We start from the raw sequence: 55,742 nt of genomic DNA, 5'->3' as shown, positions 1-55,742 counted from the left end.
GATCACGTCCCTCGTGGAGATGTCCCGCTCCGCCGTCACCGTCATCCGTAGCCTCCCTGCCAGGCACAACGCTCCCACGTCCGCGGATCATCCGCACGTCCTCCGGTGGGCCTGCGCGGCGACGTCGGAGGGCGCAACTAAGATGACCGCCGTGGCGAACGACTACTCCGCTAGGCACCTGTCCGTCCTCGAGGGACTCGAGGCGGTGCGCAAGCGACCCGGCATGTACATCGGCACCACGGACTCGCGGGGCCTCATGCACTGCCTCTGGGAGATCATCGACAACTCTGTCGACGAGGCGCTGGGCGGGTTCGGCGACCGGATCGAGATCGTGCTGCACCCGGACGACTCCGTCGAGGTCCGCGACCAGGGTCGCGGCATCCCCGTCGACATCGAGCCCAAGACGGGCCTCACCGGCGTCGAGGTCGTCATGACCAAGCTGCATGCCGGCGGCAAGTTCGGCGGCGGCTCGTACGCCGCGTCCGGCGGCCTCCACGGCGTGGGCGCCTCCGTGGTGAACGCGCTGTCCGAGCGGCTCGACGTGTGGGTCGACCGCGGCGGCAAGACGCATCACATGGGCTTCCGCCGAGGCGAGCCGGGCTACTTCCAGGACCCCGCCTCGGGCGCGGTTCCGGACGCCGAGTTCAAGCCGTTCGTGACCGGCTCCGAGCTCGCGGTGGTCGGCAAGGTCGCGAAGGCGCGCACCGGCACCCGGATCCGCTACTGGGCGGACCGCCAGATCTTCAACAAGACCGCCTCGTTCAGCTATGACGACCTGCTGGTGCGCGCGCGCCAGACCGCCTTCCTGGTGCCCGGGCTCACGCTGGTGGTGCGCGACGAGCGCAACCCGGCGGAGCCGCACGAGGAGGAGTTCCGCTACGAGGGCGGGGCCAAGGACTTCGTCGACTTCATCGCGACGGACACCGCGGTCACCGACACCTGGGAGCTCACGGGCCAGGGCACCTACACGGAGACGGTGCCGGTGCTCAAGCCCAACGGCCACCTGGTGTCCGAGGAGGTGGAGCGCGAGTGCGTGGTCGACGTCGCGCTGCGCTGGGGCACCGGCTACGAGGCGGAGACGCGGTCGTTCGTCAACATCATCTCGACGCCGAAGGGCGGCACCCACCTCGCCGGCTTCGAGGCCGGGCTGGTGAAGGTGCTGCGCGCCCAGATCGCCACCAACGCGCGCCGGCTCAAGCTCACCGGCAAGGACGGCGCGGAGCGCATCGAGAAGGACGACATCATGGCGGGCCTCACCGCCGTGGTCACGGTGCGGATCCCCGAGCCGCAGTTCGAGGGCCAGACCAAGGAGGTGCTCGGCACGGGACCCGTGCGCGGCATCGTCGCGAAGGTGGTCGAGCAGCAGCTCGCCGCGATCCTCACGTCGACCAAGCGCGACACCAAGGCCCAGGCGAACACGGTGCTCGAGAAGGTGGTCGCGGAGATGAGGGCGCGCGTCGCCGCGCGCAAGCAGAAGGAGATCTCGCGTCGCAAGAACGCGCTCGAGACCTCGTCGCTGCCCGCCAAGCTGGCGGACTGCCGCTCCAACGACGTCGAGCAGTCCGAGCTGTTCATCGTCGAGGGCGACTCCGCGCTCGGCACCGCGAAGCTCGCACGCCGCTCCGACTTCCAGGCGCTCCTGCCCATCCGCGGCAAGATCCTCAACGTCCAGAAGGCGTCCGTCACGGACATGCTCCACAACGCCGAGTGCGCGTCCATCATCCAGGTGGTCGGCGCGGGCTCCGGCCGCACGTTCGACCTCGAGGCGGCCCGCTACGGCAAGATCATCCTGATGACGGACGCGGACGTCGACGGCGCGCACATCCGCACGCTGCTCCTCACGCTGTTCTTCCGCTACATGCGGCCCCTCGTGGACGCCGGGCGTGTGTTCGCCGCCGTGCCGCCTCTGCACCGCATCGAGGTGTCCGGCTCCGCCCGGCGCGAGAAGGAGTACATCTACACGTACTCCGAGAAGGAGCTGCAGGAGACCCTGCGCGACCTCAAGCGCGCCGGTCGCAAGTACAAGGACGACATCCAGCGCTACAAGGGCCTGGGCGAGATGGACGCGGACCAGCTCGCGGAGACCACCATGGACCCGGGCCGCCGCACGCTGCGCCGCGTCACCAGCGCGGACGCCGCCGCGGCCGAGCGCGTCTTCGAGCTGCTCATGGGCAACGACGTCGCGCCGCGACGCGACTTCATCATCGCCGGCGCCGCGTCGCTCGACCGGTCGAGGATCGACGCATGAGCGGCCTCCCCGTCCGTGCGTCCGAGGTGCACGAGGGCGCCCCGCCGTGTCCCGTCCACCCGTACGGCTTCCACCAGCGCGCGCAGGTGCGCGAGGAGGGTGCCCGGACCGTGTTCCGGCCCGCTCCCGTCCATGGGCTGCCCGCACGGTGCGCCCTGCTGGAGGAGGAGCTCATGGAGTCCGAGCGTGAGCTCGACCTCCTCGACGAGCTGTGGCGGCGCGAGCACGCCGCACCCGGGCACGGCCTCGCGATCCTGGGCGTCACGGTGACGGTCGCCGTCGTGGTCGCGCTGGTGCTCACCGGTGTCGCGACCGCCGGCGTGGTGCTCGCGACGCTCGCGGGCGGCCTCGCGGTGGTGGGGCTGGACCGCGCCGACCGGGCGCTTCACGACTCGCGCCTCGCCCGCGTGCGGGACTGGCACCGCCGCGTCGGCACGCCGCGCTGACCAGCGCGGCGCGCCGCGCCCAGGACCCGCCTTTGCCACAATGAAGTCCCCGGAGCACACCGCGGCTTGACCGCGACACCGACACGAGGGACACGATGGCAGACGAACGCGCGACACCCCGGGATCACGAGCATTCGCTGGAGCCGGTCGGGCTGATCCAGCAGTCGGGGGCGATCCTGCGCGTGGGCCGCATGATGCTCGCGGCGGGCACCGCGAGCTACCGCGTCAAGGAGGCGATGGAGGCCGTCGCGCGCGCCCTCGGGATCGACCGTCACACCGCCGCCGTCACGTTCACCGAGATCACCGCCACCACGCATCGTGGCGAGTTCTTCCGCACCGAGGTGACCGAGGTGCGCAAGTTCGGCGTCAACGCCGAGCGCATCCAGCTGCTCGACGACTTCCGCTCCACCATCCCGGCCAGCACCACGGTCGAGGAGGTCAACGCGGCGCTCGACGCGATCGAGGCCAAGCCTGCGCTGTACCACCCGGCCGTGAACGCGCTGTCCGCCGGGGCCGCCTGCGCCGCGTTCGCGGTGCTCAACAACGCCCGCCCGCTCGAGGTGCTCGCGGTGCTGATCGCCGCGACGCTGGGGCAGTTCGTGCGGCGCGCTTTCGCGCACCGCGGGTTCAACCCGTTCGGCACCACCATGGCGGCGGCCGCGCTCGCCTGCGGTGTCTACCTCGCCTCCGTCGCGGTGTTCTCGCTGTCCGGCACCACGGTGGACGTCCACGCGTCGGGCTACATCGCGTGCACCCTGTTCCTGCTGCCCGGGTTCCCCCTCATCACGGCGGCGCTCGACATGGCCAAGCTGGACTTCTCCGCGGGCATCTCCCGCCTGGTGTTCGCGACGATGATGATCGTGGGCGCCGCGCTGTCGGTGTGGGCGATGACGCTGGTCGACGCGCTCGACTCGAGCGTGCGTGCCCCCATCCCGCTCGACCCGGTGCCGCACTTCACGCTCGTGGCCGCCGCCAGCCTGGTGGGGGTGCTGGGCTTCGCGCTGATGTTCAACTCGCCGTGGCGCATGGCGCTCGCCGCCTCGGTGATCGGCATGGTGTCGAACACGTTCCGGCTCATCCTCGTGGACCGCGGTGTGATGATCCAGATGGCGACGGTGCTCGCATGCGTGCTCGTGGGCGTCCTGGTGGCGTTCGCCGCGCCGCGCACGCGGTCGCCCATCATCACGTTGCAGGTGCCGGCCGTGCTGGTCATGATCCCCGGCGTGCTCGCGTTCCAGTCGGTGGTCAGCCTCAACGAGGGCAGCTACACCGAGACCATCGGTGCGATCCTGCAGGTGGTGCTGGTGGTGCTGTCGATCATGGTCGGGCTGGTGATCGCCAAGCTCGTGACGGACCGCGACTGGGCGTTCGACCGGGGCTGACCGGGGACCGGGAGGAGGACCGCATGGGCCCGTCGAGGTATCGGGCGCTCGAGGCCGCTCTGCCGTGGATCGGCGAGGGCATGCTCCCGCGGCGCGTGACGGTGGACGATGCCCGTGCCGTGTCCCGCGCCGAGGATCCGGTGGCGCTCGGGTTGATGCTCGCGTACGCGCGTTCCTACGCGGGGGCGCTGGGCGGCGTCGTCATGGGGGTGGCCTCCGGGGGCGTGCTCGCCCTGGCGGGCAGGCGCCGCGCCGCGGCCTGGGCGCTCGGCGGGGCCGGGCTCGCCGCCCTGGCGGTGATCGAGGCGCGCCGCCGCGCGCGCCGTTGGGAGGCGCTGATCGAGGCACGCCTCGCGCTGCTCGCAGGGGAGGCGCGATGACGCCCGTGATCGAGCCCACGCGGCGCATCGCCGTGCTCGACGGACATCGCTTCAGCGACCGCGCCCTCGCGCGGATCGTCGACGCGGCCGCCTCCGTGGTGAACCTCAGCTCGGATGCGCTGTTCGACGACGCGGAGCCGCTGCACGCGCGCGCGCCCGGGCTGGAGATCGAGGACGGCGGTCTGGTGCGCGGCGACGTGCGCGAGGCGATCGTGCGCGCGGCGGACCTGGGGTGCCGCCTGCTCGTGGTGCCCGAGCCGCTGCGCAGGAGGCGGTTCCTGCACCTCGCGGTCAACGGCGCGATCGACGCCGCCGAGCGCGGCCATCCGACCGTCGCGGTCCTGGTGATGCGGGAGCGGGAGGCGCCCGGCGACGTCGCGGTGTTCTCCAACACCGGTGAGGCCTCGGGCTACGGTCTCGCCTTCGCGCTCGAGATCGCGATGCGACGCGGTGTGGCGGTGGCCCGGGTGCTGCCGAAGAAGGGGTTGTACGTGCGCCGCACCGCCGAGGTCGGTCACCGGGCGGACGTGGAGGCGGGGGAGCACGGGGTGAGGGTGCGCTATCGCAAGGTGTCGCGCCCGCTCGAGACGGTGCTGCGAGGCCAGTACACGCTCGCCGTCCACTCCGTGCTCGACGTGATCGGTACCCGCTCGGCTCGCGCCGGTGCCGGCGCGCCCGCGCGGATCAGGCACGACCCGAACGTCGACGCGGTGCTGTGGCTGCTGCGGTTCTTCCGCGGCGACGTGCTGCTCGTCGCCGACGGCGTGCGCCTGCGCGAGGGCCGTGCGAGGGCTGAGGCCCCGGCCGACGCCCCCGACCTCCCGGGCGGGCCCGCGGCCTGACCCGACCGGCGCATCGTCCCCTCGACGAACTCGGCCGCATGCCTTGACGCGCCACTTGTTTTTTGCAAGTGTGGGCGGTGGTGAGACACACGACCCTGGGGAGGGGATCACCATGACCGCGATGTTCGTCAATCTTCCGGTGACCGACCTGGAGCGCGCGAAGGCGTTCTACACGGCGGTCGGGTTCGCCATCAACCCGCAGTTCACCGACCACAACGCGGCGTGCGTGGTGGTCGAGGACGGCCACAGCTACTTCATGATCCTGGTGCGCGAGTTCTTCCAGACGTTCACCGACAAGCCGATCGGCGACCCCGCGGTCAACCCGTCGGTGTCGACGTCGATCTTCCTCGACAGCCGCGAGCAGGTCGACGCGACGGTCGCGGACGGGCTCGCGGCGGGCGGCACCGAAGGGCAGCCCGCCAGCGACTACGGCTTCATGTATCAGCGACAGCTCGCGGACCCCGACGGCAACATCCTCGAGTTCGGGTGGATGGATCCCGTCGCGGCGGAGCAGGGCCCCGAGGCCTACATGAGTCAGCAGGCCTGAGCTTGGCCGCACGGGAGTACGGCCAGTACTGCGGCGTCACGCGGGCGCTCGAGCTCGTGGGGGAGCGCTGGTCGCTGCTGATCGTGCGGGACCTGCTCGTGGGGCCGCGACGGTACGGCGAGCTCGCCGCGGGCCTGCCGCGGATCCCGAGCAACATCCTCGCGTCGCGTCTCAAGGAGCTGCAGGAGGCGGGCGTGATCCGCCGCATCCCACGCCTGCGCACCGTGGTGTACGAGCTCACGCCGTACGGGCGGGAGCTGGAGCCGGTGGTCCTCGCGCTCGGCGCATGGGGGTTCAAGGCGATGGGGGAGCCGCGCGAGACGCAGGTGATCACCCCCGACTCGATGACCATGGCGCTCCGCACGGCGTTCCGTCCCTCGGCCGCGCGCGCCCTTCCCCCCACCGCCTACGCGGCGACGTTCGGCCCCGCCGAGCTCCTGGTCCGCGTCGACGGCGCCGCGCTCGAGATCGCACGGGGTGCGGGGATCGCGGACCTCGCGTTCGCCTCGGGCCCCGAGATCCGCAGGGTGATCGCGGGCGAGCTGGCGCCGGCGCAGGCCATCGCCAGCGGCGTCGTCGAGGTTCTCGACGGGAGCCCCGAGCTGTTCGGGCGCTTCGCGGAGACCTTCAGCCTCGCCGCATGAGCACCCGTCAGCCGAGCCCGGCCACCGGGGTGGGCAGGCTCGTGCCGGAGCCGTCGCGCTTGCCCGGCTCCGCGGGGAGCTCGACCGGCTGACCGGCGGACGTCGCCGCACGCGGGGGAGTGGGACCGGCCCACGCGAGCAGCAGGACGTCCTCGCCCTTGAGGAAGCGGTGCGCGCGCACGCCTCCGGTGGCGCGGCCCTTGGCGGGGAACTCGTCCATGGGCGTCCACTTGGCGGAGCCGGCGGCCACGCCGGGGAGGCCGTCGGACGGTCCCGCGATGGTGGCGACCGCGCCGTCGGTGCCCGCGCGCAGCACGCCGAAGAAGATCACCTTCGCGCCCGCCCCCAGCTTGATGCCGGCCATGCCGCCGCCCGCGCGGCCCTGCGGGCGCACGTTGCTCGCGTCGAAGTGCAGCATCGAGGCGTCGTCGGCGACGAACACCAGGTCGTCGCCGTCGGCGGCCGCCCCGGCGCCCACCACGACGTCGCCGTCGGAGAGCGCGATCGCCTCCCACACGTCCTTGTTCGGGATGTCGTCGGCCTTGACGCGCTTGACCACACCCTGGCGGGTGCCCATCGCGACCGGCGTGGCGCCGTCGAGCGGGACGAGGCCCACGGCCTCCTCGCCGCGCTCGAGCACCACGAGCTCCGCGACGGGCGTGCCGCCGCCGAGCGACGGCGGCTCCTGGCTGGGCGGCAGCGCGGGAACGTCGAGCAGGGACAGCCGGACGATGCGGCCGGCGCTGGTCACGACGCCCACGTCCGCGCGGGCCGACGAGTGGACCACGCTGCGCAGAGCGTCGTGCGCCGAGCGTCGGCCTTCGCGGGCCGGCGCCTCGTCCTCCGCGGTGCGCGCCACCAGGCCGGTGGTCGACAGCATCGCGTAGCAGGGGGAGTCCTCGATCTCGAGCGACATCGCGGGCGCCTTCGCGCCCGCGCGGGCCGTGGCGCCCGCGACCGACGCCGCCGAGGACACGGCGCCGCCGTCGGCGAGCAGGATGGTGCGGCGCGGCGTGCCGTACTGGGCCGCAGCGGCGTCCATCTCGCGGCCGACCACGTCACGCAGCACGGCGTCGGAGCCCAGGATCTCCTGGAGCTCGGCGATCTCGGCGAGCAGCTGGGACTTCTCGTTCTCCAGCTCGAGGCGCGAGAACTTGGTGAGGCGGCGCAGGCGCAGCTCGAGGATGTACTCGGCCTGGATCTCCGACAGGTCGAACGCGGTGCGCAGGCGCTCGCGCGCCACGGAGGCGTCGTCCGCGGCGCGGATGATCTGGATGACCTCGTCGATGTCGAGGATCGCGATGAGGAGGCCGTCGACCAGGTGGAGGCGGTCCTGGCGCGCCTTGAGGCGGAACGCGCTGCGACGGCGGACCACGTCGAGGCGGTGGTCCACCCAGACGCGCAGCAGCTCCTTGAGCCCCAGCGTGCGGGGCTCGCCGCCCACGAGCGCGACGTTGTTGATGGAGAACGACTCCTCGAGCGGCGTGACCCGGTACAGCTTCTCCAGCACGGCCTCGGGGTTGAAGCCGTTCTTCACCTCGATGACGAGGCGCAGGCCGTGGTGGCGGTCCGTGAGGTCGGTGACCGCGGAGATGCCGTCGAGCTTCTTGGACGAGACGCCGTCCTTGATCTTCTCGATGACCTTCTCGGGCCCGACCATGTACGGAAGCTCGGTCACGACGATGCCCTGACGGCGGGCGGTGACCTTCTCGATGCGGGTGGTGGCGCGGGTGATGAACTTGCCGCGGCCGGACTCGTACGCCTCCTTGACGCCGTCGAGCCCCACGATCTTGCCGCCCGTGGGCAGGTCGGGGCCGGGGACGAACCGCATGAGCTCCTCGAGCGACGCGCCCGGGTGCCGCAGCAGGTGCTTCGCGGCGGACACGACCTCGATCAGGTTGTGCGGCGCCATGTTGGTCGCCATGCCGACGGCGATGCCCGCGGCGCCGTTGACCAGCAGGTTGGGGATCGCGGACGGCAGCACGGCGGGCTGCGTGAGCTTGTTGTCGTAGTTGGGGACGAAGTCCACGACGTCCTCGTCGAGGTTCTCGGTCATCACCATGGACGCGGGTGCGAGGCGGCATTCCGTGTAGCGCGAGGCCGCCGGGCCGTCGTCGAGGGAGCCGAAGTTGCCGTGGCCGTCGACCAGGGGCAGGCGCAGCGAGAACGACTGCGCCATGCGCACGAGCGCGTCGTAGATCGCGGAGTCGCCGTGCGGGTGCAGCTTTCCCATCACCTCGCCGACCACGCGGGCCGACTTCACGTAGGCGCGCTCGGGGCGCAGACCCATGTCCTGCATCATGTAGACGATGCGGCGCTGCACCGGCTTGAGGCCGTCGCGGGCGTCGGGGAGGGCGCGGGAGTAGATCACCGAGTACGCGTACTCGAGGAACGACGCCTCCATCTCGGCGCTGACGTCGATATCGACGATCTGCGCGTCGGGTGCGTCGGCCATCTGCCACCTCGTCTCTTCGGGGTCCGGATCCAGCCCGTATTGTCTCGCGTCCGTCCGACACGTGCGCACAGGCTCGCGGGCCGCCCGCCTGGCCCGCGCATCGTCCCTGGGGGATGCGCGGGTCGGGTGCCCACGAAGGTGAGAGAATATCGGCCATGGCTCAGACCCTCGACCAGGCGGTGCGGATCGCGGGGTATTACCCGGCGCTCGCCACCTCCGTCCTCCGCTCCGCGATCGGCGCCGAGACGGTGCGCGCGCACTTCGTCCACGCCGAGACCACCTTCGACGACCGCGAGGTGCGCCGGCACATGACCGTGCTGGTCATCACCGACACCCGCCTGCTGCGCGTCCATATGGACGACGGCGCCGGCCACACCGTCGAGGGACGGCACGAGGCCTCCGCGACCGTCGAGACCACGGCGCTGTCCGCGATCCGCAACACCGCGATGACCCACGTGGTGCACGAGCCCGAGCGCTTCACCGACGGCGACCTGCCGAGCGAGCTGGTGCTCGCCGTGGGCGGCTCGGTGCACTCTCGCGTGGACCTCGAGCCCGCGTCCTGCGGCGACGAGAGCTGCGATGCCGACCACGGCTACACGGGCACCCTCACCTCGGACGACATCCTGGTGCGCGTCAGCGTGATCGCGGACGGCGAGGACTCGATCCGCGCGCTGCAGGACTTCGCGGGCGTGCTCCAGGGCGCCATCGGGGCGCGGGGGTGAATCCCGCCGGGCGGCTCGCTGCCGCCGGGCTGTCCCTTCCCGACTACGGCGGGCTCGAGCTCGGCGCCGTGCTGCCGGGCGCGCTCGCAGCGGTGGGCGCCGCATCCGCGGTGACCGGCCGCGACGCCGAAGCGGACCGGATCCGCCTGGGCATCCCGACCGCCGACCACATCGTGGTGGTGCTGCTCGACGGGCTAGGCCACCACCAGCTCGACGCGCGCAAGGGGCACGCGCCGTTCCTGCGCTCCACCGAGTCGGGCATCATCACCGCCGGGTTCCCGACCACGACCGCGACGTCGCTGGCGCTGTTCGGCACGGGTCGGGCGTCCGGCGCGACCGGCATGACCGGCTACACGGCCCACAACCCCGCGACCGGCGCCGCCGCCAACCTCGTGTCATGGGAGGGTGCCGACGACCCCGACACGTGGCAGCGCGAGCCGTCCCTCATGCGTGTCGCCCACGAGGGCGGCCTGCCGGTCGCGTCGCTGGGCAAGCGGCGGTTCGAGGGGTCCGGCCTCACGCGAGCGGCGCTGTCGGGCGGCGAGTTCGTGGGCGCGGAGCGCCTGTCCGACCGTGTCGACGAGGCGATCCAGCGCGCCCGCACGCCCGGCCTCACGTACTGCTACTGGGGCGACATCGACGCCGCGGGACACAAGCACGGCTGGCAGTCGGACCAGTGGGTCGCCGCCCTCGAGGACGCCGACCAGGAGCTGCGGCGCCTGCGCGCCCGCCTGCCGCGGCACGCGGCGATGGTGGTGACCGCGGACCACGGCATGGTCGACGTCACGGGGGCGCCGCGCTGGGACCTGGGCGCCGAGCCCGCGCTCGCGCGCGACGTGCGCCTCGTCGCGGGGGAGCCGCGTGCGCTCCACCTCCACATGGACGATGCGGCGCTCGCGCCCGCGGTCGCGGACAGGTGGCGCGACGTGCTCGGGGATCACGCGGCGGTCCTGTTGCGCGACGAGGCCGTGGGCCTGGGCCTGTTCGGCCCCGTGTCCGGTCACGTCGAGGAGCGGATCGGCGACGTCGTGGTCGCGATGGCCGGCCGCGCGACCGTGGTGGACTCGCGCACGCAGACCGCCCAGGCCCTCGCACTGGTCGGCGTCCACGGCTCGCTCACGCAGGAGGAGCTGCAGGTGCCGCTCCTCGTGGCCAGCACGGACTAGGAGCCCGCTACCGCGTTCCACACGGATTCTGCAGCTGCCCCCTTCATGGTCGGCCGATGCGCCGTGACATGCATGGAGGTCCGGGCGGATCCGGAGTTCTGTGTGGGGATAGGCCAGGACGAAGCGCCAGGCTCAGCTCTGGTCGTTCTTCGCGCCGAAGACGATCTCGTCCCAGCTGGGCACCGACGCGCGGCCTCGCTTGGTCGAACGCCGCTCCGTAGGCTCCTCGGCCTTCGCCTGGGCCACCTCGGCGGTGCTCGCCGCGGCGTCCTCGCGCGCACGGCCGGCACCACCGAAGCCGGTCTCGGCCTCCCGGGCGCGGACCGCGGGGCCGAAGCCCTCGAACTCCTCGTCGTCCTCGTCCTCGTCGACCGTCTCGCGCGTGCCGCGACGCAGGTCGAGGTCGTCGAGCAGCAGCTCCGTGGGGCTGGCCTCCACACGCGGGGCGGTGCTCGGCGACCGCCGCATCCCTGGACCCCACGGCGCTGAGGTGGCGGCGGGGGATCGGGACGTCGAGGAGCTCGGTCTCGGAGAGCCAACGGGCCTCCTCGTCCTCGGCCGTGACGGTGCGGGCCGTGTGGTCGAACGTCCACAGCGCGCGCACGCCGCGCCCGGAGACGCGGTAGTCGGCGGCGACCCGCCACGGCTCGTCGGTCTCGCGCCACGCGTCCCACGTCACGGACTCGGGGTCGACGCCGCGGGCGGCGAGGCGGTCCGTGACGAGCTCTCCCAGCTGGGGAGCGCTCGGGTCGCGACCGATCCGGGTCTCGCGCGCGAGGTCGGCGATGTACTGGCGCTCGGCGGCCACCGGGCCCTCGTACTTCTCGATCGCGGCCAACGACATGCCGGTGAGCTCGGCGAGCTCCGCCGCCGTGAGACCGGACCGGATGCGCTGCTGGATCTCGCGCGGCGTCATGGTGGGCGCCTCGGCCTCCTCGACCGGTTCCGCGGCGCGTCGTGCACGTCTGGTGTAGCGCACCGCGTGGCGCAGCTCGTCGGTCAGGGGGAGCTCGAAGCGGTCACCCGACTCGGCCTCCACGACAAGGTGAAGGCCGTCCTCGGAGGGACCCACGAGGGTGAGGCGAGTCATGGCATCAGGGTGCCACGCGCGGGACGGACCGGGCGCACGACACCCCGGGCGGCGCGGATCGACCCGCCGCCTACGATGAGGGTCATGACCACGCCGACAGAGCTGCTCGACGTCGCATCCGCGCTGGCCGCCGAGGCCGGCCGGCTCATCACGGAGGGCAGGGGCGACGCACGCGTGGCCCTCACCAAGTCATCCTCCGCCGACATCGTCACCCAGATGGACATCGCCGCCGAGCGCCTCATCAGGGAGCGTCTCGCGGAGCTGCGACCCGAGGATGGCGTCCTGGGCGAGGAGGGCGACCACGTCCCGGGCACCTCGGGCATCACGTGGGTGGTGGACCCCATCGACGGCACGGTCAACTACCTGTACGGGATCCCGCACTACTCGGTGTGCGTCGCCGCGGTGAGCGGCCCACCCGAGCCGCGCCGCTGGACGGTCGAGGCGGGCGCGGTCATGGACGGGTCCGGCGTGCTGTGGACGGCCGCGCGCGGTGGCGGGGCGTGGCGCGACGGCGCGCCCCTGCGACGGGACGATGCGCCGCCCCTGGACCGCACGCTTGTCGCCACGGGCTTCCAGTACGTGGCGGAGAGGCGCGCGCTGCAGGGCCAGGTGGTCGCGCGGCTGCTGCCGCAGGTGCGGGACATCCGGCGCCTGGGATCCGCGTCGGTGGACCTGGTGCACGTCGCGGCCGGACTGGTCGACGCCTACTACGAGCAGGGCCTGCAGCCGTGGGACTTCGCCGCGGGCGCCCTCATCGCCGCCGAGGCGGGCGTGCGGGTGGCCGGCACCGACGGCGGGCCCGCGGACTCCGACATGCTCATCGCGGCCATGCCCGAGGCGTGGGACGCGCTGCGCGACGCGCTCGTCGAGGCGGGCGCGCGACCCTTCTGACCGGGCACCGCGCCGCGCCGGGCGGCCACGAGATGCATTCGTCGCCCGAATGGTGCACAATGCGTCAGCCGCGCGGGAACAAAACGCCCCTGTGAGGCATTGACAAGCCGCAACCATCGAGGAAGGGACGCAAGCCGCATGGCAACGGATTACGACGCGCCACGCAAGACCGACGACGAGATCTCGGCCGACTCGATCGAGGAGCTCAAGGCTCGTCGGGCGGACAAGACCTCCGGCGTGGTCGACGAGGACGAGACCGAGGCTGCGGAGGGCTTCGAGCTCCCGGGCGCGGACCTGTCCGGCGAGGAGCTCTCGGTCCGCGTGCTGCCGGCGCAGCAGGACGAGTTCACATGCATGTCCTGCTTCCTGGTGCACCACCGCAGCCAGCTCGCCACCTTCAAGAACGACCAGCCGATCTGCTCGGAGTGCGCGGCCTGAGACATGGCCGACCTCGAGATCCTCGTCAGCACGACGGAGCCGGACGTGCCGCTCCCGCGTTACTCCCACCCGGGTGACGCGGGGGCGGATGTCACCACCCGCATCGACGTGACGCTCCAGCCGGGGGAGAGGGCCACCGTGCCCACCGGCCTCAAGATCGCGCTGCCCGACGGGTACGCCGCGTTCGTCCACCCGCGCTCCGGCCTCGCCGCCAAGCATGGCGTGACCATCGTCAACGCGCCCGGCACCGTCGACGCGGGCTACCGCGGCGAGATCGCCGTGACGCTGCTCAACACCGACGCGACGCAGGCGGTGACCCTCGCGAAGGGCGACCGCATCGCGCAGCTGGTGATCCAGCGCATCGAGCGCGCCGCCTTCGTCCCCGTCGAGTCGCTTCCCGGCTCGCACCGCGGCGACGGCGGCTTCGGCTCGACGGGCGTCGCCACCGGGGCGGCGCTGTGACCGACGCCGCCACCGTCGCCATCGCGGAGGCACGGCCCCGCGGGATGGTCCGTGTCCAGGGACGCGTGGTCGCGGTCCAGGTCGAGCCCTCCGACGCCCCGCCGGCGTTCACCGTGAGGCTCGAGGACGCCACCGGCCGCATCGACGCCGTGTTCATGGGCCGCCGCGGGGTGCCTGGCATCACGCCCGGAACGCGCCTGTGCCTCGAGGGGCGCGTGTGCGAGTCCGACGCGCTGCCGCGGCTCTACAACCCCCGCTACGAGCTGCTCGCGAGCGCATGACGGAGGAGCAGCCCGCCGCGGAGAACCGCGCGGCACGCCTGCTGGGCGGCGAGTCCTTCGACCTGCACGAGGCGGTGGGCGGCTGGCGCGGGTTCGTCGAGTCGTCGCTGCCCGGCGTGGTGTTCGTCGCCGCCTACCTGCTGTGGGGCGGTTTCCGGGTGCCCGTCATCGCCGCCGGCGGCGTGATGGCGGTCCTCGTGATCGTGCGCCTTATCCAGCGCACGCCCGCCGTGCAGGCGGCGTCGGGTGCGATCGGGGTCGCGATCGGCGCGGTCTGGGCGTGGCGCTCGGGCGACGCGTCCGGCTACTTCGCGCCCGGGCTGTGGCTCAACGCCGCCTACCTCGCCGGCATCCTGCTGTCGATGGTGGTGCGGTGGCCCGTGGTGGGCGTCGTCATGGGCCTGATCCGCGGCGAGGGCACGCACTGGCGCGCCGACCGCGCGCAGATGCGCCGCTTCCAGCTCGCCTCCGCGGTGCTCGCGGCGATGTTCGCGCTGCGTCTCGCGGTGCAGGTGCCGCTGTACCTCGCAGGAGAGGTGGCGGTGCTGGGCACCGTCAAGCTCGCGATGGGTGTGCCGCTGTTCGCCCTCACGCTGTGGGGCGTATGGCTGCTGGCCCGCGACGCAGGAGCTGCTCGAGAGACTCAGGATCCGCCTCCGACGACACGATGAACAGCAGCTCGTCGTGAGCCTCGAGGGTGTCGTCCGGCGTCGGCGCGATGGTGCGGTCGCCGCGGATGATGGTCGCGAGGACGATGTCGACGGGCCACTGGATCTCGCGCAGCAGCACCCCGACCACGGGGGACGATGCCGGGAGGGTCACCTCGACGAGCGCGGCGCCCGACTGGCGGAACGTGAACACGCGCACGAGGTCGCCGATCGCGACGGCCTCCTCGACCATGGCGGTCATGATGCGCGGCGTCGACACGGCGACGTCGACGCCCCACTGCGCGTCGTACATCCACTCGTTGCGCGGGTTGTTGACGCGCGCCACGGTGCGCGGCACGCCGAACTCGGTCTTGGCGAGGAACGACACGACGAGGTTCGCCTTGTCGTCGCCGGTCGCGGCGACCACCACGTCCATCGTCTCGACCTGAGCATCGCGCAGGGCGGACATCTCGCACACGTCGGCGAGCATCCACTCGGCCTCCGCCACCTGGGCGACGCGCATCGCCGCCGGGTTGGAGTCGACGAGCAGCACCTCGTGGCCGTGCTCGAGCAGGTCGCGCGCGATCGATCGACCCACCGAGCCGGCGCCCGCGATCATCACCTTCACTTGGACACCTCCGGGGAGCGGCCCGTCACGCGGGCCGGGTCGGCGCCGGTCCCCGGCACCATGGTGAAGTAGGCCTCGTCGCCCTCCTGGACCAGCGTCTCGGGATCGGGCAGCAGCGCCTCCCCGAACCGCACCAGGTACGCGACGCGTGCGCGTGCGCGCCGCTCGAGCTCGGTGTAGCGGTGCCCCACCCAGCCGGAGTCGAGGGGGAGCCTGCTGAGGCTCACCCCGCCGCTCGGGTCGTGATAGAGCGCGTCGGAGCCGCCGGGCAGCAGCCGGGAGACGATCTGCGCCGCGGTCCACGGCACGGGCGCCACGGTCGGGATGCCGAGCCGGCGGTACACCTCGGCGCGGCCGAAGTCCGCGATGCGGGCCACCACGTTGTCGATGCCGTATGTCTCCCGCACCACGCGGGCGGCGAGGATGTTCGAGTTGTCGCCGTCCGAGACCGCGGCGAACGCGTAGGCGTCCTCGACCCCCGCCGAGACCAGCGTGTCGCGGTCGAAGCCGATGCCGGTGATGCGCTGTCCCTCGAAGGTGGGGGGCAGCCTGCGGAACGCGTCTCCCGACTGATCGATCACCGCGACGGTGTGGCCGCGCGCCTCGAACTCGGTCGCCAACGTCGCTCCCGTGCGGCCGCAGCCCATGATCACGATGTGCACGGCAACCCACGGTATACCCCTTGAGCCTAGGATGGTGCGACGTGCAGAGGTTTCTCGAGCGACTGAAACTGCTGGTGTTCGGGCGTCCCATCGCGACCGGCCGGTCCGAGCGGGTCGGCCTGAAGACGCGGCTGGCGCTGCCCGTGTTCGGCGCGAGCCTGCTGTCGACGGTCGCCTACGCCCCCGACGCCGTGGTCGACGCGCTACGCAAGGGAGGGGTCCAGTCGACCCTTCCCGTCATGGCGCTCGCCGTGGTCGCGATCATGGTGCTGCTGGGCTTCGCCTACCGCTCCAACGTGCGCAAGCGCCCCGACGAGCGCGGCGACTACGGGCTGGTCTCCGACAAGCTCGGCCCCACCGCGTCGCTCATCACGGGCGCGTCGCTGCTGGTCGACTACGTCTTCACCGTCGCGGTCTCGGTCGCGGCGATCGCCCAGTTCGTCGCGTTCGTGGTGCCCGGGCTGGGCGACCGCCACACGTCGATCGCGGTGGCCTCGATCCTCATCATGACGCTCGCGCACCTGCGCGGCATCCAGGAGCGGGCGCGCGTGCTCCTGGTGGTGTGGTTCGGTTTCCTGCTGGTGATCGGGCTGGTCGTCGCGTTCGGCGCGGCACGCCCCGACGTGGTCGCCCCGAGCGCGCCCACCGAGCCCACCTGGTCCTCCGCGATCGCCTTCGCCGGCGCGATCGCGTCGGGTGCGGTGATGCTCACCGGCATCGAGCACCTCGCGTCCTCCGCCCCTCAGCATGCGGAGCCGCGCGCCAAGCGTGCCGGCCGCACCCTGATCCTCGCGGTGCTCGCGGGAGCGGCGGGCTTCCTCGCGGTCACGCTCATGGTGTGGCGCTACCGCGTCTCGGGCTGGCAGTCCGGTCCGGTGCTCCTGCAGACCACGGACCGCATCTTCGAGTCGACGTGGCCCGTCTGGGTGGTGGCGCTGCCGGCCGTCGCGATCCTCTACTCCGCGGCCTCCGCCGTGTTCCGCCGCTTCTCGCGCCTCACGTCGCTCCTGGCGCGCGACTCGTACCTGCCGCGCCAGCTGGCGCAGCAGAGCGAGCGCCTGGTGTTCCGTGGCGGCGTGCTGTGGGTCGCCGTCGCGTCCGCGGTGATCGTGGTGGTGACGGGCGCACGCCTCGAGCAGCTGGTGCACATGTACCTCATCGGCGCGTTCGCGGCGATCGTGCTGAGCCAGTTCGCGATGGTCCGCTACCAGTCGCTGCGGATCGCGCTCGAGCCGTCCGGACGCTCGCGGATCCGCATGAAGGGCACCCGCGTGCTCCACGTCGCCGCGGCGATCGTGGCCGCGGCCGTGTGGATCATCATCGCGGTGTTCAACTTCGCCGCGGGCGCATGGTTCGCCCTCGCGCTCGTGGCCGGCCTGGTGCTGCTCATGCGGGGCATCCACTCCCACTACGGCGACGTGGCGCGCCAGCTTGCCATCCAGCCCAACGACCGCGCCTCCGCGCGGCCCAGCGCGACGCACGGCATCGTCCTCGTCGCACAGCTCCACCGCCCCGCGCTGCGCGCCATCGCGTACGCGAAGGCCGCGCGGCACTCGTCCCTCGAGGCCGTCGCCGTGCAGGTCGACCCGGCCGCGACGGCGCGCCTGCAACGCAGCTGGGGCGAGCTCAACCTCGGCGTGCCGCTGGTCATCCTCGACTCGCCGTACCGCGACCTGGTGGGCCCGGTGCTCGACCACGTCAAGTCCATCCACCGGCTGTCGCCGCGCGACATGGTGGTGATCTACGTGCCCGAGTACATCGTGGGCCGCTGGTGGGAAAGGTTCCTCCACAACCGCGCCTCGATGCGCCTCCGCGCCCGCCTGCTGTCCGTGCCGCGCGTCGTGGTCGCCGCGGTGCCGTGGCACCTGCAGTCGTCCCTCGACATGGGCGACGGCGCCGCATTCACCCAGGAGCTGCCGCGGGTGGAGCTCGGCTCCGAGGAGGCGTCGACCCGTGGCTGACATCGAGCTCGAGATCGGCGCCGTCGCGCACGGCGGCCACTGCGTCGCCCGCCACGAGGGCCGCGTGGTGTTCGTCCGGCACGCGCTGCCGGGGGAGCGGGTCCGCGCCCGCCTCACGGAGGCCGGCGACGCCGCCCGGCTGTGGCGTGCCGATGCCGTCGAGATCCTCAGCCCCTCGCCCGACCGCGTCGAGTCGCCGTGGCCGGAGGCCGGCCCCGGTGGCATCGGCGGGGGAGAGCTCGCGCACGTCGCGCTGCCCGCGCAGCGGCGCTGGAAGCACGACGTGCTCCGCGAGGCCTTCGTCCGGTTCGCCGACCGTGAGTTCCCCGGCGACGTCCACGCGGCCCCGGGGGACGATGCCCGGGCCGGGTTGGGCTACCGCACGCGGGTGACCGCGGTCGCGGGGCCCGACGGGCGGGCCTCGATGCACCTGCACCGCTCGCGCGAGCTGCGGCCCCTCGCGTCGCTGCCGATCGCCGCGCCGGCGCTCGAGGAGCTGCTGCTGTCGACGCGGTTCCCCGCCGGCAGCCATCTGCAGGGCGTCGCGCCCGGCGGCGACGCGCCTCGACTCGTGGTCGACGGGGTCCCGTGGAAGGGCGGCCGACCCGACCGTCGGGACAACGCCCCGCGCCGGGTCCGCGAGACGGTCGCGACCACGCACGGGGAGTGGACGTACCAGGTGGACGTCGAGGGCTTCTGGCAGGTGCACGTCGACGCGCCCGCGGTGCTGGTCGACGCGGTGCTGTCGCGGGTGGGCGACGGCGAGCGGGTGCTGGACCTGTACGCCGGCGCGGGGCTGTTCACGGTGCCGCTCGCCACGACCGGCCGGGACGTCACATCGGTCGAGGCCGACGCACGCGCCTCCCGCGACGCGCGCCGCAACGCCCACGGGCTCCCCGGCGCCCGCATCGTCCACGGGGACACCCGCGCGTTCCTGTCCGGCACCGGGGTGACCGCCGACGTGGTGGTGCTCGACCCGCCGCGCTCCGGCGCGGGCGCGAAGACGCTGGACGCGGTCGCGGGCGCCAACGCCGCGCGGGTGGTCTACGTGGCCTGCGACCCGGTCGCGCTGGCCCGCGACACCGCCCTGCTGGGTCACCACGGCTACGCGCTCGAGGAGGCCCAGGCGTTCGACCTGTTCCCCATGACGCACCACGTGGAGACGGTCGCGACGTTCGTGCGCGGATAGCGCCGCGGGTGGGGGAACGGCGGCCGTACCGGGGTGGATAGGATGGCCCCAGACCCATCGCCGGGAGACCCCACACGGAGGAGACGCATGAGCGCGAACACCCTTGGATCCAAGTCGACGCTGCAGGTGGGCCCGCAGCAGTACGAGATCTTCCGACTCGACGCGGTTCCGGGGCTGGACGCCCTCCCGTACTCGCTGAAGATCCTGGCAGAGGCGCTGCTGCGCACCGAGGACGGCGCCAACATCACCGCCGACCACGTGCGCGCCCTCGCCGCATGGGACCCGCAGGCCGAGCCCGACACGGAGATCCAGTTCACCCCCGCGCGCGTGGTGATGCAGGACTTCACCGGCGTCCCCTGCGTGGTGGACCTCGCGACCATGCGCGAGGCCGTCAGCGAGCTGGGCGGCGACCCGAACGTCATCAACCCGCTGGCTCCCGCCGAGCTGGTGATCGACCACTCCGTGGTCATCGACATCTTCGGCCGCGGCGACGCGCTCGAGCGCAACACCGACCTCGAGTACCAGCGCAACCGCGAGCGCTACCAGTTCCTCCGCTGGGGCCAGACCGCGTTCGACAACTTCAAGGTGGTGCCGCCGGGCACCGGGATCGTCCACCAGGTCAACCTCGAGTACCTGGCCCGCGGCGTGATGACCAAGGACGCGGACGGCGTCACCCAGGCGTACCCCGACTCGTGCGTGGGCACGGACTCGCACACCACGATGATCAACGGCCTGGGCGTGCTCGGCTGGGGCGTGGGCGGCATCGAGGCCGAGGCCGCGATGCTCGGCCAGCCCGTGTCGATGCTCATCCCCAAGGTGGTGGGCTTCAAGCTCACCGGCGCGATCCCGGCCGGCGCGACCGCGACCGACGTGGTGCTGACCATCACGCAGATGCTGCGCCGGCAGGGCGTCGTGGGCAAGTTCGTCGAGTTCTACGGCGAGGGCGTGGGCCAGGTGCCGCTCGCCAACCGCGCCACCATCGGCAACATGAGCCCCGAGTTCGGCTCGACCGCCGCGATCTTCCCCATCGACTCGGTCACCATCGACTACCTGCGCCTCACCGGCCGCAGCGCCGAGCAGGTCGCGCTCGTCGAGGCGTACTGCAAGGAGCAGGGCCTCTGGCACGACCCGTCGCGCGAGGCCGCGTACTCCGAGTACCTCGAGCTCGACCTGTCGACCGTGGTCCCGTCGATCGCCGGCCCCAAGCGGCCGCAGGACCGCATCGAGCTGACCGACGCGAAGGCATCGTTCAGCCGCTCGATCCTCGACTACGCGCAGCACGAGGACCTGCACGGCCTCGACGAGTCGGTGGAGGAGACCTTCCCGGCCTCCGACCCGATCGCGGCCGAGGCCCACGCGGGCGACGCGCCCGAGCCGGCCCACGCATCGTCCACCGCCACGAAGACCCGACCGCACAAGCACGTGCCCGTCACGCTCGCGGACGGCACCGAGACCGCGCTCGACCACGGCGCCGTCGTGATCGCGTCGATCACGTCGTGCACCAACACGTCGAACCCGTCGGTGATGCTCGCCGCGGCGCTCCTCGCGCGCAACGCCAACGAGAAGGGCCTCAGCTCCAAGCCGTGGGTCAAGACCTCGATGGCCCCCGGCTCGCAGGTGGTCACCGACTACTACGAGAAGGCCGGGCTGTGGCCCGACCTCGAGGCGCTCGGCTTCCACCTCGTGGGCTACGGCTGCACCACGTGCATCGGCAACTCGGGGCCGCTGCCGCAGGAGGTCTCGGACGTCGTCAACCAGAACGACCTCGCCGTCGTCTCGGTGCTCTCGGGCAACCGCAACTTCGAGGGTCGCATCAACCCCGACGTGAAGATGAACTACCTCGCGTCGCCGCCGCTGGTCATCGCGTACGCGCTCGCCGGCACCATGGACCACGACTTCGAGAACGAGCCGCTCGGCACGGGCTCGGACGGCCAGGACGTCTACCTGCGCGACATCTGGCCCGACCCGGCCGAGGTCGAGTCGATCGTGGGCTCCTCCATCACGCAGGAGATGTTCGAGAAGGACTACGCGGACGTGTTCGCGGGTGACTCGCGCTGGCAGAACCTGCCGACGCCCGCCGGCGCCACGTTCGAGTGGGCCGACGATTCGACCTACGTGCGCAAGCCCCCGTACTTCGAGGGCATGGGCATGGAGCCCGAGCCGGTCGAGGACATCACGGGCGCCCGCGTCCTCGCGCTGCTCGGCGACTCGGTCACCACCGACCACATCTCGCCGGCCGGCTCGATCAAGGCGGACAGCCCCGCGGGCGTCTACCTCGCGGAGCACGGCGTCGACCGCAAGGATTTCAACTCGTACGGGTCGCGTCGCGGCAACCACGAGGTGATGATCCGCGGCACGTTCGCGAACATCCGCCTGAAGAACCTGCTGCTCGACGGCGTGGAGGGCGGCTTCACGCTCGACCACCTCACCGGCGAGCAGACCACCATCTACGACGCCTCGGTCGCGTACCAGGCGGCCGGAGTGCCGCTCGTGGTGCTCGCGGGCAAGGAGTACGGCTCCGGCTCCTCGCGCGACTGGGCGGCCAAGGGCACCTCGCTGCTGGGTGTCCGCGCGGTCATCACCGAGAGCTTCGAGCGCATCCACCGCTCGAACCTCATCGGCATGGGCGTGCTGCCGCTGCAGTTCCCGGCGGGGGAGTCCGCGGCGTCGCTCGGCCTGGACGGCACCGAGACGTTCGACATCGTGGGCGTCGCCGCGTTCTCCGCGGGTGAGCACCCGAAGTCGCTGCCGGTGACCGCGACGAAGGCGGACGGCTCGACGGTCACGTTCGACGCGGTGGTCCGCATCGACACCCCCGGAGAGGCGGACTACTTCCGCAACGGCGGCATCCTGCAGTACGTGCTGCGCTCGCTCGTCTCGTAGCGGCACGCGGCCCCGACGGCCCCGCCCGGCATGAGCCGGGCGGGGCCGCGGTCGTCTTGTACGGAGGGCGACCCGCGCATCGTCCCCGGCACGGGCCCGGCGCGCCGGGCGGCGGGACCGGGAGGCCGTACAGTGGAACGTCAACAACGAGTGAGGAGCAACGGGTGCTGGAGCGCATCGGGTCGCCGCGTGATCTGCGCGGGCTGACCTACGAGGAGCTGGCGGAGCTCTCAGGCGAGATCCGCGACTTCCTGGTCGACAACGTGTCCCGCACCGGCGGGCATCTGGGCCCGAACCTGGGCGTGGTCGAGCTCACCATCGGCATCCACCGCGTGTTCCACTCGCCGCACGACTCGATCGTGTTCGACACGGGCCACCAGTCGTACGTGCACAAGCTGCTCACGGGACGCCACGACTTCTCCACGCTGCGCCGCCGCGGCGGCCTGTCCGGCTACCCGGACCGTCACGAGAGCGTGCACGACATCGTCGAGAACTCGCACGCGTCCACCGCGCTGTCCTGGGCGGCCGGCATCGCACGCGGCCACACGCTGCGTGGCGAGACGGAGCGGTCCACCGTGGCCGTGATCGGCGACGGTGCGCTCACGGGCGGCATGGCATGGGAGGCGCTCAACTCGCTGGGCGCGTCGCAGGACCGCGTCGTGGTGGTCATCAACGACAACGGGCGCTCGTACGCGCCCACCATCGGCGGGCTCGCGCGCAAGCTCGACACCATCCGCGTCGACCGCCGCTACGAGGAGTTCCTGGGCTGGGGCAAGCGCACGTTCCAGGGGCGCGGCCGGCTGCGCGGGTGGACCTACCAGACCGTCATGCACGGCAAGCGGGCGCTCAAGGGGCTGCTGACCGACGACGGCGTGTTCTCCGACCTGGGGCTCAAGTACATCGGCCCCATCGACGGGCACGACCTGCGCCACGTCGAGCGGGCGCTGCACCAGGCGCACGACTTCGCCGGGCCCGTGATCGTGCACGTGCTCACCGAGAAGGGGCGCGGCTACACGCCGGCCGAGCAGGACGTCGCCGACCGCTTCCACGCGGTGGGCAAGATCCACCCTGAGACGGGGCTGCCCATCGAGCCGTCGCGCTTCGGGTGGACGTCCGTGTTCGCCGACGAGATCTGCGCGGTCGCGGAGGACCGTCCCGACGTGGTCGCGATCACCGCGGCCATGCTGGCGCCCGTGGGGCTGCAGCCGTTCGCCGACGCCTACCCGTCGCGCGTGATCGACGTGGGCATCGCGGAGCAGCACGCGGTCACCAGCGCCGCAGGCCTCGCGTACGCGGGCCTGCACCCGGTGGTCGCCGTCTACGCGACGTTCCTCAACCGCGCGTTCGACCAGCTGCTCATGGACGTGGCGCTGCACCGTGCCGGCGTGACGTTCATGCTGGACAGGGCCGGGCTCACGGGCGACGACGGCCCCAGCCACAACGGCATGTGGGACATGGCGCTGCTGCGTCACGTCCCCGGGCTGCGGCTCGCCGCGCCGCGCGACGAGGCCACGCTGCGCCAGGCGTTCCGCGACGCGATCGACGTCGAGGACGCGCCCACGGTGGTGCGCTACCCCAAGGGCGCGGTCGCGGAGCCCCTGCCCGCGCTCCGGTCGGTCGGGGAGCTGGACGTGCTCGCCGAGCACGGCGACGCGCCCCGTGTGGTGGTGGTGGGCCTCGGATCGATGGCGCGCACGGCCGTCGAGGCGGCGGAGAAGATCGCCGCGGACGGCATCGACACGGTCGCCGCGACGGCGACCTGGGTGCATCCCGTGCCGTCCGGGCTGGCCGAGCTGGTCGCCGGTGCGGAGCTGGTGGTCACGGTCGAGGACGGGCTCACCGACGCGGGCATCGGCGAGGAGTGGGCGCAGTACGCGCGGCTCGCCGGGCTGGGTGCCGCGTGGGCTCACCACGGCATCCCGCGCGAGTTCCTGCAGCACGCGTCGCGTGCGCAGCTGGTGGACGAGCTGGGGCTGGACCCGAGCGCCATCGCGGCGGAGACCCTGGCGGCGCTGCAGCAGGACTGAGGGGCGGGGCTGGCGCGCTGCCCGGCTGCGCGCCCCGTCTGGGGAGACCAGCGACGGTTTCGCACCATCCGCGGTTCCCATGGGGAACTGAGCGACGCGGCCGCGCCAAGGCCGAGCTCACGTCGCTGATCTCCCCGCAGGAATCCTGGATCCGCGGAAACCGTCTCCGACTTCCCCGTGGCGCGCGGAGAAGCCGATGCGCGCGGGCGAGGGGACGATGCGCGGGCTCAGGCCTCCGTCGAGGTCGCCGCGGTCGAGGGCGCGGCAGGGGCGGCGAACGCCTCGGCGAGCTCCGGCGCGACCAGGTCGATCTGCCACGCGCGAGCCCCGCGGCCCGCGAGGAAGTCGCGGATCCACGGCTCGCCGCCGTCGGCGTACTCCCAGCACGTGCGGCGCAGCGCGTCCGGCTGGAGGAGGTTCTCGGCGGGGATCTCGAGCCGCTCGACCAGGGTCGTGATCCGTTCGCGAGCCGCGGTCAGGCGGGCGAACGCCTCCGGGCGCTTGTCCTTCCACATGCGCTGCTGCGGCGGGCCGTCGCCCTGGGGCGCGCGGCGCGACGGCAGGGCCTTGTCGGGCAGCGCCATGGCCGCCTCGATGGCCTGGTACCACTGGGGTGCGCGGCGCTTGGTGCCCTTGGACTGGAACTCGCGCACCCCGAGGAGCGCGTCGAGCGTGGCGGGCTTGGCCTGCGCGGCCGCGACGATCGCCTGGTCCCGCAGCACGCGTCCCGGCGAGACGTCGCGGCGGCGCGCCTCCTTGTCCCGCGCCTCCCAGAGGGAGCGCACGATCGCGAGGCCGCGCTGGTCGCGCACCAGGTGCGAGCCCGACGTGCGACGCCAGGGCTCTTCGCGCGGCTCAGGCGGGGGAGCGAGGCGGACGGCCTCGAACTCCTGCTCGGCCCAGTCGAGCTTGCCCGCGGACTCAAGGTGGCCCGCGAGGCGGTCGCGCAGGTCGAGCAGCACCTCGACGTCGAGCGCCGCGTAGACCAGCCAGTCGTGGGGGAGCGGTCGCGTGGACCAGTCCTGCGCCGAGTGCTCCTTGGCGAGCGCGAAGCCGAGCTCGCGCTCGACCACGGCGGCCAACCCCACGCGCGGCCACCCGAGCAGGCGCGCGCCCAGCTCGGTGTCGAAGACCTTGGCGGGGGTCATGCCGAGGTCGCGCATGCCGGGCAGGTCCTGGCTCGCGGCATGGAAGATCCACTCGGCGTCGCCGAGCGCCTCGCCGAAGCTCGACAGGTCGGGCAGCGCCGCCGTGTCGATCAGCGCGATGCCGGCGCCCTCGCGCTTGAACTGCGCGAGGTAGGTGCCCTGGCCGTACCGGAAGCCGGAGGCGCGCTCGGCGTCGGCCGCCACCGGGCCGGTGCCCGCGGCGAACGCGGCGCAGGCCTCGGCGAGCGCCTCGGGTGTGTCGATGATGGGGGGCACGCCGTCCGCGGGTGCGGTGAGCGGGATGGCGGCGGGCGCATCGTCCGTGATGGACGATGCGGCGGTCGGCTCGGTCACTGGGTCCTTCCCGGCAGGGTGCGGACGCCGTGCGGCGTCGGGGGGACGCCGGCGCACGCTGCCATGAGATCCGTCCACGCCGCGATGTGCGGGGCCAGATCGGTGGTGGTGGGCGTCCAGGACGCCCGTAGCTCGATGTTGACCTCGTCCGGTCGGTCGCCCATCTCACCGAAAGACTGCGAGGTCACCTTGGTCACGGTACCGCCGCGCGCGCGGTGGGGCGCGCCCGCGAGCGACTCCGACAGCCACGACCACGCGACGTCGCCCCACAGCTCGTCGCGGCCGATCTCGGGATCGGCCGACGCCTTCACGAGGGCGACGATGCGCATCGTCCCCTCCCACGCCGCCTGGCCGGCGGGGTCGTGAAGGATCACGAACCGACCCGACGCCTCGAGATCCTCGATCTCGCCGCTGATCGCGGCGGCGTACGGGGCGATGCGGTGCGGAGCCGGCACCTCGGTGAGGCGCACGGACGGGTGCGTGGGGGCGTCGCGCAACGACAGGAGCGCCTCGCGGAAGTCCGCAGGCGCCTCGCTGAGATCGCTGGCCATAAGCGGAGCCTATGCCCGGGGGCCCCTGCCGCCGGCGTACGCCACGCTCGATGCGAGCGTCTAGGCTGGCTTCGTACCCCGGCAACCTCCCTTGAAGGATGGACGATGGCGCTCGCTCAGATCGGTGTGACCGGCCTCGCGGTCATGGGCCGCAACCTGGCCCGCAACTTTGCTCGCAACGGATTCACGGTGGCGGTGCACAACCGCTCGCCCGAGAAGATGCGCTCGCTGATCGCCGATCACGGCGACGAGGGCACGTTCATCGGCTCGGAGACGCTCGAGGAGTTCGTCGCGTCGCTGCAGGTGCCGCGCACCGTCGTGATCATGGTGCAGGCCGGCGGCCCCACCGACGCCGTCATCGAGCAGCTCACCGGGCTGCTGGAGAAGGGCGACATCATCGTGGACGCGGGCAACGCGCTCTACACCGACACCATGCGCCGCGAGAAGGACCTCGCCGCCAAGGGCCTCCACTTCGTGGGCTCCGGCGTCTCCGGCGGTGAGGAGGGCGCGCTGCTCGGCCCGTCGATCATGCCCGGCGGCCCCGCCGAGTCGTACGTGACGCTCGGCCCGATCCTCGAGAAGATCTCCGCGAAGGCCGAGGACGGCACGCCGTGCTGCGTGCACATCGGCCCCGACGGCGCCGGCCACTTCGTCAAGATGGTGCACAACGGCATCGAGTACGCCGACATGCAGCTCATCGGCGAGGCGTACGACCTGCTGCGGACCGGCCTGGACCTCGAGCCCGCCGAGATCGCGGACATCTTCGCCGAGTGGAACCAGGGCGACCTCGAGTCCTTCCTGATCGAGATCACCGCGGAGGTCCTGCGTCAGACCGACGCCACGACCGGCAAGGCGCTCGTCGACGTCATCAAGGACGAGGCGGGCCAGAAGGGCACCGGCCGCTGGACCGTGAAGTCCGCGCTCGACCTGGGCGTCCCCGTCACCGGCATCGCCGAGGCCACGTTCGCCCGCGCGATCTCCTCGCAGGTGGCGCAGCGTGCCGCGGCGCGCGACGTGCTCACCGCGTCGACCGGCGACTTCCACATCAACAACCGTGAGGGCTTCATCGAGGACGTCCGCCTCGCGCTCTACGCGTCCAAGGTGGTCGCGTACGCGCAGGGCTTCGACCAGATCCGCGCCGCCTCCGAGGAGTTCGGCTGGGACATCACGCTGGGCGACATGGCGAAGATCTGGCGCGCCGGGTGCATCATCCGGGCCCGCTTCCTCGACCGCATCACCGACGCGTTCCAGCGCGACGCGGACCTGCCGACGCTGCTGGTGGACCCGTACTTCTCCGACGCGATCGCCAACGGTGTGGGCGCGTGGCGCCGCGTGGTCGCGCAGGCCGCGCTCACCGGCGTGCCCGCCCCGGCGTTCTCCTCGTCGCTGTCGTACTACGACTCGCTGCGTGCCGAGCGCCTGCCGGCCGCGCTGATCCAGGGTCAGCGCGACTTCTTCGGCGCGCACACCTACAAGCGCGTCGACATGGACGGCACCTTCCACACGCAGTGGTCGGGCGACCGGACCGAGATCTCCGCGTAACGGCGGACGGGACGATGCGGGGCGCGCCGGGATCTCCCGGCGCGCCCCGCGCGTCTCCCGGGCCCCTAGGCTGGGCGCCGTGAGCATCGAGCTGGTCGGGCGCAGGCCCGTGGTCGCGCCGGAGGACCTCATCGCGGGCCTGGTGCCGCCGCCCCACTTCGGTCGCGCCTCCTTCGAGACGTACCGCCCCGACCCCGCGCACCCGTCGCAGGCCGCCGCGGTGGCCGCGGTGCGCGAGTTCGCGGGTGAGCATCTGCGCCGGTTCCGGCCCCGGCGCGGTCCCGGGGTGGGCCTGTACCTCGACGGCGGCTTCGGGGTGGGCAAGACCCACCTGCTCGCGTCGCTCGCGCACGCGCTCGGCCCGCGCAAGGCCGTGTTCGGCACGTTCGTCGAGTACACCAACCTGGTCGGGGCGCTCGGGTTCATCGCGGCCCGCGAGGCGTTGTCCTCGTTCTCCGTGGTCTGCATCGACGAGTTCGAGCTCGATGATCCCGGCGACACGCTCATCATGGCGCGCCTCATGCGCGAGCTGACGGACGCGGGCACCTGCGTCGCCGCGACCTCCAACACCCTGCCCGACGCTCTGGGCGAGGGGCGCTTCGCCGCCGACGACTTCCAGCGCGAGATCCAGGCCGTCGCGCGCGTGTTCACCACCGTGCGGATCGACGGACCCGACTACCGGCACCGCGGCTCGCTCGACTTCCCGGCGCCCGCGTCACCGGAGGCCGTCGAGGCGGTCGCGGCCGCGCCGCGCGGCGCGGTCGCCGCGTGGCCGGCGCTGCTCGCCGACCTGGTGGAGGTGCATCCGAGCCGGTACGGCGCGTACGTGGACGGGATCGCCGCGCTGGCGATCACCGACGTGACGCCGCTCGAGGACCAGAATCAGGCGCTGCGGCTCGTCGCGCTGGTGGACCGGCTGTACGACCGCGACGCCGTGGTCACGGCGTCGGGTGCGTCGCTACAGGAGGTCTTCACCCCCGAGATGATGCGGGGCGGCTACCGCAAGAAGTACCTGCGCGCCCTGTCACGGCTCGAGTCGATGGCGCACGCCGCGCTCGAGCACACGCGGCCGGTCTGAGCCGCGCTAAGCCGTGAGGCTCGACTCCGCCGCGGCGCGGAGGCGCGCTCGCTCGACATCGAGGTCGAAGCTTGCCGGGGGCCACGCCAGGTTCAGGTCCTCGAGCGTGTCGACCAGCAGCTGCGTCACCGCGAGCCGCGCGTACCACTTCCGGTCGGCGGGCACCACGTGCCAGGGGGCCGCGGGTGTCGAGGTGGCGTCGAACACGTCCTGGTAGGCGTGCATGTAGTCGTCCCAGCGTTCGCGCGCGTCGAGGTCGCTCGGGTGGTACTTCCAGAACTTCTCCGGACGTTCGAGGCGCGAGGCCAGGCGGGCGAGCTGCTCGTCGGGAGAGATCATCAGCGCGCACTTCACCACGGTGATGCCGGCGGCCGCCGTGTGCCGCTCGAAGCGGTTGATCTCCGCGTAGCGGCGCTCCCACGGGTCGCCCTCGACCAGGCGTTCGACGCGAGCGATGAGCACGTCCTCGTAGTGGGAGCGGTCGAACACTCCGATGTGCCCCGGGCGGGGGAGCGCGCGGCGCACGCGCCACAGGTAGTGGTGCCGCAGCTCCTCGGCGGTGGGGGCGCCGAACGAGCGCACGGTCACCCCCTGCGGGTCGACCATGCCGAGCACGTGCCGTGAGATGCCTCCCTTCCCCGAGGTGTCCATGCCCTGGAGGACCAGCAGCACGGACCGCGTACCGCCTGAGCGGCCCTCCGCGAACAGCATCTCCTGGAGGTCCGACAGCCGGGCGCCCAGGCGGGCCATCGCGGCCTCGCCTTCCGCCTTGCCGCCGTCGAAGCCGGGGGTGGCGGCCGTGTCGAGGCCTCCGAGATCGAAGCCCTCGCGCACCTGGAGGATCTCCGACGGCCGTGCCCGCCACCCTGGTCCCGTCATCGCATCCTCCCTGGATCCGTGCGCCTGAGCCCACCGTAGCGGCCGCCTCCCGCTCGCGTGCGGCGTCGCGCCCTGCTAGACCGGGACGCAGGGGGAGTCTCGCGATCGGGGGATGTCATGGCGAACAACACGGGCGCGGGCGCGGCCGCAGGCGGGGGAGGCTACTTCCTGGCGATGGTCGGATCGGCGGTGTGGTTCTGGCAGCAGGCCGACAGCTTCTGGGAGTACGTGGGCGCGCTGCTGCAGGCCATCGTGTGGCCGGCGTTCCTCATCTACGACGTGTTCTCGTTCCTCAACGCTCCGTGACGGGCGCCGCCGGGGCGACCGGCGCATCGTCCACCGCGGGCGCGGAGGCGACCGGCGCATCGTCCGCGGGGCCGCGAAGGACCAGGTAGAGGGCGGCCGCCAGGCCGAGGACCACGGTGCCGAGCACCACGTCCCACACCGTGAGCGGCCGGAGCGTCGCGGCGAGCACCACGAAGACCGCGCCCCACCACAGCCACAGCAGCCACGGCAGGCGCCGCAGCACCGTCGGCACGCCCTCGGGGCGCCACCCGCGCGCGTCGAGGGCCGCCGAGCCGCGCGCGATGAGGCCCGCGCTCGACCTCCGCGCCGCGCCCGCGCCCGAGGAGCCGCCGGACAGCACACCCGCGATGATCGCGATCGCCCCGAGCACCGCGTAGGCGAGCATGACGGCGGCGGTCTCGCCGGTGAGCGCGCCGTAGATCGCGGCGGTGGCGCCGGTGGGGACCTGGGTCGCGATGAGCGCCGCCGTGACGGAGCCGCCGATCGCGATACCGATCGCGAGCACCGCACCCGTGATGAGGAGCAGCGTCCCCGCGACGATCACGGCGCGCGGCCGCCGCGGGTGGATGGCCACACCCACGATGACCAGGATGACCGCGACCCAGGGGAGCACGTTGCCCACCGTGGTGAGGATGGAGTAGGCGAGGCGGGCCTGCGCGACGGCGGGGACCTCGGCGACGGTGATGCTCGCGTCGACCTCGGGGATCGAGTCCGCGAGCGTGAAGCCGGCGTCGACCAGGGCGGGCTTGAGCTCGTCGAGGATCGGGCCCAGCTGGATCGCGACCAGGCCGGCGTCGTCGATCGAGATGGCGCCGTCGGCGTCCGCCTCGAGGACGTTGACCAGCTGCTGGTGGCTGAGGCGGAGCGCCTCCTCCCAGACCTTCGCGAACGCGTCGGACTCGATGACGAACGTCAGCGCGCTGCGCGTCGCGGCGCGGGCCTGGTCCGCGAGCAGCGGGCCCAGGACGCCCTGGGCGTTCGCGAGGCGGGGCGTGGACTGCTCGTCGATGACGGAGGAGAGCAGCTCGTCGACCAGTGCGTCGGTGTCGAGCTTCGCGTCGATCGCGGCGGCCGCCTGGTCGACGATGAGCGCCTGGACGTCGGGGTCCTCGGCGAGCGGTGCCAGCGTGCGGACGAACGCCTCCGAGTCGCTCGCCTGGCGTGCCGCGAAGCCCACCACGGTCGCGAGCGGGGCGATGAGCGTGCCCAGCACGATCAGGGTGATCGCGAGGAACGCCCGGCCGCGGTGGCGCGGCTTGGCGGGGGACGATGCGGGGGTCGGGTGCGTCGCGTGAGCCGTGGGGGCGCCTGGGGCTCCGTTGGTCGCGGAGGTGGTCGCCGCCTCGTCGAGGGCGGCGCGCAACGACGCGTTCTCGGTCTCCATCTCGAGGAGCCTGGCCTCGAGCTGAGCCTTGGTCATGCCTGCCATGGTGTCCTCCCCGCGGCGCACGAACCCCCTGGTACGCACCCAAGGGAGAGCCTAGGGGGTGGGCGGGCTCCGTGGCGATGTCCACAGCCCCTTGTCTCGGCCAACTTGTCCACATACCAGGGAGAACGCTCGAATTTCGATGTCAGAGGGCGGTGCTTGACTGGTTCCATGGAGATCTCGGTCATGGATGTCGCGAAGGGGCTGGTGCCGCTCAGGCCCTTCGCGGAGCGTGACCTGCAGACGCTGTCCGAGGCGGAGCTCGCGAGCGCGATGGAGGTCTCGGCCCGGCTGGTGCGGCTGGCGGCGGTGCCGCAGGCGATGCTCGCCGCGGAGGTGTCCCGCCGGTCGGAGGACGAGCCCGGGGGTGGCATGGCGCGTCGGCACGGGCACCGCAACGCGACCCGCATGGTCGCGAAGGGTCAGGGTGGGACGCCCGGTCAGGCGCGGGACGCGATCGTGACGGGTGGACTCTTCGGCGGCGAGGGTGGGGGTGACGGGTCCGGCGCTGACGGCGGTGTGCGGTGGCCGGCGATCGCGGCGGCGGTGACCGCCGGCGACCTGTCGCAGGCTCAGGCCCGCCTCCTGATCGAGACGCTCGAGGGACTGATCGATGAGGGCTGTTCCGACGCCGCTGATCAGTGGCGGCGCCTGCGGGAGCTCGAGCAGAAGCTGGTGGCCAAGGCGCTGGCGCTGTCGCTGGCGGACCTCCGCAAGGTCTGCCTGGACGTGACGGCACGCTGGAACCAGGTCGACTGGGAGGCCAAGGAGCGGCAGCGCCGCGCCCAGCGGTTCCTCAACCTCAGCGAACGCGCCGACGGGATGGTCTCCGTCACTGGCCTGCTCGATCCCGCCTCTGCCGCGCCCATCATCACCTGGCTCGATGCGCAGGTCGCAGACAAGTTCCGCAAGAAGCGTGACGCCGGCGAGGGTCCGGCGGAGCCGGGTGAGGCCGGACGGATCCGCGTCGACGCGCTGGTGGACCTGGCCCGCCACGGGATGCGCTGCGATCAGCCCGGGTCAGGAGTCTCGACCACGGTGGTGGTGCGCGTGTCCGAGGAAGCGCTGCGCAGGGGGCTGGGGTTCGGCACATGCGATGCTCTCGCGACACCGTTCTCCGGCGGCGAGCTGCGTCGCCTGGCCGTCGACGCCGGCATCCTACCCATCGTGCTGGGAGGAGGGTCCGCACCCTTGGACGTGGGCTACGCGCTCAGGTTCTTCACCGCCGCCCAACGGCATGCCTTGGCCGAGCGTGACGGAGGCTGCGCGTTCTGCCATGCGCCCGTCTCCTGGTGCGACGCGCACCATCTGGCCTGGTGGAAGCTCGACTCCGGTCCGACGGACCTCGCCAACGGGGTGCTCCTCTGCACTCGCTGTCACCATCGCATCCATGACGACGGCTGGGAGGTCAAGGCCACCCGCACCCGCGTCTGGTTCATCCCGCCCGCGAGCGTCGATCCCACCCGTACCCCGCGTGAAGGCGGCAAAGCCGCGCTCCACGTCGACCTGCCGGGACGTGCCGACCCGCCCAGATGATCCCGCCCCGGCGGCGCCCACCCCCGCACGGGGAGGCGTCGCCAAGGCGTGCCCGGGATCAGCCCTCGGCGGCCACCAGCGCCACCGCGTCGGGCGCGAGCACCAGCGCGCCCTCGATCGCCTCGACCGAGCCGAACACGGCGAGCGCTGAGGCCTCCGTCTCCACCACCATGGGCGAGGTAGACAGGTTCGCGTGCACCCGCACCGGCCCGTGCATGGTGAGCTGCCTCGGCGCGAGCTCGGACGCTCCCGCGGGATGAGCGGCCCACGCCTCCGCGGGAAGCGTCGCCACGCGCGCGGACAGAACCGCAGCCACCCACTCCTCGATCAGGCGGTGGGACGCAGAGGAGGCCGAGACCCCCGAGCCCAGCTTGGAGCGCAGGAACGTCTGGCGGTCCTGCGGGTCGGGGACCTGCACGGTGCCGCCGTAGAGCTCCTCCCAGCCGTGCCCCGCGAACTCGCTCATGCGGCCCTCGGACACTGCGGAGCCGAGCGGCTCGTCGTGGTCGGTGAAGAACATGAACGGGCGGGTCTCGCCGTACTCCTCGCCCATGAACAGCAGCGGCGTGAACGGGGACAGCAGCACGAGCGCGAGCGACGCCGCCTGCGCGCCGGGGGAGAGCCGGGACGCCGGTCGGTCCCCGATGGCCCTGTTGCCCACCTGGTCGTGGTTGGACGCGAACACCACGAACCGTCGCCGGTCCACGTCCGCGGGCACCGGCGCGCCCCAGTCGCGGCCACGGAAGGTCGAGTACGAGCCGTCGTGGACGAAGACCTCGCGGTAGACCTTGTCGAGCGCCTCGATGGTCCCGAAGTCGCAGTAGTACCCGTGCCGCTCCCCGGTGAGATACGCGTGAAGGGCGTGGTGGACGTCGTCGGCCCACTGTGCCGTCATCCCGAGGCCGCCGTCCGCGGTGGGCGTCACCATCGACACGTCGTTGAGGTCGGACTCCGCGGTGAGCGACAGCGGGCGCCCCAGGCGCGCCGCGAGCGCGGCGGTCTCGTCGGCGAGCTCCGCGAGGATGTGCCGCGGCGAGTCGTCGACGAGCGCGTGCACCGCGTCCAGGCGCAGCGCGTCCACGTGGAAGTCCGCGAACCAGCGCAGCGCGTTGTCCACGATGAACGCGCGCATGCCCTCCGCGGACGGCTGATCCAGGTTCACGGCCCAGCCCCACGGCGTCTCATGCGCGTCGGTGAAGTACGGGCCGAACTGCGCCAGATAGTTCCCGTCGGGCCCCAGGTGGTTGTAGACCACGTCGAGGCAGACCCCGAGGCCGTGCTGGTGCGCCCGGTCGACGAACCGCTGCAGCGCCTCGGGCCCTCCGTACGCCTCGTGGACCGAGTAGAGCGCGACGCCGTCGTAGCCCCAGCCGCGCGAGCCGGGGAAGGCCGCAAGCGGCATGAGCTCGATCATCTGTACCCCACGCGAGGCGAGATCGCGCAGCTGGTGACCGTCGATCGCATCGAGCGTGCCGCCGGGCGTGAACGTGCCTACGTGCAGCTCGTAGTGCACCGCACCCCGGGCGTCGAGGCCCTGCCACGCGGCGTCGTCCCACACGTGCGCGGCAGGGTCGAAGGTCCGCGAGGGCCCGTGGACGCCGTGGGGCTGCCAGGGGCTGCGCGGATCCGGGAACGGCCCGGCGCCGTCGATCACGAACGCGTAGTCGGTCCGCGCGGGCAGGCGCGGCCCCTCCCACCACCCGTCCTTGGCGGGACGCATCGCTGCGGTGACCGGCGCATCGGCCGGACCGATCCTGCACTCGACCTTGGCGGCCGCGGGCGCCCACACCCGCACGGGCGCGCTCACGCCCGCTCCAGCAGCGCGACGGGGTGGGACCGTAGCAGCTGCGCGAGCGGCACCGGTCCGCCCTCGACGGTGTGGCGCCCGATGACGTCGCGCCAGCGTCCGGCCGGCAGCTGCACGGTGTGCTCCGCCCAACCGCCCAGGTGCTCGAGCTCGAGCGCGGCGCGGGTCGCCACGGTGATGGCGATCGGACGGTCGCCGACGGTGCGGGCGAACACGACGGCATGGCCGGAGGACGATGCGAGGGGCACGTAGCCGGCGTCCTCGCCGACGAATGCGTCGGGGTGGGCGCGGCGCAGTCGCAGCGCGGCGGACGTCACCAGCAGCTTCTCCTCGGCGAGACCGCGCGGCTTGGCGCGCCGGTCCAGCCGGCGCAGGGTGTCGAGCCGCAGCTCGTAGTCGACGGGCCGCCGGTTGTCGGGGTCGACCAGGCTGGGCGCGAGCAGCTCCGTGCCCTGGTAGACGTCGGGCACTCCGGGAACGGTCAGCTGCAGCAGCTTCTGCCCGAGGATCGCCGCGCGCACCCCCGTCTGGGTGGTGCGATGCCAGCCGGCGACCGCGTCGCGGACCGCCGGGTCCGCGTGAGTGGTCTGCGCGAACCACAGCACCTGCGACTCGTACGTCTCGTTCACCGAGGTCCACGTCGTGTGCGACTTCGCCTCGCGCATGGCCTTGGTGAGGTAGCCCTCGAGGCGGTCCCATGCCATGAGGCCGTCCTCGTCGGAGGTGCCCACGAGGGTCTGCCACCACAGGTTCTCCGTGCGGCCGTCGAGCTCCGCAGGGCGCAGCTCCTCGGTGATGGTGCGCAGGTGCTGAACCAGCTGGTCCCACTCGTCCGCGCACTCGGACAGCACGCCGAGGCGGGCGCGGACGTCCTCGGACCGCTTGGTGTCGTGCGTCGAGAGGCAGGTCATCGCATGGGGGTAGAGCTGCTGCTGCTCGTGCGCCCATGCGTGGAACGCGGCGGGCGGCATCGCGAAGCGGCCGGCGGGGGAGCCGACCTCGCACAGGGGCAGCAGGTGCGTCCACCGGTAGTAGGCGGTGTCCTCGACGCCCTTGGCCATCACGGCGCCGCACGCCTGCTGGAAGCGGGTGATGAGCTCGCGACGCTTCGCGTCGGCGGTGCGTCCCGCGGAGCCCACCTCGGCGCCCTTGAGCAGGTCGACCACCACCTCGAGCGTCTCGTGGCGCTCGGGGTCGAGCGCCCGGCGCGCGCGCTCCGCGGCGTGGTCGATGGTCTCGAGCGACCCGGGGCGAGGCTTCTCCCCGGCGACCACGTACGCCCGATAGCGGTCGAACGTCACCAGCAGGGTCCGCAGGCAGTCGTAGAGGGAGCGCCAGGTGTGGTCGCGCAGGCGCACGTCCGTGGTGCAGATGGTGTGCGCGATGGTGGCGAGGCGGTGCACCTCGCTCGACAGGGACTCGCGCACGATCTCCCACTTCGCGGCGTCGATCATGTCGGGCAGCTCGCCCATCGCGTCCCCCGCGACGCGGTGCAGCGTGCCCGCGAGCGGTGCGGCGCCCGCGGGGTCGCGCAGCAGCGCCCCCACCCGCCACGACGCGTCGTAGCCGGTGGTGCCGGCGCAGCGCCACGAGGTGGACAGACGCTCCTCGTCCTCGAGGATCTTCTCCACCACCACCCAGGCGCCGTCGGTGGCCTCCGACAGGCGGGCGATGTAGCCCTCCGGGTCGGCGAGCCCGTCCGGGTGGTCGATGCGCAGCCCCTGGAGGGTGCCGTCCTTCACCAGGGACACGATGCGCTCGTGCGTCGCGTCGAACACGTCCTCGTCCTCGACGCGTACCGCGACCAGCGAGCCGACGTCGAAGAAGCGCCGGTAGTTGAGCTCCTCGTTCGCGACGCGCCAGTACGCGAGGCGGTAGTGCTGCTGCTCCACGAGCGACGCCAGCGGAAGGTTCTCCGTGCCGGGCCGGATGGGGAACACGTGGTCCCAGTAGCGCAGCACGGGTACCTCGCCCGCGTCCTCGCGGCCGGGCACCACCATCCGGTCCACCGCGAGCTCGCCCGCGGCGAGCACCGTGCCGATGCGCTGACCCAGCACCGGCATGAGCACCGGCTCGCCGGACTCCCAGTCGACGTCGAACCAGTGCGCGAACGGCGATTCGTGCCCGTGCTCGAGCACCGACCAGAGCGCGCTGTTGTGGAAGGCGGGGGTGGGGACCGCCATGTGGTTGGGGACCACGTCCGCGATGAGGCCGATCCCTCGCTCGCCCGCCTGCCACGACAGGTCGCGCAGACCGGGCTCTCCTCCGAGCACCTCGGCGATGCGCGAGTGGTCGACGACGTCGTAGAAGTGCGTCGAGCCGGGTGCCGCCGTGAGGACGGGCGACAGGTACAGGTGCGTCACTCCGAGCGAGGCGAAGTAGTCGAGCCGGGAGGCCGCGTCCGCGAACGTGAAGTCCGCGCTCAGCTGCAGCCGATAGGTCGACACCGGCACCGGCGCGTCGGCGCGATGTCCCAGCCTCTTCGTGCTCCTCGAACGGTCGTGCGTGACGTCGGTCATGTAGAGAACCAGCCTCCTCGAGTCGTGTCCATCATGGCAGAAGCGACCCGAGGGGGCTGGTATTCCCTTTGGCGAGGCTTTACTTGACCCTGACCTCGATCTCCACGGGGATGTTGCCGCGGGTGGCGTTCGAGTAGGGGCACATCTGCTCGGCCTTCTCGGCGACGCGGTCCGCCGTCTCCTGGTCGATGCCGGTCGCGGTGACCGTCAGGCGCACGCCGAGCCCGAAGCGGTTGAGCGCGACCGGGCCGATCCCGACCCGTGCCGTCACCTCGGATTCGACCAGCTTCACCTTGAGCAGCTTGGCCGCGCCCTGGAACGCGGAGTTGAAGCACGCCGCGAACCCGGAGGCGAACAGCTGCTCGGGGTTGGTCTTCTTGGGCTTGGTGATCGGGTTGGGGATCACCAGGTCGAGGTCGAGCAGGCCGTCGCTGGTGGCGACCCGACCGTTGCGCCCATCGCCGGTCGCGCGCGCCTCGGCGGTGTAGAAGGCCTTCGGGTGCTTGGGCGCCTTGTCGTGGTCGGCGCCCTCGCCGGGGGTGATGTCGACGTCGGTCGCGGTCTGGGTCTGCTCGCTCATGCTCTCTCCTGGAATCGCTGACTGGGTTGTAGAGTTACTAGTACGTCTACTTGAGCGAGAACGCAAGTCGGGCAGGATGGATTCCCGGGGGACACCCCACCCGGGACCACGCGCCGCCCGGGACGAGAGGAGCCGCCGTGACCGTCATGCAGGACCGCCCGCGCCCCGCGCGGGGCCCCGCCGTCCGCGACGCCATCATCGACGCGGCCGCCGCCCAGTTCGCCGAGCACGGCATCCGCGCCGTCAGCGCCGACAGGATCCTCGCCGCCGCCGGCTTCTCGAAGGTCACCTTCTACCGGCATTTCCCCACCAAGGACGATGTGGTGGTCGCCTACCTCGCCCGCGAGCTCGACCGCGTCAGGGCCGCGATCGGTGCGGCGGAGGATCAGACATGGGACCGCGCCGCGCTCGCGGCGGCCCTCACCCAGGAGATGTGCCGCCCCCACTATCGCGGCTGCCCGTTCATCAACGCGGCGGCCGAGTACCCGGACCCCGACCACCCGGTGCGCGCCGTGGTCGCCGAGTTCCGCGCGCTGATGCTCGCCGCGATCACCACCTGGCTCGAGCGCCGCGGCACGGACAACAGAGTGGAGCGCGCCGAGCAGATCATGATGCTCCGGGACGGCGCCCTGGTCGCCGGCTACCTCGACCACGACGTCGACGGGGTGGCCCGCGCGCTCGCGGACGCCATCGGCACGCTGGTGGGGGAGCCCACGTGACGGCGGCCTGGGAGATCAGGGACTGGCGCATCCGCGTCGCCGACCTGTACGCCGACGTGCGCTTCGAGCCCGATGCCGAGGTCGCCCACCGCATCTGGTCCCACGGGCGCGCGGCGCTTCTGCGCGAGCACCCGGCGACGCCGGTGCCTCACCCGGACCGGGCATCGTTCGCACCCGAGGTGGCGCCGTACGATCCGGCCCTGCGATTCGTGGTGCCCGTCGCGCCCACGACGCCCGAGCGACGCGAGGTACCCACCGCGACGGACGGCCTGGTGCCGTTCGAGCGCGTCGGGCGCGTGGAGCTGCCGGGCCTCGGGTCGCTCGACGTGTGGTGGCTCGACAGCTACGGCGGAGGCATCTTCCTGCCTCTCCGCGACGCGTCGCCGCGCACGTATGGCGGCGGTCGCTACGTGCTCGACACCGTCAAGGGCGCGGACCTGGGCGGCACGCGCGACGCGCTGGTGGTCGACCTCAACTTCGCCTACCAGCCCTCGTGCGCGTACTCCTCGGACTGGGTGTGCCCCCTGCCCGGGCCGGGCAACACGCTCGACGCGCCGGTCGAGGCCGGGGAGCTCTACCGCGCCGTCGGTTAGTCCTGCGGCTGGTCGGCGGCCGGGTCGTCGAGCACCTCGGGCGCGCCGCGATGCGCGGCCGTGAGGCGCAGCAGCTCGATCACGGTGCGCGGGTGATACGCGGAGAGCCTGTCGGCGACCAACGTCATCTCCGCACCCGACGTCGTGTCCGTCAGCCGCATCACGATGTCGGTGAGGCGGCCCGTGACCGCGACCTCGAGCGCGTCGCGGCGGAAGGATCCCATGAGGTACGCCTGCTCGAGGTGCGCGCCGAAGAACCCGTGGGGCAGCCCGAGCACGTGGACCTGGGCCGGTGTCACAGCGAGGCAGACGTGCGGCGGCAGCGCCGCGCGGTGGGCGGCGAGGTCGGCGCCGAGGTGCGCTCCCGCGGCCTCCGTCTCGGGATGCCCCGACGAGTCGAGCGCGACGTGGCTGTCCGCCCTGCCGTTCCAGATCGGGTCATCGAGCGCCGCCTGGGGCATGAACTCCGCGACATCGGTGATGGACTCGTCGCCGGTCGCGGCACGCGCCGCCACCCTGAGCCGTTGCTCGCGGGACATGGCGCCCTCCTCCGGGCGCCCCGGGGCGACGGCGCCCTCCCTGCCACGGTACGCGCACCGAGCGCGCCGGGCTCGCCCGCGCGTAGCATCCCTGGAGGGGGTGGGGCATGAGCGTCGCGGCAGGTGACGGACCCGAGGCCCTCGGCATCGACCTCGCGCAGGCGATGGACCTGTGCGAGGTGGTCGAGGCGAGGTCCATGTGGGGGACCGTCGCGATGAGCCCGCGCGAGACGCGACGCGCGCTCGGGATCCGCGCCGCCCGGATCGGGTCGGGCATCGCGCTCGCGACGGCCCACGACCCGACGGGCGGCCACTGGAACAAGGCTCTCGCTCACGGGCTGACGGAGCCCGTGGACGATGCGCTGATCGCCGAGCTCGTGGCGTTCTACCGGGCGTCCGGCGCCCCCGCCGCGGCGATCCAGATCGCGCCCGCGCTGCTTCCCGAGGATTGGGAGGACATCGCCGCCCGGCACGGCCTCGCCGGCGGCAGCACCGTGGTCAAGATGCTGCGTCACCGCCGCACGCCGGTGGCGCCGGCCGCCACCGAGCTCGACCTGCGCGGGGTCGACGCGCGCGGCGCCCACGAGTGGGCCGCCACCTTCCTGACCGGCTTCGGGATGCCCACGCAACCGGACCTGGTCGACATGATCGCGTCGACCGTGGGCCGCGACTTCTACGCCTACGGCGCGTGGGACGGCGAGGCGCTCGTGGGTGCGGCATGCGTGTTCATCGGCGGCGACGCGGCGCAGCTCGCCGGAGCATCGACCCTGCCCGCCGCCCGTGGCAGGGGAGCGCAGTCCGCTCTGCTCTCGGAGCGGATCACCGCGGCCACCGACGCGGGCTGCGTGTGGATCGCCGGTGAGACCGGTGCGGAGAAGGACGGCGAGCACAACCCCTCGCTCCACAACATGCTGAGGGCGGGGTTCGTGCCGATGTACGAGCGGCGCAACTGGGTGTGGCGGCGGCCCGCCTGAGAACGCGAACGGCCCCCGGGTATCCCCGAGGGCCGTTGCTGATGGTGGGCGATACTGGGATCGAACCAGTGACCTCTTCCGTGTCAGGGAAGCGCGCTACCGCTGCGCCAATCGCCCGTCTCTCCAGACGGAGAGACCGCCGGCTCCCTCGAGGGAAGACCGGCGGTCCTTGGAGCGGACGACGGGACTCGAACCCGCGACCCTCACCTTGGCAAGGTGATGCTCTACCAACTGAGCCACGTCCGCGTTGCCGGGGCAGAAGCCTCGGACTTCATGAGGATCCCGAAGGAACCTCGTGGTGGGCGATACTGGGATCGAACCAGTGACCTCTTCCGTGTCAGGGAAGCGCGCTACCGCTGCGCCAATCGCCCGAGGTGGAGATGGGATTCGAACCCACGTATACGGCTTTGCAGGCCGCTGCCTCGCCTCTCGGCCACTCCACCGTAGTGCCGTAACCTAGGGCTACGACGCTCCGAGCGGACGACGGGACTCGAACCCGCGACCCTCACCTTGGCAAGGTGATGCTCTACCAACTGAGCCACGTCCGCATGTCTGGGCTGTTGCCCTGACGAGAGATAGACCTTAGCGGATTTCCGGCCACGATTCCAAATCGGCCCCCGGCCGAGCGTGTCGCCCCGTTCAGCCCCCGTACGGCTCCCGCCTAGCCGCGCCACTACCGTGGTGGCCATGAGGTGGGAGGACGATCCGCGACGCGAGGGAAGCGCGGCTTTCCGGGGAGTACGTGCGTCGCGACCCGTCGAGTGCGTGGACCTCTCGCGCGACGGGGAGCGCGTCGCCGCGGGCGGCTTCTGGGTGGTGGTCGCGACCTTCGAGGGCGCGTTGCGCGCGTGGCGCATGGCGGAGGTCGCGAGGGACGATGCCGGGGCCGGCTTCGCGCGCGAGGAGCCTCCCGGACGGGAGTGGCGGGGTCCGCATCCGGGCGCGTGGACCACGTCACTCGACCGCGACGCGTACCTGGCGGGCGTCGAGGCGATTCGTGAGGACATCCGCGAAGGCGAGGTCTACCAGGTCAATCTCTGCCGGATGCTCGAGGCGCCCCTGCCGTCGTCCGAGCCGGGCCCCGACGCGGTGGCCCTCGCGCATCGTCTCGCGACGGGGAACCCCGCGCGCTTCGCCTCGCGGATCGTGATCCCGCGCAGCGAGGCGTGGCCGGGGGCGTGGGTGGTCTCCGCCTCGCCCGAGCTGTACCTGCGCGTCGACGGCGACCGGATCGCCTCGAGCCCCATCAAGGGCACCGCCGCGCCGGGCGAGGCCATGCTGCCCAAGGACGAGGCGGAGAACGTGATGATCACGGACCTCATCCGCAACGACGTGTCGCATGTCGCCGCGCCCGGCTCGGTCGCGGTGCCCGAGCTGATGGGCCTGCACGAGCTGCCGGGGCTCGTCCACCTGCAGTCGACGGTGGAGGCGCGCCTCGCGCCGGCGTTCGACTGGACGCCCGCGCTGTGGCCCGCGCTGCTCGACGGGACCTTCCCGCCGGGCTCGGTCTCGGGCGCGCCCAAGTCCTCGGCGCTGCGGATCATCGCGCGTGAGGAGCCCAGCCCGCGGGGGGCCTACTGCGGCGGCATCGGCTGGATCGATGCCGACGCCCGCCGCGCCGAGCTCGCCGTCGGGATCCGCACCTTCACGTGGGTCCCTGACCAGGGCGGACGGTTGCGGTTCGGTACCGGGGCGGGCATTACGTGGGGGTCTGACCCATATGGGGAGTGGGAGGAGACCGAGCTCAAGGCGCGTCGGTTGATCGGCCTGGCATCGGACGCCACAATGACGCCATGACGACGCTGGTGTGGGCTGGGGGGCTCCTGCGTGCCGAGGACGAGCCGATCGTCCGGGCCGGGGACCATGGGTGGACCGTCGGTGACGGCGTGTTCGAGACCATCGAGGTGGTGAACGGGCGCGCGTTCGCGCTGCGGCGCCACCTGCGCCGGCTCGCGTACTCCGCCGCACGCATGGGCATGCCCGAGATCGACCAGGAGACCGTGCGCGAGGCCGTCGGCGAGGTGCTGGGAGCCGCGACCGGGCTCACGCGGCTGCGGATCACCGTGTCCTCGGGACCGGGGCCGATGTCCTCGGCGCGGGGGAGCGGGCCGCACACCGTCGTGGTCACCGCCAACGACGCGCCGCCGCTGACCGAGTGCAAGGCGGTGCGCGTGCCGTGGCGCCGCAACGAACGCTCGCCGCTCGCGGGGGTGAAGAGCACCTCCTACGCGGAGAACGCCGTGATGATGGACTTCGCGCGCTCGCGCGGCGCGGACGAGGCGCTGCTGGCCAACACCCACGGGCACCTGTGCGAGGGAACCGCGAGCAACGTGCTCATCGAGCGGGGCGGCGAGATCGTGACGCCGCCGCTCGCGTCCGGCTGCCTGCCGGGCATCATCCGCGGGCTCGCCCTCGAGTGGGGCGCGGAGGCAGGGATCCCGATCCGCGCCGCCGCAGCCGGCGAGCTCGAGATGAGCGTGCTTGACGAGGTGGTGCGCGGCGAGTCCTACGCCGCCGTGACGTCCTCGACGCGCCGCGTCCAGCCGCTGGCCGCGCTCGACGGCACGCCGCTCGAGACGGGTCCGTTGCTGTCCGAGCTGCGCCGCGTCTTCGTGTCCTGCGCCGCGCTGGATCTCGACCCTGCACCGAGGCACTCCAAATAGCCGCTATAGTTGTCGTCGCACCGCAAGGGGCGATTGGCGCAGGGGTAGCGCGCTTCCTTCACACGGAAGAGGTCACTGGTTCGATCCCAGTATCGCCCACCAGCTCGAGAGGCCGTCCGGATCATCCGGACGGCCTCTCCGCTTTTCCAGGGACGATGCCCGGGTCGCCCGACGCGGAGAGCGTCACCCCCGCGTCCGTGACCGTGCGTGCCACAGTGAGGGGATGAGGCTCTTCCTCGGCGTGATGACGCCCGGCGCGGTGGACGACGTCCTCGACGCCGTCCTCGACGCCGCTGTGCGGTTCCGGGCGCGCGAGGCGGGTGTCGACCGCTGGACGCCGCGCGAGGAGCGGCACGTGACGGTGCGGTTCCTCGGTGAGACGCAGGACCGGGCGGCGGTCGAGAGCGCTGCGGCCCTCGCGGCCGCGCGCGTCCGCGCGCCTCGCCTGCTGATCGGGCCCCTGGCGATCGCGCTCACGGCGCGCGTGGTGGCCCTCCCCGTGGCGGGAGCCGAGCCGATCGCGGCCGCCGTGGACGCCGCGCTCGCGCAGACCGGCCTGCCCGCCCGCGACCGGCCCTTCACCGGTCACCTCACCATCGCCCGCTCCCGCCACCGCCTGCACGGGGCCGTCGCGCACGAGGCGCTCGCGCACCGGCCGCTCGCCGTCCCGTGGCAGCCCGACGCGCTGCACGTCATCGCCAGCGAGCCCGAGACGGACGCGCGCTACCGGGTCCTGTCCACCCACCCGTTCGCGCCGTAGGCGAGGCTCCGCGCGGGGCCTTGCCCGCATCGTCCCGCGTCGCTACCGTCCCGGTAGGGACGGACGGGGAGGCATGGATGACGGGGACGGACGAGGCGGCGGACACCGAGGCCACCCCCGTGGCGGCGGATCCGCGGGTCGCACGGTCCGTCCCCGAGACGCTCGACGAGTTCCAGCTGGTCGAGTACCGGCCCGAGTACCGCGTCGACCTCGAGCGGATCCGCTTCTCGCCGTACTTCTCCCGGCTGTCGGCCGTCACCCAGGTGATCTCGCAGTCCGGCGCCGGCCTCGCGGTGCACAACCGCCTCACGCACTCGGTCAAGGTGACGGCCGTGGCCCGCGCGATCTCCGTCTCCCTCGCGGGGGACTGGGGCGAGCGGGGCGCGCTGGTGCGCGACCTGGGAGGCTGCGACGCCGTGGTGGTGCAGGCCGCCGCGAGCGCGCACGACCTGGGCCACCCGCCGTTCGGCCACCTGGGCGAGCAGACGCTCGACAGGCTCGCTCGCGAGCGGTTCGGCCTCGACGAGGGCTTCGAGGGCAACGCCCAGACCTTCCGGATCCTCACCCGCCTCGACGAGTACGACCGCGCGGGGGCCGGCCTCAACCTCACCGCCGCCGTCCGAGCGGCCGTGCTCAAGTACCCGTGGACCCGCGCGCAGGGCGAGGGCTGGACGCCCGGTTCGGGCTCGCCGCGGGGCATCGCGCCGCGCCGGCCGGGGGAGGGCTCGCGGAAGTTCTCGGTCTACACGCTCGACCTCGACCACATGCAGGCGGCGCGCTCCGCGTTCCCCGCGATCGCCGACCTGCAGCAGACCGTCGAGTGCTCCGTCATGGACATCGCCGACGACATCGCGTACTCGCTGCACGACCTCGACGACTTCTACCGCGCCGACCTGCTCAACCAGGCCGCCGTGTCCGCAGAGTTCCGTACGTGGATCCGGGACCGCGCCGCCCTTGCCGCGATCCCGCGCGAGGACCTGCTGCGCGCCCGCCGCACGCCCGGCCACGGCCTCGAGCTGCTGCGCCGTCGCCTGGTGAGCCACGACCCGTGGATCGCGGGGGACGATGCGTTCGGCGAGTCGGTCGCCCGCGTCGCCGACGAGGTGGTGGACGGCCTGCTGTCGGTGCCGTACGACGGCTCGCTGGCCGCGGATCGTACGCTCGCCGTGTTCATGGCCGGCTGGATCGCACGCCTCCAGCACTCGATCTCGGTGTCGCGCGACCCGCACATCCGGTCCGGTCACGTGAGCCTCGACGCCTCGGCGTTCCACGACGTCGCGGTGCTCAAGTTCCTCCAGGAGAGGTTCGTGCTGCACCGCCCCGACCTCGCGCTCTACCAGCGCGGCCAGGCGAGCGTGATCGAGCGGCTCGTCACCAGCTTCGCGGCGTGGCTGGACGACGACGACGAGGTGCGCCGCGCGCCTCGCCGCCTGCTCGACCTGGTCGAGCTCGCCGCGGAGGACTATCTCAAGGTCCGCGACACGCGCCCGGAGACGTTGCCGACCACGGATGCGGCCACGCTGCGCCGCTACGCGACAGGCCGCGGCATCATCGACTACGTCGCCTCGCTCACCGACGCGCAGGCGATGTCCGTCGCCAACCTGGTGTCCGGCGCGTCGGAGCGGCTGTGGGACGGGGGACAGGGGCTGTAGCACCCGCCGGGCTGCGACCGCCGGTGACGCGGCGAGCCTCGCCCTCTCGGTAGCATCGTCCCGTACAACCGAACCTTCGAGGGAGTGACCTGTGCCCAGCGTGAATGCGACCATCGACGGCGTCGAGCGAGAGCTCGAGGCGGGCACGACGGGCACCGACCTGTTCGGGGACCGCCGGGACGTGGTGGTGATGCGCGTCGACGGCGCGCTGTGGGACCTCGCGCGCGAGATCCCGGCCGGTGCCGCCGTCGAGGCGGTCACCGTGTCCGACCCGGACGGCCTCATGGTGCTGCGTCACTCGACCGCGCACGTGCTCGCGCAGGCCGTGCAGCAGGTCAACCCCGACGCGAAGCTCGGCGTGGGACCGCCCATCGAGAACGGCTTCTACTACGACTTCGATGTCGAGACCCCCTTCACCCCCGAGGACCTCAAGGCGCTCGAGAAGGCGATGCAGCGCATCGTCAAGGAGGGCCAGGCGTTCGTGCGCCGCGAGGTCACGCGCGAGGAGGCGCTCGCCGAGCTCGCGCACGAGCCGTTCAAGTGCGAGCTGCTCACGCACGACACTGATGGCGCCGAGGGCGCGTCGGTGGAGATCGGCGAGGGCGACATCACCATCTACGACAACGTCCGCCGCGGCGGCGAGGTCGCGTGGAAGGACCTGTGCCGCGGCCCGCACGTGCCGTCGACCCGGGTGCTGCAGAACGGCTGGTCGCTCATGCGCTCCGCCGCCGCGTACTGGAAGGGCTCCGAGAAGAACCCGCAGCTCCAGCGCGTGTACGGCACCGCGTGGCCCTCGAAGGAGGAGCTGGTCGCGTACAAGGAGCGGCTGGCCGAGGCCGAGCGGCGCGACCACCGCAAGCTGGGCGCGGAGATGGATCTGTTCTCCTTCCCCGACGAGATCGGCTCGGGACTCGCGGTCTTCCACCCCAAGGGCGGCGTGATCCGCATGGAGATGGAGGAGTACTCCCGCAAGCGTCACGTCGAGGAGGGCTACGAGTTCGTCTACACGCCCCACGCGACCAAGGGCCACCTGTTCGAGGTCTCGGGCCACCTGGACTGGTACCGCGACGGCATGTACCCCCCGATGCACCTCGACGAGGAGCGCGACGCCGAGGGCAACGTCACCAAGCAGGGCCAGGACTACTACCTCAAGCCCATGAACTGCCCCATGCACAACCTGGTGTTCGACTCCCGCGGCCGCTCGTACCGCGAGCTGCCGCTGCGCCTGTTCGAGTTCGGCACCGTGTACCGCTACGAGAAGTCCGGAGTGGTCCACGGCATGACCCGCGCGCGCGGCTTCACGCAGGACGACGCGCACATCTACTGCACCCGCGAGCAGATGAAGGACGAGCTCACCAAGACGCTCGAGTTCGTGCTGGGCCTGCTCAAGGACTACGGCCTCGAGGACTTCTATCTCGAGCTCTCCACCAAGAACCCCGAGAAGTCCGTGGGCTCCGACGAGGTGTGGGAGGAGGCCACGGAGACGCTCCGCGAGGTCGCGGTCGCCTCCGGCCTCGAGCTGGTGCCGGACCCGGGCGGCGCCGCGTTCTACGGCCCCAAGATCTCGGTGCAGACGCGCGACGCGATCGGTCGCACCTGGCAGATGTCGACCATCCAGCTCGACTTCAACCTGCCCGAGCGCTTCGAGCTCGAGTACACCGCGTCGGACGGCTCGCGCCAGCGCCCCGTGATGATCCACCGCGCGCTGTTCGGCTCGATCGAGCGGTTCTTCGCGATCCTCACCGAGCACTACGCGGGCGCCTTCCCGGTGTGGCTCGCACCGGTCCAGGTGCGAGCGATCCCCGTCGCGGAGCCCTTCAACGACTACCTGGGCGAGGTGGTCGCGCGGCTGCGCGCCGAGGGCATCCGTGCCGAGCTCGACGCGTCCGACGAGCGCTTCCCCAAGAAGATCCGCACCGCGTCGAAGGAGAAGATCCCCTTCACGCTCATCGCCGGCGGTGACGACGCGGACGCGAACGCCGTGTCCTTCCGCTACCGCGACGGCAGCCAGGACAACCAGGTGCCGGTCGACGAGGCCGTCCGGCGCATCGTCGAGGCCGTGCGCTCGAAGGCGCAGGTCTGACGGTGCCCGACGCCGTCGACGCGGAGACGATGGGAGGGGTCCCGGACGGCTTCGAGCGCCTGTGGACACCCCATCGCCTCGCGTACGTCGAGGGTGAGCGACCCGACGACGGCCCGACGGGATGCCCCCTCTGCCGCAAGGCGGAGGAGGACGACCGTGAGGCGCTCGTGGTGCACCGCGGCGAGCACTGCTACGTGGTGCTCAACCTCTACCCGTACAACCCCGGCCACCTCATGGTGTGCCCGTACCGGCACATCGCCTGGTACACGGAGTGCACGGACGAGGAGCGGGACGAGATGAGCGCGCTGACCCAGCGGGCCATGCACGTGCTGCGCGAGGTGAGCGGACCGCAGGGCTTCAACATCGGCATGAACCAGGGGAGCGTGGGCGGCGCGGGGATCTCGGGCCACCTGCACCAGCACGTGGTGCCGCGCTGGGAGGGGGACACCAACTTCCTCCCGATCATCGCGAGGACCAAGGCGGTGCCCCAGCTGCTGGACGACACGTGGCGTCGCGTGAGCGACGCCTGGAGAGAGGACCACTAGATGCTCGGCAGGCTCCGGCCGTACATGGCCGCCCTGTGGCAGGCCCCCGCGCGCTTCCTGCTGTCGAAGGGGATCCACCCGAACGTCATGACCGTCCTCGGGACGGTCGGCGTGGTGATGGGCGCCGTGCTGTTCTTCCCGCACGGCGGGATCTGGCTGTTCTGGGGCACGCTGTTCATCACGTTCTTCGTGGTGACGGACATGCTCGACGGCACCATGGCTCGCCTGGGCGGCAAGAGCTCCCGGCTGGGCGCGTTCCTCGACTCCACGCTCGACCGGGTCGCCGACGCGGCGATCTTCGGCACGCTCACCTGGGTGTTCATCGACGTCTCCCGCGTGACCGCGCTCGGCGCGCTGCTGTGCCTCGCGATCGGCTCGCTGGTGCCGTACGCGCGCGCCAAGGCGGAGGGCATGGGGGTGGCGGCCAACTTCGGGCTCGCGGAACGCTCCGACCGCCTGGTGATCTCCCTGGTCGCGGTCGGCTTCTACGGCCTCGGGCTGTTCCCGCTGTGGGTGCTCACCGCCGCGCTGTGGATCCTCACCATCCTCGCCGCGATCACGGTGGGCCAGCGCATCTGGGCGGTCGTGCGTCAGGCGCGCCAGCACCCCGAGTGGAACGCCCGCCTCGACGGTCAGCCGCAGCCGTACCCGCACGAATGAACGGCATGCTCCTCGCGTTCCGCGCCTCGCGGTACGCGCCCCGCTCGCTCACGCGCGTCCTGCTGTGGGCGGGCTTCGACGCGCAGTGGAGACGGCGGGCGAAGCCTGCGCGCCGGCTGGAGGACAACCTCCACCGGGTCACCGGTCTCGAGGGCGCGGAGCTGCGTGCGCTGTCGCGCCGGGGCATGGCCTCCGCCGCGCGCTACTACGCCGAGACGTTCGAGCTGGGTCGCATGACCGCGCGCACCATCGACGCCCGCGTGCGCGTCGAGGACCCGCACGGCGCACGCGCGCGCGTCGCGGCCGAGGGGACCGCCGTGCTCGCGTTGTCGCATTCCGGCAACTGGGACCTGGTGGGCGCGTACGCGTGCCGCCACATCGCGCCCGTGACGTCGGTCGCGGAGATCCTCGAGCCGCGTGAGGTCTTCGACGAGTTCGTCGCGCTCCGCGAGAAGGTCGGGATGACGATCCTCGGTCACGAGGGCGGCTCGACGTTCCGCGAGCTCATCCGCCTGGGCAAGCGTCAGGGCGGGCTCATGTGCCTGCTGGCCGACCGCGACCTGTCCGGCTCCGGCATCGAGGTCGACATGTGGGGTCACGGCGTCAAGGTCGCGCCCGGGCCCGCGGCGCTGTCCGTCGCGATCGGCGCGCCGCTCTTCCCCGTGCACGTCCGCTACGAGCGCCTCCGCGGTCGCCGCCGCCTGACGGCGCGGTCGCGGTGGGGCGTGGTGCTCCACTTCGGTCCCGCCTCGCTGCCGGCCGATGCGCCGGCGGAGGACCGCGTGGGACACCTCACCCGGGCGTGGGTACAGTTCCTCGCAGCGGAGATCGCGCGGCATCCGGAGGACTGGCACATGCTGCAGCGGTTCGGGTGGACGGGGTCGGAGCGATGAGGATCGGGATCGTGTGCCCGTACTCCCTCGACCGTCCGGGCGGCGTCCAGCTGCACGTGCTCGACCTCGCACAGGCGCTGATGGACCGTGGACACGAGGTCTCGGTGCTCGCGCCGGCCGCCGAGGACACCCCGGTGCCGGCGTACGTCTCGAGCGCGGGGCGGTCGCTGCCCATCCGCTACAACGGATCCACGGCCCGCCTCACGTTCGGCCTCATGGCGGCGAGCCGCGTGCGAGAGTGGCTCAAGCTGGGGCACTTCGACGTCGTGCACCTCCACGAGCCGGGAGCGCCGTCGCTCAGCCTCATCGCGATGTGGGCCAGGATCGGCCCCACCGTCGCGACGTTCCACTCGTCGCAGGACGAGTCCGTGGCGATGCGGCTCGCGAAGCCGTGGATCAAGCCGGGCTACGAGGAGCTCGACGCCCGCATCGCGGTTTCGCCCTCCGCGGCCGCCACCATCGCCGACCACCTGCGCGTGCAGGCCACGCACATCATCCCCAACGGCGTCGACACGTCGCGCTACGTGCGGGCCCGCGCGGACCGCCGCTGGGAGGGCACCCGGGAGGCCCCGACCATCGGGATCCTCGGCCGCCTCGACGAGCCCCGCAAGGGCCTCGAGGACCTGCTCGCCGCGATCCCCGCGGTGCGCGCCCGCCACCCGCACGCGCGATTCCTTGTCGCGGGCCGGTTCTCCGACCGGATCGCCGCGAAGGCGGCCCGGGCGGGCGCCGAGGTGATCGGCGAGCTCGACGAGGACCAGAAGGCCCGCTTCATGGCCTCGGTCGACATCTACTGCGCCCCCAACACGGGTGGCGAGAGCTTCGGGATCGTCCTGGTCGAGGCGATGGCGGCGGGCGCCGCCGTGGTCGCCTCCGACCTCACGGCCTTCATGGACGTGTCGACGGTCGCGGACGGCGGCCACGCGGCCGCGCATCACGCGGTGGGCGACCCGGCGTCGCTCGCCTCGTGCATCACAGGACTTCTCGACGACCCCGCGGGTCGCGAGGAGCTGGCCGAGCGCGGGCGCGAGTGCGCCGCGGCGTTCGACTGGTCCAACGTCGCGCCACGTGTCGAGGAGACGTACCGCGACGCCATTAGGATGGACGCCGAGTTCCATCCCCATCCGACGAAGGACGTCAGCACCCCATGAGCACCATCGACGAGACCACGAAGCCCCAGGTAGGGACCGACCTTGTGAAGCGCGGCATGGCCGAGATGCTCAAGGGCGGCGTCATCATGGACGTGGTCACCCCGGACCAGGCGAAGATCGCGGAGGACGCCGGCGCCGTCGCCGTCATGGCGCTCGAGCGCGTGCCCGCCGACATCCGCGCCCAGGGCGGCGTGTCGCGCATGAGCGACCCCGACATGATCCAGGGCATCATCGACGCCGTCTCCATCCCCGTGATGGCGAAGGCCCGCATCGGCCACTTCGTCGAGGCGCAGGTGCTCGAGAGCCTCGGCGTCGACTACATCGACGAGTCCGAGGTGCTCACCCCGGCGGACTACACGCACCACATCGACAAGTGGAACTTCACCGTTCCCTTCGTGTGCGGCGCGACCAACCTGGGCGAGGCGCTGCGCCGCATCTCCGAGGGCGCGGCCATGATCCGCTCGAAGGGCGAGGCCGGCACCGGCGACGTGTCCAACGCGACCACCCACATGCGAAAGATCCGCGCGGAGATCAAGGCCCTCGGCGCGATGCCCGAGGACGAGCTCTACGTGGCCGCCAAGGAGCTCCAGGCGCCGCTGCCCCTGGTCCAGGAGATCGCGCGGACGGGCAAGCTCCCCGTGGTGCTCTTCACCGCGGGCGGCATCGCCACCCCGGCCGACGCCGCGATGATGATGCAGCTGGGCGCCGAGGGAGTGTTCGTCGGATCCGGCATCTTCAAGTCGGGCGACCCGGCCACGCGCGCCAAGGCGATCGTCAAGGCCACCACGTTCTACGACGACCCGTCGGTCATCGCGGACGTGTCGCGCGGCCTGGGCGAGGCCATGGTCGGCATCAACGTGGACGAGATCCCCGAGCCGCACCGCCTCGCCGAGCGCGGCTGGTAAGGCACCAGGTTCACGCACGCATGGGCGCCGCGCCGGGGGATCGCATCCACCGTCGCGGCGCCCGCGTGCTCCTGGTGGGGCGGACCGCGGGGGAGACCCGCCTGCTGATGGTCCGCGGCCACGACCCCCACGACGTCGAGCGCTACTTCTGGTTCACCCCGGGCGGCGGCCTCGAGGACGGGGAGACGATGCGCGCGGCAGCGGTCCGCGAGCTCGCCGAGGAGACGGGCCTGGTGCTCGAGACCGACGAGCTGGTGGGCCCGGTCTGGCGGCGCACCGCGATCTTCGACTTCGCCTCGAAGCCGTACACGCAGTTCGAGGAGATCTACGTGGGCCGGCTCGAGGACGCGGAGCGGCGCGACCGCACCGCGGCCGAGTGGACCGCGATCGAGCTGGAGACCATCGACGAGGTGGCCTGGCTCACGGAGCAGGACCTGCGCGACTCGCCCATCGAGGTGTTCCCCGCGCAGCTGAGAGAGACATGGGCGTGGTTCCTCGACTGGGACGGCGTCACCCGGGACCTGGGAGAGGTGGACGAATGAGCACCGTGGGCGTGCTGGCCCTGCAGGGAGACGTGCGCGAGCACCTCGCGGCGGCGACCCGCGTGGGCGCGACCGCGGTGGGCGTGCGCCGGCTCGCGGAGCTCAAGGCCGTCGACGCGCTCATCATCCCCGGCGGCGAGTCCACCACCATCGACAAGCTGCTGCGGGCCTTCGACCTGTTCGAGCCGCTGCGCGACCGGATCCACGCCGGGATGCCCGTGATGGGGTCCTGCGCCGGGATGATCATGCTCGCCACGGACCTCGTGGGCGGCATCTCCGGGCAGCAGAGCCTCGGCGCGATCCCGATGACGGTGCGCCGCAACGCGTTCGGACGCCAGGTCGACTCCGCGGAGACGGAGCTGGTGTGGGAGCCCGACGGCTCCGTCATGCACGCGACCTTCATCCGCGCGCCGTGGGTCGAGTCCTGCGACCCGGCCGTGGAGGTCCTCGCCACCGCCGCGGGTCCGGACGGCTCTCGCCACCCGGTGGCCGTGCGCCATGGCAACGCCATCGCCACGAGCTTCCACCCCGAGATCGCCGAGCCGGGCGCCGTCCACGACGACCGCGTCCACCGGCTCCTCCTCGACCTGGTGGGCTGAACCGCGGTCCGGTGGGCCGACCGCCCGCCCGACCGCCGCATCGTCCCCGCTGCCACGCACTACACTGGACGGGATTCCAGACCGACATTCGACGAGGAGCACACGTGTCCGGGCATTCCAAGTGGGCGACGACCAAGCACAAGAAGGCCGTCATCGACGCCAAGCGCGGCAAGCTGTTCGCCAAGCTCATCAAGAACATCGAGGTCGCGGCGCGTACCGGCGGCGGGGACCTCGCGGGCAACCCGACCCTGTTCGACGCGGTGCAGAAGGCGAAGAAGTCGTCCGTCCCGAACGACAACATCGACCGCGCCGTCAAGCGCGGTTCGGGCCTCGAGGCGGGCGGCGCGGACTACGAGACCATCATGTACGAGGGCTACGGCCCCAACGGTGTCGCGGTGCTCATCGAGTGCCTCACCGACAACCGCAACCGTGCGGCCACCGAGGTGCGCGTGGGCCTCACCCGCAACAACGGCACGCTCGCGGACCCCGGCTCGGTCTCATACCTCTTCTCGCGCAAGGGCCAGGTGATCGTCTCCAAGGAGGGCGGCGCCACCGAGGACTCGCTCATGGAGGCGACGCTCGAGGCCGGCGCGGAGGAGATCAACGACCTCGGCGACGTGTTCGAGATCATCTCCGAGGCCACCGACTTCGTGTCCGTCCGCACCGCGCTGCAGGACGCCGGCATCGACTACGAGAGCGCCGAGGCGACGTTCATGCCCTCGATGAAGATCGAGCTCGACGTCGACGGCGCGCGCAAGATGCTGCGCCTCATCGACGCCCTCGAGGACTCGGACGACGTCCAGAACGTGTGGGCGAACTTCGACGCGTCCGACGAGGTGCTCGAGGCCGCGCAGGCCTGACGGCCGACCGGCGGCGGGGGATGATGCGCATCCTGGGGGTCGACCCCGGCCTCACCAGGTGCGGCCTGGGTGTGGTCGAGTCGGGTTCCGCACGACGCATCAGCATGCTGGACGTCCGCGTCGCGACGTCACCCTCCACGCACGAGACGCCCGCGCGTCTCGCCCAGATCGCGACGGTCCTCGAGGCCATGCTCGACGAGCACGAGCCCGAGGCCGTCGCGATGGAGCGCATCTTCGCGCGCTCGGACGTCTCGACCATCATGGGCACCGCCCAGGTATCGGGCGTCATCATGCTCGCCGCCGAGCGCCGCGGGCTCCCCATCACGCTGTACACGCCGTCCGAGGTGAAGGCCGCGGTCACCGGCAACGGCCGCGCCGACAAGGCGCAGGTGACCTTCATGGTGACGCGCCTGCTCGGACTGGAAGAGGCCCCGCGCCCGGCCGATGCGGCGGACGCCCTCGCGATCGCCATCGCCCACGCGTGGCGCGGGGGAGCGGCCCCGGTGGGCTCCGGCGCGACCACGCCCGCGCAACGGCAATGGGCCGCCGCGGAGAAGGCGGCGCGCCGCCGCGGGTGAGGCCCCGATGTCCGCCCCATCGGCTAGCCTGTTCGCACAGGTGTTCGAAAGGGGACGGGCGTGATCGCACAGCTCAGGGGGACCGTGGCGCATGCGGGCGCGACGGCGCTGGTGCTGGACGTCGCCGGCGTGGGCTACCGGGTGCTCGCGACGCCCGCGACCCTCGCGGAGCTCCGGGCGGGCCTGGATGCGACGCTGCACACCCACATGGTGGTGCGCGAGGACTCGATGACGCTGTTCGGCTTCCTCAGCGCGGGGGAGCGCGACACGTTCGAGCAGCTCCAGAGCGTCCAGGGCGTGGGAGCCAAGCTCGCGCTGGCCATGCTCGCGGTGCACTCTCCGGAGGCCCTCGCGGCCGCGGTCGCCGCCGGCGACCAGAAGGCGCTCACCAAGGTCCCCGGGATCGGCCCCAAGGTGGCGGCACGGCTGCTGCTCGAGCTCGGCGGCAAGCTGGTGCTGCCGGACGATGCCCCGGGCGCCCCCGCCGCGGACGCCCGCGGCGAGGTGGTCGAGGCCCTCGTGGGACTCGGCTACCCGGCCAAGCAGGCGCAGGCGGCCGTCGATGCGGTCGCCCCGGATCCGCTGGCGGCGTCTGAGACGGGTACCGCGCTGCGGTCCGCGCTCAAGCACCTGGGAGGCACGCGTGGATGACGAGACCCGGGTGGTGAGCCCCGACGCGGACGCGATCGAGCGATCCAACGAGGCCGCGCTGCGGCCCTCCAACCTCGACGAGTTCGTGGGCCAGCGCGTGGTGCGCGAGCAGCTGTCCCTGGTCCTCAACGCCGCGACGGGCCGCGGCACGCCCCCCGACCACGTGCTGCTGTCCGGCCCGCCCGGGCTGGGCAAGACCACGCTCGCGATGATCATCGCCGCGGAGCTCGGCTCGACCCTGCGGCTCACCTCCGGTCCCGCGATCCAGCACGCCGGCGACCTCGCGGCGATCCTCAGCTCGCTCGACGAGGGCGACGTGCTGTTCCTCGACGAGATCCACCGCCTCGCGCGACCCGCGGAGGAGATGCTCTACCTCGCGATGGAGGACTTCCGGGTCGACGTGGTGGTGGGCAAGGGCGCCGGCGCCACCTCCATCCCGCTCAGCCTGCCCGCCTTCACCGTGGTGGGCGCGACCACCCGCGCCGGCCTCCTGCCGGCACCGCTGCGCGACCGCTTCGGGTTCACCGGCCACCTCGACTTCTACGAGGACGACGAGCTCATGGCGATCGTGGTGCGCTCCGCCGGGCGCCTCGGCGTGTCGATCACGCACGACGCCGCGCGCGAGATCGCGTCGCGCTCTCGCGGCACCCCTCGCATC

54 protein-coding genes and 6 tRNA genes (2 of these 60 running past the window's edge) are annotated in these 55,742 nt (G+C 72.3%); 42 read left to right on the top strand and 18 right to left on the bottom strand.

All coding sequences use genetic code 11. From position 1 onward, the window contains the following. On the bottom strand, window positions 1-45 hold the 5' end (the start) of the coding sequence (locus AOM01_RS11570; RefSeq protein WP_156155957.1) for a TspO-related membrane protein. Its footprint begins 804 nt before the window's first position; the window shows 45 of its 849 coding nt (coding positions 1-45); it begins with the start codon at window positions 43-45; its stop codon lies off the left edge, out of view. Window positions 46-142: 97 nt separating this feature from the next. On the opposite strand from AOM01_RS11570, the gene AOM01_RS11565 reads away from it, so the two are divergent. The 7 genes from AOM01_RS11565 (at window position 143) to AOM01_RS11535 (ending at window position 6,489) form a co-directional block, all read left to right on the top strand. Beyond that, entirely contained in the window at window positions 143-2,248 is a 2,106-nt protein-coding gene (locus AOM01_RS11565) for a DNA gyrase/topoisomerase IV subunit B (protein WP_062293742.1), read from the top strand. Further along, complete coding sequence (locus AOM01_RS11560) at window positions 2,245-2,694, top strand: hypothetical protein (protein WP_062293576.1); 450 nt, start codon at window positions 2,245-2,247, stop codon at window positions 2,692-2,694. The genes AOM01_RS11565 and AOM01_RS11560 overlap by 4 nt, the downstream gene beginning before the upstream one ends. 95 nt (window positions 2,695-2,789) lie before the next feature. Beyond that, window positions 2,790-4,076 (top strand): threonine/serine exporter family protein, encoded by a 1,287-nt coding sequence (locus tag AOM01_RS11555; protein WP_062293573.1) that lies wholly within the window; start codon window positions 2,790-2,792, stop codon window positions 4,074-4,076. A gap of 23 nt (window positions 4,077-4,099) precedes the next feature. Then, window positions 4,100-4,456, top strand: coding sequence for a hypothetical protein (locus AOM01_RS11550; protein WP_062293570.1), 357 nt, complete (start codon window positions 4,100-4,102; stop codon window positions 4,454-4,456). Continuing rightward, the gene (locus AOM01_RS11545; protein WP_062293568.1) at window positions 4,453-5,298 is read left to right on the top strand and encodes a hypothetical protein; all 846 of its coding nucleotides are present in this window, start codon (window positions 4,453-4,455) and stop codon (window positions 5,296-5,298) included. Before AOM01_RS11550 ends, AOM01_RS11545 begins: the two co-directional genes overlap by 4 nt. A 112-nt stretch (window positions 5,299-5,410) precedes the next feature. After that, a complete protein-coding gene (locus AOM01_RS11540) occupies window positions 5,411-5,845 on the top strand; it encodes a VOC family protein (protein WP_062293564.1) in 435 nt (144 codons plus the stop codon). A gap of 2 nt (window positions 5,846-5,847) precedes the next feature. Then, window positions 5,848-6,489 (top strand): winged helix-turn-helix transcriptional regulator, encoded by a 642-nt coding sequence (locus tag AOM01_RS11535; protein WP_062293559.1) that lies wholly within the window; start codon window positions 5,848-5,850, stop codon window positions 6,487-6,489. A gap of 7 nt (window positions 6,490-6,496) precedes the next feature. Here the strand turns inward: AOM01_RS11535 and AOM01_RS11530 are convergent, their stop codons facing one another. Then, window positions 6,497-8,944 (bottom strand): DNA gyrase/topoisomerase IV subunit A, encoded by a 2,448-nt coding sequence (locus AOM01_RS11530; protein WP_062293557.1) that lies wholly within the window; start codon window positions 8,942-8,944, stop codon window positions 6,497-6,499. Between the two features lie 155 nt (window positions 8,945-9,099). Between AOM01_RS11530 and AOM01_RS11525 the strand changes: the two genes are divergently transcribed. After that, window positions 9,100-9,666 (top strand): DUF5998 family protein, encoded by a 567-nt coding sequence (locus AOM01_RS11525; RefSeq protein ID WP_156155956.1) that lies wholly within the window; start codon window positions 9,100-9,102, stop codon window positions 9,664-9,666. After that, complete coding sequence (locus AOM01_RS11520) at window positions 9,663-10,832, top strand: alkaline phosphatase family protein (RefSeq protein ID WP_062293555.1); 1,170 nt, start codon at window positions 9,663-9,665, stop codon at window positions 10,830-10,832. Before AOM01_RS11525 ends, AOM01_RS11520 begins: the two co-directional genes overlap by 4 nt. Before the next feature lie 43 nt (window positions 10,833-10,875). Here AOM01_RS11520 and sepH read toward each other — a convergent pair whose 3' ends face one another. After that, complete coding sequence (gene sepH / locus AOM01_RS14785) at window positions 10,876-11,922, bottom strand: septation protein SepH (RefSeq protein ID WP_267127728.1); 1,047 nt, start codon at window positions 11,920-11,922, stop codon at window positions 10,876-10,878. An 84-nt stretch (window positions 11,923-12,006) separates the two neighbouring features. On the opposite strand from sepH, the gene AOM01_RS11505 reads away from it, so the two are divergent. The 5 genes from AOM01_RS11505 (at window position 12,007) to AOM01_RS11485 (ending at window position 14,665) form a co-directional block, all read left to right on the top strand. After that, window positions 12,007-12,813 carry an inositol monophosphatase family protein gene (locus AOM01_RS11505; protein WP_062293547.1) on the top strand — a complete coding sequence of 269 codons (807 nt, stop codon included), beginning with the start codon at window positions 12,007-12,009 and terminating at the stop codon, window positions 12,811-12,813. 138 nt (window positions 12,814-12,951) lie between these two features. Next, window positions 12,952-13,251, top strand: a complete 300-nt coding sequence (locus AOM01_RS11500; protein ID WP_062293544.1) for a DUF4193 domain-containing protein — start codon at window positions 12,952-12,954, stop codon at window positions 13,249-13,251. 3 nt (window positions 13,252-13,254) lie between these two features. Continuing rightward, window positions 13,255-13,713, top strand: coding sequence for a dUTP diphosphatase (gene dut / locus AOM01_RS11495; RefSeq protein WP_062293541.1), 459 nt, complete (start codon window positions 13,255-13,257; stop codon window positions 13,711-13,713). Continuing rightward, the gene (locus AOM01_RS11490; protein WP_062293538.1) at window positions 13,710-13,994 is read left to right on the top strand and encodes an OB-fold nucleic acid binding domain-containing protein; all 285 of its coding nucleotides are present in this window, start codon (window positions 13,710-13,712) and stop codon (window positions 13,992-13,994) included. Before dut ends, AOM01_RS11490 begins: the two co-directional genes overlap by 4 nt. Beyond that, a complete protein-coding gene (locus AOM01_RS11485) occupies window positions 13,991-14,665 on the top strand; it encodes a DUF3159 domain-containing protein (RefSeq protein ID WP_082110214.1) in 675 nt (224 codons plus the stop codon). The genes AOM01_RS11490 and AOM01_RS11485 overlap by 4 nt, the downstream gene beginning before the upstream one ends. Here the strand turns inward: AOM01_RS11485 and AOM01_RS11480 are convergent. Both AOM01_RS11480 and AOM01_RS11475 read right to left on the bottom strand, forming a co-directional pair. After that, window positions 14,583-15,269: a potassium channel family protein gene (locus AOM01_RS11480; protein ID WP_062293534.1), complete on the bottom strand. Its 687-nt coding sequence runs from the start codon at window positions 15,267-15,269 to the stop codon at window positions 14,583-14,585. The two genes, AOM01_RS11485 and AOM01_RS11480, sit on opposite strands and share 83 nt — an antisense overlap. Continuing rightward, window positions 15,266-15,931, bottom strand: coding sequence for a potassium channel family protein (locus AOM01_RS11475; protein WP_062293531.1), 666 nt, complete (start codon window positions 15,929-15,931; stop codon window positions 15,266-15,268). Before AOM01_RS11475 ends, AOM01_RS11480 begins: the two co-directional genes overlap by 4 nt. A gap of 41 nt (window positions 15,932-15,972) precedes the next feature. On the opposite strand from AOM01_RS11475, the gene AOM01_RS11470 reads away from it, so the two are divergent. From AOM01_RS11470 to dxs, 4 genes are all read left to right on the top strand, one after another. Then, on the top strand, window positions 15,973-17,892 hold the full coding sequence (locus AOM01_RS11470) for an APC family permease (protein WP_169746556.1): 1,920 nt from the start codon (window positions 15,973-15,975) through the stop codon (window positions 17,890-17,892). Continuing rightward, on the top strand, window positions 17,885-19,081 hold the full coding sequence (locus AOM01_RS11465; RefSeq protein ID WP_062293525.1) for a class I SAM-dependent RNA methyltransferase: 1,197 nt from the start codon (window positions 17,885-17,887) through the stop codon (window positions 19,079-19,081). Before AOM01_RS11470 ends, AOM01_RS11465 begins: the two co-directional genes overlap by 8 nt. Before the next feature lie 87 nt (window positions 19,082-19,168). Continuing rightward, complete coding sequence (gene acnA, locus AOM01_RS11460; protein WP_062293522.1) at window positions 19,169-21,964, top strand: aconitate hydratase AcnA; 2,796 nt, start codon at window positions 19,169-19,171, stop codon at window positions 21,962-21,964. A gap of 56 nt (window positions 21,965-22,020) precedes the next feature. Continuing rightward, complete coding sequence (dxs, locus tag AOM01_RS11455; RefSeq protein WP_439645128.1) at window positions 22,021-23,991, top strand: 1-deoxy-D-xylulose-5-phosphate synthase; 1,971 nt, start codon at window positions 22,021-22,023, stop codon at window positions 23,989-23,991. Between the two features lie 227 nt (window positions 23,992-24,218). Here dxs and AOM01_RS11450 read toward each other — a convergent pair whose 3' ends face one another. Together AOM01_RS11450 and AOM01_RS11445 are read right to left on the bottom strand one after the other, a co-directional pair. Next, a complete protein-coding gene (locus tag AOM01_RS11450; protein WP_062293517.1) occupies window positions 24,219-25,493 on the bottom strand; it encodes an HRDC domain-containing protein in 1,275 nt (424 codons plus the stop codon). Beyond that, window positions 25,490-26,044, bottom strand: coding sequence for a DUF3000 domain-containing protein (locus AOM01_RS11445; protein WP_062293512.1), 555 nt, complete (start codon window positions 26,042-26,044; stop codon window positions 25,490-25,492). Before AOM01_RS11445 ends, AOM01_RS11450 begins: the two co-directional genes overlap by 4 nt. 105 nt (window positions 26,045-26,149) lie before the next feature. Here AOM01_RS11445 and gnd point away from each other — a divergent pair, with 105 nt between their 5' ends. Both gnd and zapE read left to right on the top strand, forming a co-directional pair. Then, window positions 26,150-27,586: an NADP-dependent phosphogluconate dehydrogenase gene (gene gnd, locus AOM01_RS11440; RefSeq protein WP_062293509.1), complete on the top strand. Its 1,437-nt coding sequence runs from the start codon at window positions 26,150-26,152 to the stop codon at window positions 27,584-27,586. A 79-nt stretch (window positions 27,587-27,665) separates the two neighbouring features. Continuing rightward, entirely contained in the window at window positions 27,666-28,664 is a 999-nt protein-coding gene (gene zapE / locus AOM01_RS11435; protein ID WP_228374293.1) for a cell division protein ZapE, read from the top strand. Window positions 28,665-28,670: 6 nt separating this feature from the next. Here zapE and AOM01_RS11430 read toward each other — a convergent pair whose 3' ends face one another. After that, window positions 28,671-29,543, bottom strand: coding sequence for a polyphosphate kinase 2 family protein (locus tag AOM01_RS11430; protein ID WP_062293503.1), 873 nt, complete (start codon window positions 29,541-29,543; stop codon window positions 28,671-28,673). A 117-nt stretch (window positions 29,544-29,660) separates the two neighbouring features. Between AOM01_RS11430 and AOM01_RS11425 the strand changes: the two genes are divergently transcribed. Next, window positions 29,661-29,849 carry a hypothetical protein gene (locus tag AOM01_RS11425; RefSeq protein WP_062293501.1) on the top strand — a complete coding sequence of 63 codons (189 nt, stop codon included), beginning with the start codon at window positions 29,661-29,663 and terminating at the stop codon, window positions 29,847-29,849. Here AOM01_RS11425 and AOM01_RS11420 read toward each other — a convergent pair. Further along, entirely contained in the window at window positions 29,836-31,269 is a 1,434-nt protein-coding gene (locus AOM01_RS11420) for a hypothetical protein (protein WP_062293498.1), read from the bottom strand. The two genes, AOM01_RS11425 and AOM01_RS11420, sit on opposite strands and share 14 nt — an antisense overlap. A 177-nt stretch (window positions 31,270-31,446) precedes the next feature. On the opposite strand from AOM01_RS11420, the gene AOM01_RS11415 reads away from it, so the two are divergent. Next, window positions 31,447-32,811 carry an HNH endonuclease signature motif containing protein gene (locus AOM01_RS11415; protein WP_062293494.1) on the top strand — a complete coding sequence of 455 codons (1,365 nt, stop codon included), beginning with the start codon at window positions 31,447-31,449 and terminating at the stop codon, window positions 32,809-32,811. Window positions 32,812-32,869: 58 nt separating this feature from the next. On the opposite strand, the gene treZ is transcribed toward AOM01_RS11415, so the two are convergent. From treZ to AOM01_RS11400, 3 genes are all read right to left on the bottom strand, one after another. Next, window positions 32,870-34,618: a malto-oligosyltrehalose trehalohydrolase gene (gene treZ, locus AOM01_RS11410; RefSeq protein ID WP_082110211.1), complete on the bottom strand. Its 1,749-nt coding sequence runs from the start codon at window positions 34,616-34,618 to the stop codon at window positions 32,870-32,872. After that, entirely contained in the window at window positions 34,615-37,137 is a 2,523-nt protein-coding gene (treY, locus tag AOM01_RS11405) for a malto-oligosyltrehalose synthase (RefSeq protein ID WP_062293491.1), read from the bottom strand. Before treY ends, treZ begins: the two co-directional genes overlap by 4 nt. Before the next feature lie 79 nt (window positions 37,138-37,216). After that, window positions 37,217-37,717 (bottom strand): organic hydroperoxide resistance protein, encoded by a 501-nt coding sequence (locus AOM01_RS11400; protein ID WP_082110210.1) that lies wholly within the window; start codon window positions 37,715-37,717, stop codon window positions 37,217-37,219. A 146-nt stretch (window positions 37,718-37,863) separates the two neighbouring features. Here AOM01_RS11400 and AOM01_RS11395 point away from each other — a divergent pair, with 146 nt between their 5' ends. Together AOM01_RS11395 and AOM01_RS14455 are read left to right on the top strand one after the other, a co-directional pair. Further along, entirely contained in the window at window positions 37,864-38,436 is a 573-nt protein-coding gene (locus tag AOM01_RS11395; RefSeq protein ID WP_156155962.1) for a TetR/AcrR family transcriptional regulator, read from the top strand. Then, on the top strand, window positions 38,433-39,029 hold the full coding sequence (locus AOM01_RS14455) for a DUF1684 domain-containing protein (protein ID WP_062293485.1): 597 nt from the start codon (window positions 38,433-38,435) through the stop codon (window positions 39,027-39,029). Before AOM01_RS11395 ends, AOM01_RS14455 begins: the two co-directional genes overlap by 4 nt. On the opposite strand, the gene AOM01_RS11385 is transcribed toward AOM01_RS14455, so the two are convergent. Further along, complete coding sequence (locus AOM01_RS11385; RefSeq protein ID WP_062293482.1) at window positions 39,026-39,568, bottom strand: hypothetical protein; 543 nt, start codon at window positions 39,566-39,568, stop codon at window positions 39,026-39,028. The genes AOM01_RS14455 and AOM01_RS11385 overlap by 4 nt on opposite strands. A 107-nt stretch (window positions 39,569-39,675) precedes the next feature. Here AOM01_RS11385 and AOM01_RS11380 point away from each other — a divergent pair, with 107 nt between their 5' ends. After that, complete coding sequence (locus AOM01_RS11380) at window positions 39,676-40,542, top strand: GNAT family N-acetyltransferase (RefSeq protein WP_062293479.1); 867 nt, start codon at window positions 39,676-39,678, stop codon at window positions 40,540-40,542. Between the two features lie 42 nt (window positions 40,543-40,584). On the opposite strand, the gene AOM01_RS11375 is transcribed toward AOM01_RS11380, so the two are convergent. The 5 genes from AOM01_RS11375 to AOM01_RS11355 form a co-directional block, all read right to left on the bottom strand. After that, window positions 40,585-40,659: transfer RNA gene (locus tag AOM01_RS11375), tRNA-Val, on the bottom strand. 53 nt (window positions 40,660-40,712) lie between these two features. Further along, window positions 40,713-40,788 (bottom strand) — tRNA-Gly (locus AOM01_RS11370). Window positions 40,789-40,838: 50 nt separating this feature from the next. After that, window positions 40,839-40,913, bottom strand: a tRNA-Val gene (locus AOM01_RS11365). A 1-nt stretch (window position 40,914) separates the two neighbouring features. Continuing rightward, window positions 40,915-40,985: transfer RNA gene (locus AOM01_RS11360), tRNA-Cys, on the bottom strand. A gap of 32 nt (window positions 40,986-41,017) precedes the next feature. Beyond that, window positions 41,018-41,090, bottom strand: a tRNA-Gly gene (locus AOM01_RS11355). Between the two features lie 139 nt (window positions 41,091-41,229). On the opposite strand from AOM01_RS11355, the gene AOM01_RS11350 reads away from it, so the two are divergent. The 17 genes from AOM01_RS11350 to ruvB all read left to right on the top strand — a co-directional run. After that, complete coding sequence (locus AOM01_RS11350) at window positions 41,230-42,339, top strand: chorismate-binding protein (protein ID WP_062293477.1); 1,110 nt, start codon at window positions 41,230-41,232, stop codon at window positions 42,337-42,339. Then, window positions 42,336-43,205: an aminotransferase class IV gene (locus tag AOM01_RS11345; protein ID WP_062293474.1), complete on the top strand. Its 870-nt coding sequence runs from the start codon at window positions 42,336-42,338 to the stop codon at window positions 43,203-43,205. The genes AOM01_RS11350 and AOM01_RS11345 overlap by 4 nt, the downstream gene beginning before the upstream one ends. 27 nt (window positions 43,206-43,232) lie before the next feature. Then, a tRNA-Val gene (locus AOM01_RS11340) sits at window positions 43,233-43,307 on the top strand. Window positions 43,308-43,428: 121 nt separating this feature from the next. Beyond that, window positions 43,429-43,965, top strand: coding sequence for a 2'-5' RNA ligase family protein (locus AOM01_RS11335; protein WP_062293471.1), 537 nt, complete (start codon window positions 43,429-43,431; stop codon window positions 43,963-43,965). A 77-nt stretch (window positions 43,966-44,042) separates the two neighbouring features. Then, a complete protein-coding gene (locus tag AOM01_RS11330; RefSeq protein ID WP_082110209.1) occupies window positions 44,043-45,617 on the top strand; it encodes a deoxyguanosinetriphosphate triphosphohydrolase family protein in 1,575 nt (524 codons plus the stop codon). Window positions 45,618-45,708: 91 nt separating this feature from the next. Further along, window positions 45,709-47,700: a threonine--tRNA ligase gene (gene thrS, locus AOM01_RS11325; RefSeq protein WP_062293469.1), complete on the top strand. Its 1,992-nt coding sequence runs from the start codon at window positions 45,709-45,711 to the stop codon at window positions 47,698-47,700. 29 nt (window positions 47,701-47,729) lie between these two features. Then, window positions 47,730-48,245: an HIT family protein gene (locus tag AOM01_RS11320; RefSeq protein ID WP_062293727.1), complete on the top strand. Its 516-nt coding sequence runs from the start codon at window positions 47,730-47,732 to the stop codon at window positions 48,243-48,245. Then, window positions 48,246-48,905 carry a phosphatidylinositol phosphate synthase gene (pgsA, locus tag AOM01_RS11315; RefSeq protein ID WP_062293466.1) on the top strand — a complete coding sequence of 220 codons (660 nt, stop codon included), beginning with the start codon at window positions 48,246-48,248 and terminating at the stop codon, window positions 48,903-48,905. Window positions 48,906-48,910: 5 nt separating this feature from the next. Continuing rightward, window positions 48,911-49,798, top strand: a complete 888-nt coding sequence (locus AOM01_RS11310; RefSeq protein WP_062293463.1) for a phosphatidylinositol mannoside acyltransferase — start codon at window positions 48,911-48,913, stop codon at window positions 49,796-49,798. Further along, window positions 49,795-50,949, top strand: a complete 1,155-nt coding sequence (locus AOM01_RS11305) for a glycosyltransferase family 4 protein (protein ID WP_082110222.1) — start codon at window positions 49,795-49,797, stop codon at window positions 50,947-50,949. Before AOM01_RS11310 ends, AOM01_RS11305 begins: the two co-directional genes overlap by 4 nt. After that, window positions 50,946-51,854, top strand: a complete 909-nt coding sequence (pdxS, locus tag AOM01_RS11300) for a pyridoxal 5'-phosphate synthase lyase subunit PdxS (RefSeq protein ID WP_062293459.1) — start codon at window positions 50,946-50,948, stop codon at window positions 51,852-51,854. Before AOM01_RS11305 ends, pdxS begins: the two co-directional genes overlap by 4 nt. Window positions 51,855-51,874: 20 nt before the next feature. Next, complete coding sequence (locus AOM01_RS11295; RefSeq protein WP_062293458.1) at window positions 51,875-52,396, top strand: NUDIX hydrolase; 522 nt, start codon at window positions 51,875-51,877, stop codon at window positions 52,394-52,396. Then, complete coding sequence (gene pdxT / locus AOM01_RS11290; protein WP_062293455.1) at window positions 52,393-52,995, top strand: pyridoxal 5'-phosphate synthase glutaminase subunit PdxT; 603 nt, start codon at window positions 52,393-52,395, stop codon at window positions 52,993-52,995. Before AOM01_RS11295 ends, pdxT begins: the two co-directional genes overlap by 4 nt. Before the next feature lie 104 nt (window positions 52,996-53,099). Beyond that, window positions 53,100-53,855 (top strand): YebC/PmpR family DNA-binding transcriptional regulator, encoded by a 756-nt coding sequence (locus AOM01_RS11285; RefSeq protein WP_062293452.1) that lies wholly within the window; start codon window positions 53,100-53,102, stop codon window positions 53,853-53,855. Between the two features lie 23 nt (window positions 53,856-53,878). After that, window positions 53,879-54,433, top strand: coding sequence for a crossover junction endodeoxyribonuclease RuvC (gene ruvC / locus AOM01_RS11280; protein ID WP_062293450.1), 555 nt, complete (start codon window positions 53,879-53,881; stop codon window positions 54,431-54,433). 60 nt (window positions 54,434-54,493) lie between these two features. Beyond that, complete coding sequence (gene ruvA, locus AOM01_RS11275) at window positions 54,494-55,084, top strand: Holliday junction branch migration protein RuvA (RefSeq protein ID WP_062293447.1); 591 nt, start codon at window positions 54,494-54,496, stop codon at window positions 55,082-55,084. Next, window positions 55,077-55,742: the 5' portion of a Holliday junction branch migration DNA helicase RuvB gene (ruvB, locus tag AOM01_RS11270; RefSeq protein ID WP_062293444.1), read on the top strand. The gene runs 378 nt beyond the window's last position; 666 of the gene's 1,044 nt are visible here — the first part of the coding sequence; it begins with the start codon at window positions 55,077-55,079; the stop codon falls past the right edge of the window. The genes ruvA and ruvB overlap by 8 nt, the downstream gene beginning before the upstream one ends.

The organism is Demequina phytophila, from assembly GCF_000971135.1.
In the GTDB taxonomy this organism is placed as follows: domain Bacteria; phylum Actinomycetota; class Actinomycetes; order Actinomycetales; family Demequinaceae; genus Demequina; species Demequina phytophila.
Note: the sequence above shows the minus strand (reverse complement) of the source record. Positions and strands in the feature narration are given on the sequence as shown.

What these genes read in the sequence shown, in the direction of transcription:
- AOM01_RS11565 (WP_062293742.1), top strand. Translation starts at nt 143, where the DNA reads ATGACCGCCGTGGCGAACGACTACTCCGCTAGGCACCTGTCCGTCCTC.
- AOM01_RS11560 (WP_062293576.1), top strand. Translation starts at nt 2,245, where the DNA reads ATGAGCGGCCTCCCCGTCCGTGCGTCCGAGGTGCACGAGGGCGCCCCG.
- AOM01_RS11555 (WP_062293573.1), top strand. Translation starts at nt 2,790, where the DNA reads ATGGCAGACGAACGCGCGACACCCCGGGATCACGAGCATTCGCTGGAG.
- AOM01_RS11550 (WP_062293570.1), top strand. Translation starts at nt 4,100, where the DNA reads ATGGGCCCGTCGAGGTATCGGGCGCTCGAGGCCGCTCTGCCGTGGATC.
- AOM01_RS11545 (WP_062293568.1), top strand. Translation starts at nt 4,453, where the DNA reads ATGACGCCCGTGATCGAGCCCACGCGGCGCATCGCCGTGCTCGACGGA.
- AOM01_RS11540 (WP_062293564.1), top strand. Translation starts at nt 5,411, where the DNA reads ATGACCGCGATGTTCGTCAATCTTCCGGTGACCGACCTGGAGCGCGCG.
- AOM01_RS11530 (WP_062293557.1), bottom strand. Translation starts at nt 8,944, where the DNA reads ATGGCCGACGCACCCGACGCGCAGATCGTCGATATCGACGTCAGCGCC.
- AOM01_RS11525 (WP_156155956.1), top strand. Translation starts at nt 9,100, where the DNA reads ATGGCTCAGACCCTCGACCAGGCGGTGCGGATCGCGGGGTATTACCCG.
- sepH (WP_267127728.1), bottom strand. Translation starts at nt 11,922, where the DNA reads ATGACTCGCCTCACCCTCGTGGGTCCCTCCGAGGACGGCCTTCACCTT.
- AOM01_RS11505 (WP_062293547.1), top strand. Translation starts at nt 12,007, where the DNA reads ATGACCACGCCGACAGAGCTGCTCGACGTCGCATCCGCGCTGGCCGCC.
- AOM01_RS11500 (WP_062293544.1), top strand. Translation starts at nt 12,952, where the DNA reads ATGGCAACGGATTACGACGCGCCACGCAAGACCGACGACGAGATCTCG.
- dut (WP_062293541.1), top strand. Translation starts at nt 13,255, where the DNA reads ATGGCCGACCTCGAGATCCTCGTCAGCACGACGGAGCCGGACGTGCCG.
- AOM01_RS11485 (WP_082110214.1), top strand. Translation starts at nt 13,991, where the DNA reads ATGACGGAGGAGCAGCCCGCCGCGGAGAACCGCGCGGCACGCCTGCTG.
- acnA (WP_062293522.1), top strand. Translation starts at nt 19,169, where the DNA reads ATGAGCGCGAACACCCTTGGATCCAAGTCGACGCTGCAGGTGGGCCCG.
- AOM01_RS11445 (WP_062293512.1), bottom strand. Translation starts at nt 26,044, where the DNA reads ATGGCCAGCGATCTCAGCGAGGCGCCTGCGGACTTCCGCGAGGCGCTC.
- gnd (WP_062293509.1), top strand. Translation starts at nt 26,150, where the DNA reads ATGGCGCTCGCTCAGATCGGTGTGACCGGCCTCGCGGTCATGGGCCGC.
- AOM01_RS11430 (WP_062293503.1), bottom strand. Translation starts at nt 29,543, where the DNA reads ATGACGGGACCAGGGTGGCGGGCACGGCCGTCGGAGATCCTCCAGGTG.
- AOM01_RS11425 (WP_062293501.1), top strand. Translation starts at nt 29,661, where the DNA reads ATGGCGAACAACACGGGCGCGGGCGCGGCCGCAGGCGGGGGAGGCTAC.
- AOM01_RS11420 (WP_062293498.1), bottom strand. Translation starts at nt 31,269, where the DNA reads ATGACCAAGGCTCAGCTCGAGGCCAGGCTCCTCGAGATGGAGACCGAG.
- AOM01_RS11415 (WP_062293494.1), top strand. Translation starts at nt 31,447, where the DNA reads ATGGAGATCTCGGTCATGGATGTCGCGAAGGGGCTGGTGCCGCTCAGG.
- treY (WP_062293491.1), bottom strand. Translation starts at nt 37,137, where the DNA reads ATGACCGACGTCACGCACGACCGTTCGAGGAGCACGAAGAGGCTGGGA.
- AOM01_RS11400 (WP_082110210.1), bottom strand. Translation starts at nt 37,717, where the DNA reads ATGAGCGAGCAGACCCAGACCGCGACCGACGTCGACATCACCCCCGGC.
- AOM01_RS11395 (WP_156155962.1), top strand. Translation starts at nt 37,864, where the DNA reads ATGCAGGACCGCCCGCGCCCCGCGCGGGGCCCCGCCGTCCGCGACGCC.
- AOM01_RS11385 (WP_062293482.1), bottom strand. Translation starts at nt 39,568, where the DNA reads ATGTCCCGCGAGCAACGGCTCAGGGTGGCGGCGCGTGCCGCGACCGGC.
- AOM01_RS11380 (WP_062293479.1), top strand. Translation starts at nt 39,676, where the DNA reads ATGAGCGTCGCGGCAGGTGACGGACCCGAGGCCCTCGGCATCGACCTC.
- AOM01_RS11350 (WP_062293477.1), top strand. Translation starts at nt 41,230, where the DNA reads ATGAGGTGGGAGGACGATCCGCGACGCGAGGGAAGCGCGGCTTTCCGG.
- AOM01_RS11345 (WP_062293474.1), top strand. Translation starts at nt 42,336, where the DNA reads ATGACGACGCTGGTGTGGGCTGGGGGGCTCCTGCGTGCCGAGGACGAG.
- AOM01_RS11335 (WP_062293471.1), top strand. Translation starts at nt 43,429, where the DNA reads ATGAGGCTCTTCCTCGGCGTGATGACGCCCGGCGCGGTGGACGACGTC.
- AOM01_RS11330 (WP_082110209.1), top strand. Translation starts at nt 44,043, where the DNA reads ATGACGGGGACGGACGAGGCGGCGGACACCGAGGCCACCCCCGTGGCG.
- AOM01_RS11320 (WP_062293727.1), top strand. Translation starts at nt 47,730, where the DNA reads ATGGGAGGGGTCCCGGACGGCTTCGAGCGCCTGTGGACACCCCATCGC.
- pgsA (WP_062293466.1), top strand. Translation starts at nt 48,246, where the DNA reads ATGCTCGGCAGGCTCCGGCCGTACATGGCCGCCCTGTGGCAGGCCCCC.
- AOM01_RS11310 (WP_062293463.1), top strand. Translation starts at nt 48,911, where the DNA reads ATGCTCCTCGCGTTCCGCGCCTCGCGGTACGCGCCCCGCTCGCTCACG.
- AOM01_RS11305 (WP_082110222.1), top strand. Translation starts at nt 49,795, where the DNA reads ATGAGGATCGGGATCGTGTGCCCGTACTCCCTCGACCGTCCGGGCGGC.
- pdxS (WP_062293459.1), top strand. Translation starts at nt 50,946, where the DNA reads ATGAGCACCATCGACGAGACCACGAAGCCCCAGGTAGGGACCGACCTT.
- AOM01_RS11295 (WP_062293458.1), top strand. Translation starts at nt 51,875, where the DNA reads ATGGGCGCCGCGCCGGGGGATCGCATCCACCGTCGCGGCGCCCGCGTG.
- pdxT (WP_062293455.1), top strand. Translation starts at nt 52,393, where the DNA reads ATGAGCACCGTGGGCGTGCTGGCCCTGCAGGGAGACGTGCGCGAGCAC.
- ruvC (WP_062293450.1), top strand. Translation starts at nt 53,879, where the DNA reads ATGCGCATCCTGGGGGTCGACCCCGGCCTCACCAGGTGCGGCCTGGGT.